55 protein-coding genes, 1 pseudogene and 1 riboswitch (2 of these 57 cut by a window edge) are annotated in these 57,671 nt (G+C 49.2%); of the genes and pseudogenes, 37 read left to right on the top strand and 19 right to left on the bottom strand.

Going from position 1 to position 57,671, the window contains the following annotated elements; all coding sequences use genetic code 11:
* The 20 genes from HP401_RS14670 to HP401_RS14575 all read left to right on the top strand — a co-directional run.
* Nucleotides 1-469 carry the end of an adenylate/guanylate cyclase domain-containing protein gene (locus HP401_RS14670; protein ID WP_173605502.1) on the top strand. The gene continues 2,288 nt to the left of window position 1, outside the view, so only the last 469 of its 2,757 coding nucleotides appear in the window; the start codon falls outside the window, past its left edge; the stop codon is at nt 467-469.
* Nucleotides 470-487: 18 nt separating this feature from the next.
* Entirely contained in the window at nt 488-2,644 is a 2,157-nt protein-coding gene (locus HP401_RS14665; protein WP_173605501.1) for an AAA family ATPase, read from the top strand.
* A 112-nt stretch (nt 2,645-2,756) separates the two neighbouring features.
* Nucleotides 2,757-3,329 carry a Pvc16 family protein gene (locus HP401_RS14660; RefSeq protein WP_173605515.1) on the top strand — a complete coding sequence of 191 codons (573 nt, stop codon included), beginning with the start codon at nt 2,757-2,759 and terminating at the stop codon, nt 3,327-3,329.
* Nucleotides 3,329-4,135: a hypothetical protein gene (locus HP401_RS14655; protein WP_173605500.1), complete on the top strand. Its 807-nt coding sequence runs from the start codon at nt 3,329-3,331 to the stop codon at nt 4,133-4,135. Before HP401_RS14660 ends, HP401_RS14655 begins: the two co-directional genes overlap by 1 nt.
* A 181-nt stretch (nt 4,136-4,316) precedes the next feature.
* On the top strand, nt 4,317-6,074 hold the full coding sequence (locus HP401_RS14650; protein WP_173605499.1) for a phage tail sheath subtilisin-like domain-containing protein: 1,758 nt from the start codon (nt 4,317-4,319) through the stop codon (nt 6,072-6,074).
* Between the two features lie 40 nt (nt 6,075-6,114).
* Nucleotides 6,115-6,546: a phage tail protein gene (locus tag HP401_RS14645; RefSeq protein ID WP_007721341.1), complete on the top strand. Its 432-nt coding sequence runs from the start codon at nt 6,115-6,117 to the stop codon at nt 6,544-6,546.
* 88 nt (nt 6,547-6,634) lie between these two features.
* Entirely contained in the window at nt 6,635-7,012 is a 378-nt protein-coding gene (locus HP401_RS14640) for a hypothetical protein (RefSeq protein WP_007721338.1), read from the top strand.
* Nucleotides 7,009-7,200 (top strand): DUF6760 family protein, encoded by a 192-nt coding sequence (locus tag HP401_RS14635; RefSeq protein ID WP_007721336.1) that lies wholly within the window; start codon nt 7,009-7,011, stop codon nt 7,198-7,200. Before HP401_RS14640 ends, HP401_RS14635 begins: the two co-directional genes overlap by 4 nt.
* A 5-nt stretch (nt 7,201-7,205) precedes the next feature.
* Complete coding sequence (locus tag HP401_RS14630) at nt 7,206-7,670, top strand: phage tail protein (RefSeq protein WP_016742059.1); 465 nt, start codon at nt 7,206-7,208, stop codon at nt 7,668-7,670.
* Between the two features lie 33 nt (nt 7,671-7,703).
* Nucleotides 7,704-11,558 carry a hypothetical protein gene (locus HP401_RS14625; protein ID WP_173605498.1) on the top strand — a complete coding sequence of 1,285 codons (3,855 nt, stop codon included), beginning with the start codon at nt 7,704-7,706 and terminating at the stop codon, nt 11,556-11,558.
* Between the two features lie 57 nt (nt 11,559-11,615).
* The gene (locus HP401_RS14620; RefSeq protein WP_173605497.1) at nt 11,616-12,251 is read left to right on the top strand and encodes a CIS tube protein; all 636 of its coding nucleotides are present in this window, start codon (nt 11,616-11,618) and stop codon (nt 12,249-12,251) included.
* Nucleotides 12,252-12,258: 7 nt separating this feature from the next.
* Nucleotides 12,259-13,374 carry a phage late control D family protein gene (locus HP401_RS14615; protein WP_173605496.1) on the top strand — a complete coding sequence of 372 codons (1,116 nt, stop codon included), beginning with the start codon at nt 12,259-12,261 and terminating at the stop codon, nt 13,372-13,374.
* Entirely contained in the window at nt 13,371-14,096 is a 726-nt protein-coding gene (locus HP401_RS14610) for a phage baseplate assembly protein V (protein ID WP_015892456.1), read from the top strand. The genes HP401_RS14615 and HP401_RS14610 overlap by 4 nt, the downstream gene beginning before the upstream one ends.
* 16 nt (nt 14,097-14,112) lie before the next feature.
* Nucleotides 14,113-14,514 carry a GPW/gp25 family protein gene (locus tag HP401_RS14605; RefSeq protein ID WP_173605495.1) on the top strand — a complete coding sequence of 134 codons (402 nt, stop codon included), beginning with the start codon at nt 14,113-14,115 and terminating at the stop codon, nt 14,512-14,514.
* A gap of 46 nt (nt 14,515-14,560) precedes the next feature.
* On the top strand, nt 14,561-17,635 hold the full coding sequence (locus HP401_RS14600) for a putative baseplate assembly protein (RefSeq protein ID WP_173605494.1): 3,075 nt from the start codon (nt 14,561-14,563) through the stop codon (nt 17,633-17,635).
* 17 nt (nt 17,636-17,652) lie between these two features.
* Nucleotides 17,653-19,896 (top strand): putative baseplate assembly protein, encoded by a 2,244-nt coding sequence (locus HP401_RS14595; RefSeq protein ID WP_173605493.1) that lies wholly within the window; start codon nt 17,653-17,655, stop codon nt 19,894-19,896.
* Nucleotides 19,897-19,929: 33 nt separating this feature from the next.
* Nucleotides 19,930-22,029, top strand: a complete 2,100-nt coding sequence (locus tag HP401_RS14590) for a phage tail protein (protein WP_217366091.1) — start codon at nt 19,930-19,932, stop codon at nt 22,027-22,029.
* A 36-nt stretch (nt 22,030-22,065) separates the two neighbouring features.
* Entirely contained in the window at nt 22,066-23,703 is a 1,638-nt protein-coding gene (locus tag HP401_RS14585; protein ID WP_173605491.1) for a hypothetical protein, read from the top strand.
* A 78-nt stretch (nt 23,704-23,781) separates the two neighbouring features.
* On the top strand, nt 23,782-24,606 hold the full coding sequence (locus tag HP401_RS14580) for an aldo/keto reductase (protein ID WP_173605490.1): 825 nt from the start codon (nt 23,782-23,784) through the stop codon (nt 24,604-24,606).
* 186 nt (nt 24,607-24,792) lie between these two features.
* A complete protein-coding gene (locus HP401_RS14575; RefSeq protein WP_015892448.1) occupies nt 24,793-25,539 on the top strand; it encodes an IclR family transcriptional regulator in 747 nt (248 codons plus the stop codon).
* 77 nt (nt 25,540-25,616) lie between these two features.
* On the opposite strand, the gene HP401_RS14570 is transcribed toward HP401_RS14575, so the two are convergent.
* Nucleotides 25,617-26,906: an MFS transporter gene (locus HP401_RS14570; protein ID WP_173605514.1), complete on the bottom strand. Its 1,290-nt coding sequence runs from the start codon at nt 26,904-26,906 to the stop codon at nt 25,617-25,619.
* 22 nt (nt 26,907-26,928) lie between these two features.
* Nucleotides 26,929-27,345 carry a MarR family winged helix-turn-helix transcriptional regulator gene (locus tag HP401_RS14565; protein ID WP_041749553.1) on the bottom strand — a complete coding sequence of 139 codons (417 nt, stop codon included), beginning with the start codon at nt 27,343-27,345 and terminating at the stop codon, nt 26,929-26,931.
* 413 nt (nt 27,346-27,758) lie between these two features.
* On the opposite strand from HP401_RS14565, the gene HP401_RS14560 reads away from it, so the two are divergent.
* Nucleotides 27,759-28,391, top strand: coding sequence for a TetR/AcrR family transcriptional regulator (locus HP401_RS14560; protein WP_173605489.1), 633 nt, complete (start codon nt 27,759-27,761; stop codon nt 28,389-28,391).
* Nucleotides 28,392-28,400: 9 nt separating this feature from the next.
* Nucleotides 28,401-28,904 carry a DUF4188 domain-containing protein gene (locus HP401_RS14555; protein ID WP_087346465.1) on the top strand — a complete coding sequence of 168 codons (504 nt, stop codon included), beginning with the start codon at nt 28,401-28,403 and terminating at the stop codon, nt 28,902-28,904.
* Nucleotides 28,905-28,988: 84 nt separating this feature from the next.
* On the opposite strand, the gene HP401_RS14550 is transcribed toward HP401_RS14555, so the two are convergent.
* The 3 genes from HP401_RS14550 to acnA all read right to left on the bottom strand — a co-directional run bounded on the left by HP401_RS14550 (nt 28,989) and on the right by acnA (nt 33,463).
* Complete coding sequence (locus HP401_RS14550; RefSeq protein ID WP_016742071.1) at nt 28,989-29,312, bottom strand: DUF3892 domain-containing protein; 324 nt, start codon at nt 29,310-29,312, stop codon at nt 28,989-28,991.
* A 63-nt stretch (nt 29,313-29,375) separates the two neighbouring features.
* Complete coding sequence (gene alr / locus HP401_RS14545) at nt 29,376-30,557, bottom strand: alanine racemase (protein ID WP_173605488.1); 1,182 nt, start codon at nt 30,555-30,557, stop codon at nt 29,376-29,378.
* Nucleotides 30,558-30,733: 176 nt separating this feature from the next.
* Entirely contained in the window at nt 30,734-33,463 is a 2,730-nt protein-coding gene (acnA, locus tag HP401_RS14540) for an aconitate hydratase AcnA (RefSeq protein WP_087346477.1), read from the bottom strand.
* A 287-nt stretch (nt 33,464-33,750) separates the two neighbouring features.
* Here acnA and HP401_RS14535 point away from each other — a divergent pair, with 287 nt between their 5' ends.
* From HP401_RS14535 to HP401_RS14525, 3 genes are read left to right on the top strand one after another with little or no spacing between them, the layout of a single operon-like run.
* The gene (locus HP401_RS14535) at nt 33,751-35,508 is read left to right on the top strand and encodes an ABC transporter ATP-binding protein (protein ID WP_173605487.1); all 1,758 of its coding nucleotides are present in this window, start codon (nt 33,751-33,753) and stop codon (nt 35,506-35,508) included.
* A gap of 15 nt (nt 35,509-35,523) precedes the next feature.
* Complete coding sequence (locus tag HP401_RS14530) at nt 35,524-36,186, top strand: response regulator transcription factor (protein WP_208759454.1); 663 nt, start codon at nt 35,524-35,526, stop codon at nt 36,184-36,186.
* The gene (locus HP401_RS14525) at nt 36,183-37,247 is read left to right on the top strand and encodes a sensor histidine kinase (RefSeq protein WP_173605486.1); all 1,065 of its coding nucleotides are present in this window, start codon (nt 36,183-36,185) and stop codon (nt 37,245-37,247) included. The genes HP401_RS14530 and HP401_RS14525 overlap by 4 nt, the downstream gene beginning before the upstream one ends.
* A 63-nt stretch (nt 37,248-37,310) precedes the next feature.
* Here HP401_RS14525 and HP401_RS14520 read toward each other — a convergent pair whose 3' ends face one another.
* The 5 genes from HP401_RS14520 to HP401_RS14500 form a co-directional block, all read right to left on the bottom strand.
* On the bottom strand, nt 37,311-38,336 hold the full coding sequence (locus HP401_RS14520) for a ThiF family adenylyltransferase (protein ID WP_173605485.1): 1,026 nt from the start codon (nt 38,334-38,336) through the stop codon (nt 37,311-37,313).
* A gap of 4 nt (nt 38,337-38,340) precedes the next feature.
* Nucleotides 38,341-39,048 (bottom strand): molybdenum cofactor biosynthesis protein, encoded by a 708-nt coding sequence (locus HP401_RS14515; protein ID WP_016742078.1) that lies wholly within the window; start codon nt 39,046-39,048, stop codon nt 38,341-38,343.
* A gap of 103 nt (nt 39,049-39,151) precedes the next feature.
* A complete protein-coding gene (locus tag HP401_RS14510) occupies nt 39,152-39,970 on the bottom strand; it encodes an SPL family radical SAM protein (RefSeq protein WP_173605484.1) in 819 nt (272 codons plus the stop codon).
* A gap of 12 nt (nt 39,971-39,982) precedes the next feature.
* The gene (locus HP401_RS14505) at nt 39,983-40,696 is read right to left on the bottom strand and encodes a 2OG-Fe(II) oxygenase (protein WP_173605483.1); all 714 of its coding nucleotides are present in this window, start codon (nt 40,694-40,696) and stop codon (nt 39,983-39,985) included.
* The gene (locus tag HP401_RS14500; RefSeq protein WP_173605482.1) at nt 40,689-41,228 is read right to left on the bottom strand and encodes a methylated-DNA--[protein]-cysteine S-methyltransferase; all 540 of its coding nucleotides are present in this window, start codon (nt 41,226-41,228) and stop codon (nt 40,689-40,691) included. Before HP401_RS14500 ends, HP401_RS14505 begins: the two co-directional genes overlap by 8 nt.
* Before the next feature lie 172 nt (nt 41,229-41,400).
* Here HP401_RS14500 and moaC point away from each other — a divergent pair, with 172 nt between their 5' ends.
* From moaC to HP401_RS14475, 5 genes are all read left to right on the top strand, one after another.
* Nucleotides 41,401-41,883 carry a cyclic pyranopterin monophosphate synthase MoaC gene (moaC, locus tag HP401_RS14495; RefSeq protein WP_173605481.1) on the top strand — a complete coding sequence of 161 codons (483 nt, stop codon included), beginning with the start codon at nt 41,401-41,403 and terminating at the stop codon, nt 41,881-41,883.
* Between the two features lie 3 nt (nt 41,884-41,886).
* Entirely contained in the window at nt 41,887-43,143 is a 1,257-nt protein-coding gene (locus HP401_RS14490) for an MFS transporter (protein ID WP_173605480.1), read from the top strand.
* 60 nt (nt 43,144-43,203) lie between these two features.
* Nucleotides 43,204-43,317, top strand: a riboswitch (SAM riboswitch).
* Between the two features lie 82 nt (nt 43,318-43,399).
* Nucleotides 43,400-44,581, top strand: coding sequence for a pyridoxal phosphate-dependent aminotransferase (locus HP401_RS14485; RefSeq protein WP_173605513.1), 1,182 nt, complete (start codon nt 43,400-43,402; stop codon nt 44,579-44,581).
* A 154-nt stretch (nt 44,582-44,735) separates the two neighbouring features.
* Entirely contained in the window at nt 44,736-45,206 is a 471-nt protein-coding gene (locus tag HP401_RS14480) for a hypothetical protein (protein ID WP_016742085.1), read from the top strand.
* Between the two features lie 195 nt (nt 45,207-45,401).
* A complete protein-coding gene (locus tag HP401_RS14475; RefSeq protein WP_173605479.1) occupies nt 45,402-46,610 on the top strand; it encodes an aminotransferase-like domain-containing protein in 1,209 nt (402 codons plus the stop codon).
* Nucleotides 46,611-46,665: 55 nt separating this feature from the next.
* On the opposite strand, the gene HP401_RS14470 is transcribed toward HP401_RS14475, so the two are convergent.
* The 3 genes from HP401_RS14470 to HP401_RS14460 form a co-directional block, all read right to left on the bottom strand.
* Nucleotides 46,666-47,484, bottom strand: coding sequence for an alpha/beta fold hydrolase (locus HP401_RS14470; protein WP_173605478.1), 819 nt, complete (start codon nt 47,482-47,484; stop codon nt 46,666-46,668).
* Nucleotides 47,485-47,627: 143 nt separating this feature from the next.
* Complete coding sequence (locus tag HP401_RS14465) at nt 47,628-48,476, bottom strand: family 1 encapsulin nanocompartment shell protein (RefSeq protein WP_173605477.1); 849 nt, start codon at nt 48,474-48,476, stop codon at nt 47,628-47,630.
* Nucleotides 48,477-48,513: 37 nt separating this feature from the next.
* Complete coding sequence (locus HP401_RS14460; RefSeq protein ID WP_016742089.1) at nt 48,514-49,113, bottom strand: IMEF encapsulin system ferritin-like cargo protein; 600 nt, start codon at nt 49,111-49,113, stop codon at nt 48,514-48,516.
* A 330-nt stretch (nt 49,114-49,443) separates the two neighbouring features.
* Here HP401_RS14460 and HP401_RS14455 point away from each other — a divergent pair, with 330 nt between their 5' ends.
* Nucleotides 49,444-49,725, top strand: a complete 282-nt coding sequence (locus HP401_RS14455; protein WP_016742090.1) for a DUF2325 domain-containing protein — start codon at nt 49,444-49,446, stop codon at nt 49,723-49,725.
* Nucleotides 49,726-49,788: 63 nt separating this feature from the next.
* A complete protein-coding gene (locus tag HP401_RS14450; RefSeq protein WP_015892424.1) occupies nt 49,789-49,935 on the top strand; it encodes a hypothetical protein in 147 nt (48 codons plus the stop codon).
* A gap of 30 nt (nt 49,936-49,965) precedes the next feature.
* Here the strand turns inward: HP401_RS14450 and HP401_RS14445 are convergent, their stop codons facing one another.
* The 3 genes from HP401_RS14445 to HP401_RS14435 form a co-directional block, all read right to left on the bottom strand.
* Nucleotides 49,966-50,244, bottom strand: coding sequence for a S1C family serine protease (locus HP401_RS14445; RefSeq protein ID WP_015892423.1), 279 nt, complete (start codon nt 50,242-50,244; stop codon nt 49,966-49,968).
* Nucleotides 50,245-50,266: 22 nt separating this feature from the next.
* Nucleotides 50,267-51,715 carry a recombinase family protein gene (locus tag HP401_RS14440; RefSeq protein ID WP_173605476.1) on the bottom strand — a complete coding sequence of 483 codons (1,449 nt, stop codon included), beginning with the start codon at nt 51,713-51,715 and terminating at the stop codon, nt 50,267-50,269.
* A gap of 111 nt (nt 51,716-51,826) precedes the next feature.
* A complete protein-coding gene (locus HP401_RS14435; RefSeq protein WP_016742092.1) occupies nt 51,827-52,147 on the bottom strand; it encodes a winged helix-turn-helix transcriptional regulator in 321 nt (106 codons plus the stop codon).
* A gap of 201 nt (nt 52,148-52,348) precedes the next feature.
* Here HP401_RS14435 and HP401_RS14430 point away from each other — a divergent pair, with 201 nt between their 5' ends.
* Nucleotides 52,349-53,443: a YheC/YheD family endospore coat-associated protein gene (locus HP401_RS14430; RefSeq protein ID WP_173605475.1), complete on the top strand. Its 1,095-nt coding sequence runs from the start codon at nt 52,349-52,351 to the stop codon at nt 53,441-53,443.
* A gap of 64 nt (nt 53,444-53,507) precedes the next feature.
* Here HP401_RS14430 and HP401_RS29900 read toward each other — a convergent pair.
* Nucleotides 53,508-53,711, bottom strand: a pseudogene (locus HP401_RS29900) (trypsin-like peptidase domain-containing protein); the annotation flags it as partial.
* Nucleotides 53,712-54,161: 450 nt separating this feature from the next.
* On the opposite strand from HP401_RS29900, the gene HP401_RS14420 reads away from it, so the two are divergent.
* Nucleotides 54,162-54,695: a PadR family transcriptional regulator gene (locus HP401_RS14420; RefSeq protein WP_047071910.1), complete on the top strand. Its 534-nt coding sequence runs from the start codon at nt 54,162-54,164 to the stop codon at nt 54,693-54,695.
* Nucleotides 54,696-54,749: 54 nt separating this feature from the next.
* Here HP401_RS14420 and HP401_RS14415 read toward each other — a convergent pair whose 3' ends face one another.
* Both HP401_RS14415 and HP401_RS14410 read right to left on the bottom strand, forming a co-directional pair.
* Nucleotides 54,750-55,862 carry an aminopeptidase gene (locus tag HP401_RS14415; RefSeq protein WP_015892417.1) on the bottom strand — a complete coding sequence of 371 codons (1,113 nt, stop codon included), beginning with the start codon at nt 55,860-55,862 and terminating at the stop codon, nt 54,750-54,752.
* 173 nt (nt 55,863-56,035) lie between these two features.
* Nucleotides 56,036-56,128, bottom strand: coding sequence for a YjcZ family sporulation protein (locus HP401_RS14410; protein ID WP_017250455.1), 93 nt, complete (start codon nt 56,126-56,128; stop codon nt 56,036-56,038).
* Nucleotides 56,129-56,355: 227 nt separating this feature from the next.
* On the opposite strand from HP401_RS14410, the gene HP401_RS14405 reads away from it, so the two are divergent.
* From HP401_RS14405 to ytxJ, 3 genes are all read left to right on the top strand, one after another.
* Nucleotides 56,356-56,589 (top strand): hypothetical protein, encoded by a 234-nt coding sequence (locus HP401_RS14405; protein WP_015892416.1) that lies wholly within the window; start codon nt 56,356-56,358, stop codon nt 56,587-56,589.
* Nucleotides 56,590-57,033: 444 nt separating this feature from the next.
* On the top strand, nt 57,034-57,432 hold the full coding sequence (locus tag HP401_RS14400; RefSeq protein ID WP_016742097.1) for a hypothetical protein: 399 nt from the start codon (nt 57,034-57,036) through the stop codon (nt 57,430-57,432).
* A gap of 122 nt (nt 57,433-57,554) precedes the next feature.
* Nucleotides 57,555-57,671, top strand: the 5' portion of a protein-coding gene (gene ytxJ, locus HP401_RS14395) for a bacillithiol system redox-active protein YtxJ (RefSeq protein ID WP_173605474.1). The gene runs 210 nt beyond the window's last position; only the first 117 of its 327 coding nucleotides appear in the window; the start codon lies at nt 57,555-57,557; the stop codon falls past the right edge of the window.

The raw sequence follows: 57,671 nt of genomic DNA, 5'->3' as shown, positions 1-57,671 counted from the left end.
TGGTCCGCTAATGTTGGGGATTATTGGCGAGGCGACGCGTCTGGAGGCTGCGATTATATCGGATCATGTCCGCGTGGTGGAGAAAATGGAAAAGATGGCGGAAACACTCGGGGCCTGCATCCTGATGTCCGATTCGCTATTTGCCGAGATGGGAGAGAGTACGTCGTATCGATATCGTGATTTAGGCTGGGTGCATATCGAGGGAGAGGCTCAGCCGATGCATTTGTACGACGTATACGAGGGGGACGCTGACCAGATTCGTGCGCACAAGGATGAGACGAAAGAATTGTTTGAGCAAGCGATTGTGATGTATCAGAATGGGAGATTTCACGATGCACGATCCGCTTTTCTGTCCGTCATCAAGCAAAACCGCTGGGATCATGCGGCGCGACAGTATTTCTACTTATGTGACGAATACGCGCAAAAAGGGGCCGAACAAGATTGGTCTGGCGAGTTGAAAATATCGTAGGAGCGGTGAAAAAGCAAAATGACGAATCTCGAACCGAATCACAGCCAGTGGAACTATTACGAAGAGATGCTTCGATGGCTGGATATTCATCTGATGCGCTTGCTGGCCGTGCGAGCACAGCAGGGGGAAGATTATCCGCTGGATCAAATGAGGGGGGTGATTGTCACAGAGGAGGAAGTCGTGCAATTGCTCGAGGCAGCTCCGCCAGCAACGCATCTATGGGACGCCTTCGCAGAGCGGTTGGCAGCATGCGAGGAACGACTTCATGCCCTGCACATGCAAGAAGCGGGTAGCATACCGATTTTGGTAGTGGCAGATGCTTTTTCACTCAACCGCTTCGAGCTGGGGTGTTTATTTCTTTGTCTGTCAGTCGAGCTGGATCGGAAGTACGAAAAGCTGTTTGGCTACCTCCTCGATGATATTACGTGCAAGTCACCTACTCCCGAATTGGCAATGCAGCTATTTTGCCAGACAGCGACCGAGAGAATGGAAGTCTGGACAGCGTTTGCGCAAAAAAGCAAGCTGGGACGACTACTGCTTTTTACCGAGGGGGATATGGGTGGCAGTGGCTCTTGGCTCTCTCGACCATTAAAGCTGGATGAACGACTGCTGCACTTCTTGACGACAAGGAATGGAGGTGATGCCAGTCTGCCGCCTTGGCTATCCTGGAGCTTGCCAGATCAAGAGTTAGAACCGTTGGTAGGAGAGAGCGCGATGCATTTGCAGGAGCGCTTTGACACATTGTGGGAAGCGGCAGGAGCAGATTCGGAGCGGCTTCTCCTGCATTTGCATGGTCCGACTGGCGTTGGAAAAAGGCATCGGGTGAAGCATCTGTTTCACCGCGTCAGGCGACCGGTGCTGTTCGTCGATGCAGAGCGCTTGATCCGGGAGGAAGCTTTTTCACGCAGATTACAGCAGGTATTGCGGGAGGTGCAGCTGCTTCGGGGTGTGCTGTGCTTGCATCAGTTCGAGGTTTTTCTGACAGAAGAAGTCCAAATAGTTGGGCGCAAGCAGCTGATGATGGATGAACTCGAAAGCTTTTCTGGTCCCATTGCCATTGTGGCGAAAAGTCAATGGAAGCCGGAAAACGCTCTGGGGAAGCGGATTTGGCTGGAAATGGAGGTGCTAAGTCCAGATGAAACGGAAAGGAGGCGATTATGGGAGACAGGCCGTGCAGGCATGAGCTTTTCTCAAGAGATTGACGTAGGCGTTTTAGCAGGGAAATTCAAGCTGAATGCCGGGCAAATCAATCAGGCGCTTCACAGAGCAAACGAGATGGCGATGCAGACGAAAGACGGGATCATTACGAAAACACATCTCCACGAAGCTTGCTTTCTGCAAATGAGACATGCGCTAGAAAAGCAAGCCACACGCTTGAGACCTAAATACAGCTGGGAAGATCTGATTTTGCCTGAGGAGCAACTGACTTTGTTGCGGAACGCCTGCAATCAGGTGACCTATCGAAATGTTGTTTTGGGAGAGTGGGGTTTTGGGAGAAAGCTCTCTTATGGTACGGGCGTCAGCATGTTGTTTGCAGGTCCTCCGGGTACGGGCAAGACGATGTCGGCGGAAGTTGTAGCAAAGGAACTGGGTCTGGAGCTTTTTAAAATTGACTTGTCGCAGGTGATCAGCAAGTACATTGGGGAGACGGAAAAAAACCTCCACCAGATCTTCTCGGAAGCGAGAATCGGTAATGCCATCCTCTTCTTTGACGAAGCCGATGCCCTTTTTGGCAAGCGCTCAGAAGTGAAAGATTCGCACGACAAATACGCAAATGTGGAAACAGCCTACTTGCTGCAAAAGATGGAGGAGTACGAGGGAGTCTCCATTTTGGCGACGAATCTCCTGCAAAATTTTGATGAGGCCTTCATGCGCAGAATCAACTACGTGGTGAAGTTCCCTTTTCCTGAACCGTCCTATCGCGAAGAAATATGGCGCAGCATGTTCCCGGCAGATACACCACGAGCTGGTGACATCGATTTTGAGTTTCTCGCTTCCAAGTTGCATATTGCGGGAGGCGGGATCAAAAATGTGGTGCTCGCTGCCTCTTTCTTGGCTGCATCGGAAGGCACGCCCGTTTCCATGCGTCATTTGATTGAGGCTGCGAAGCAGGAGTTAAAAAAGACGGGTAAGCTGCTGTTGAAAGAGGATTTGGGGGAGTATGCCAACAGGTAGCTTGTCGAAGAAAGTGTGTAATTTTACAAAATTAGATAAAAATGCATGTAAAACCATTAATTTGAATGTTATGATAAGTGTATTCTGTCAAATAATGTCGAGGTGAACGGGTATTAGCCAGTACACCGCCATTGCTGAAGTAGGAGAGACACTGCTCGCTCTTTTTCGAAAAGAGATGACGCCGGAGCCGATTAGCCAACCGGAGTTGATTGGTCTAAGCTCGCCTGCTCAGCCAGGAGATTTGGCGTTAGCCTTGTTTTTATACGAAATCCGGGAAAGTCAGGAGAGGCAGCACATGATGATCAGTGAAGGTACTGATCAGTTGCGATATCCCCCAATGACGGTCAATCTCTCCTACATATTGACCGCCCATTCCCCAGCAGAACAGCATACCCGCATGCTGGACGAGCACCGCATCTTCGGGCGTGCCATGCAGGTTCTCTACGACAACGCCATTTTGCGTGGCGATCAGCTTCAAGGCTCCCTTGCAAACATGGATACAGAGCTTCGCGTCGTCGTGGAGCAGCCTCCCGTTGATAAACTCATCCAACTCTTTCCACATGTTCCGTACAAGCTATCCATCGGCTACTCGGTAGGGCCGGTTCATATCGATTCCACCCGAGTTCGTTCAACGAAGCGCGTACTGGAACGGGATATTCGCATACGAGGGGAAGGTCAACGTTAATGGATCAGCATTTCCAGGTGCGCATTCGTTCCGTTTTCTCGTATGCCGTCCGTCTGGTGGATATGTATACAAGGGGAGCCCCTTTTCGCTCGAGCTTGTCTGTTCGCTTGGCGAATCATCCACAAGTGCCTGTATGCAAAGGAGACGGATGGTATATCTTTTCAGACTTGCCTGATGGGATATACACGCTCAATATAAGCAGCCGGGAGTATATGGATCGCTCCGTGACTTTCCCTGTGACGACCGGGAGCACAACTTACTCCGAACGAATCATTTACTTGCATCCGAGTCCAGCCTATCCATTTCGGGCAGGAGACTCCCTTGTTCGAGGGAGAGCTTGCGTGGAGGATGGTTCTCCAGCTGGTGGTGCCTATGTGCAGGCTGTCATCTCATATGAGCGAGATGCCCCGGTGAAATTGGCCGAGGACGCTGCCAAAGAGACCACGGAGCTAATCGTAGCCAGTAAAAAGGGTCAAGTTGATTTGGCTGACGCTTTTCTTCTCGAAACACCCACATGCAAAGGGACGATCATTCGTTTTGCAAGTCCCCCAAAAGGTCGGGTTTATCCCTTGACCGAACCTCTTTCTCTTGCCTACCCAAGAGGCACTGTCTTACTCCCACTGCTCGAAACGAACTGCGACGACAGAGGAGAATTCGTAGTTGCCCTTCCGTTGTTTCTGGAAAAAACTCATGCGCGTATGAAAATTGAAGTGTGGCGGGAAGAAGCCGCTGGTTTTGCCGAGCTTTCCATTCAAGCCAGTACGACCCAATCCATAGGTATCATCCAAATGAACAGACCCAAATAGGGTGATCCGGCAGTTGTTTGGCGTCGGTCCATGACACCCTGCTGCCTGATTATAGAGCAAGACTCACGTATCAAAACGGCTTTTTTGTAAGTGGTAAAGCAAGTGATGAAATTAATCGGAGGGAGGGACTGATTGCAGGTTTCTGCTGCTGATACACGCGGAACTCTCCAATCAGGTTACGATGCCAGAGTACTTATCACCAGGGGTGTATGTCGAAGAATTTGATAGTGGCCCCGTTCCCATGGAGGGAGCGAGTACAAGCACGGCCGGCTTTATCGGGCTTGCCCAAAAAGGACCCGTTGCTGGATTGCCTGAGCTGATTACAGGTGTCAATGATTTTCGCAAATTGTTCGGTTCCTATTTGTCTGAAAATGCGTTTGGCGAATACCGCTATCTCGCTTATGCGGTGGATCACTTCTTTCTAAATGGAGGCTCCCGTTGTTATGTGATGCGGGTAGCGCCAGCAGATGCGAAGCCGGCTTCCAATGAGGGCAACAGCGAAGGGACTGTCCTTCGGATTACGGCCAAAAACCCGGGTGCATGGGGAAATCAGATCCGCATAAATTTGATTCCGTCGAGCAAGGCAAAAACGCAGATTTACGAGCAGCTAGGCGAAACTCCTAAATACCGTGTGAAAAACAGTGCAGGCTTTCAACCGGGTGATGTTGTTTCTTTCTACGACGGTGAAACCAAGCAGTACAGCGAAGTGGTTTCTTCCCAGGACAATGTGATCGAGTTATCTACCGTGCTAACAGGAGACGTCATCGATAACAATCTGCTGCCGGTCAAAATTTTGTCCACATGCGAATTCACGGTGCAAGTCTTCTACAACGATGAGGCCGAAGAGTTCGACAAATGCTCGCTCAATGTCTCTGCTGCCAATCATGTCAGCAAGCTGCTGTCCAAAAGCAATATCGTAGAGGTCGAAGCGGGTGCTGCCCCAGCGAGCTCAGAGGTCATTCCACCTTTTACCGTCATTTCAGGGATCGCGGAAGAAACTCAATCTGAGGGTGGAAAGACGGAATTCGGTCTGTATCAAATTTCATTGGCAGGGGGCAGCGACGGTTCTGTCGCCAATCTGTCGGCAGGGGAATACATGGGGGAGGACCATGGACCGGGAAAACGTACTGGAATCCAAGCCTTCATCGATAATGACGAAGTGAGCATTATGGCTATTCCTGGCGTAACAGACCCGAATGTGCAGCTCGCGCTTGTGGCTCATTGTGAAAACCTGAAAAGCCGCTTTGCCATCCTCGATATCCCACGCGACAAGAAAAAAGTGAGCGATGTGTTGACCCATCGCAATATTTTCGATACGCAATACGCTGCCATCTACAATCCTTGGCTGCAAGTGTTCGATCCGCTGGACAAGCGCAACATCTACATTCCGCCATCTGGCTCCATGGCAGGCATTTACGCGCGCTCGGACAACACCCGCGGCGTCCACAAAGCCCCGGCAAACGAGGTCGTACGTGGCTGCACAGGACTGGATTGCCAGTACAATACGGGCGAGCAGGATATTTTGAATCCGAAGGGAGTCAACCTGATTCGCGCGTTTACAGGTCAAGGAATTCGCGTCTGGGGTGCGCGGACAATGTCATCCAACGGGCTATGGAAGTACATAAACGTGCGCCGTCTGTTCATTTTCCTCGAAGAATCGATTAAAAACGGGACAAACTGGGTGGTATTTGAGCCAAATGACGAGCGGCTGTGGGCCCGCGTCCAACGCACGATTGATTCTTTCCTGACGCGTGTCTGGCGAGATGGCGCGTTGATGGGCTCAAGCCCGCAGGAAGCCTTTTACATCCAAATCGGAAGAAGCACGATGACGCAGGATGATATCGACAATGGCAGATTGATCTGCGTGATTGGTGTAGCTCCTGTCAAACCAGCAGAGTTCGTCATCTTCCGTATTACGCAAAAAACATCTGATCAGTAATAATTCACGGGGAAAAACGATGTGAAGAAAGGGGTACAGTATGGCAGATCGCAAGGATCCATACCGCAAGTTTCGGTATCGGGTAGAGATGGACGGCATTCAGCAGGCAGGCTTCAGTGAGGTGTCGGGCTTTGACGCGTCTGTGGACGTAGTCGAGTATCGTGAAGGCAATGAGGTGATTACACCCCGCAAGCTCCCGGGCTTGGCGAAGTACGGGAACATCACGCTGAAATGGGGCGTGACAGATTCGATGGATTTGTACAACTGGATGCAGGACACCATCCAGGGCAAGGTCGCACGCAAAACGGTAACGATCATTGCCATTAACGAAGCCGGAGATGATGTCGCTACATGGAAGGTCATCGAAGCATGGCCGACCAAATACACGGCGCCTGATTTTAACGGTACGTCCTCAGAGGTAGCAATTGAGCAGTTGGAAATTGCTCATGAAGGAATGACACGCACGAAATAAGAGAAGATCCGAACGCCTAAGAGTGGCAAGGAAAAGAGGTTTTTCTTTGTCACTCTTGCTGGCCTAGGGTGATGAGGAGGATGACACCATGGCATTTAAAACGGAATACGAATTTGAGCTCCCGCGCGGCTATGTGGATGAAGAAGGAAACCTGCACAAGCGGGGCGTCATGCGCTTGGCGACGGCTGCCGATGAGATTTTGCCGATGCGTGATCCACGTGTTCAGCAAAATCCCGGCTACTTGACGATTATTTTGCTGACGAGAGTGATTACCAAGCTGGGAGATGTACGGGGAATTGACACCAGAGTGGTGGAGCGGCTGTTTACGGCGGATCTCGCGTACCTGCAAAACCTGTACAGACAGATTAATGAATTGGACAGCTCGATGTTCAAGACATCTTGTCCGAAATGCGAGCATGAATTTCAGGTAGACATGGCTTTTTCAGGGGCGCTGGAGGGAGTATGAGTGGGTATCCCGTCGACAAGATCTATGAAGAAGCCGCCTTCATCGCCTACTATTTTCACTGGCCTCACGACGAGATCATGTCGATGGAACACAAGGAACGGCGGCGCTGGTGTGAAGAGATATCCGCGATCAATCGCAAGCAAAATGACGAACCCGAAAATGTTTTTGATGTGTTCAAGCGGAGGTGATTCTGGTGTTCGCCAATGAAAATCCATATTACACCAACCTCCGATTTCGTGTGGACTTTCTTCCGTTTGGATTGGAGATGGATGGTATCTGGGTCGCTGGTTTTAGTGAAGTGTCCGGATTGGCCGTCGAAACAGAGCTGGAGGAGTATCAAGAGGGCGGCGTGAACCATTTCGTCCACAAGCTGCCGAAACGCAGCAAGTTTCCCAATCTCGTCTTCAAACGAGGGTTCGTGAGATCAAACGAGCTGTGGCGATGGTATGAGGACTTCCACTTTGGCCCGCCAGAAAAGCGCAAGCGCAAGCAAGGGGCAATCATTCTTATGGACGCAAACGGAAATGACGTGGGGGCTTGGGCGTTTGAAGGGGCTTATCCGGTCAAGTGGGTTGGACCGGAGTTTCGGGCCACGCATGGAGAAGTAGCCGTTGAGACATTGGAAATCGTGCACCACGGCTTAAAATCGTATTTTTAAGCCTTATCCCGTCTGCAAGGAGCAAAAGAAACGATGATAACGATCAAGGCGCTCCCACTTTCGCGTCGTCCATCACTGCAGCCAAGGGCGTCCAGTCAAGGCTTTGCACAGAGCATCATGCAGAAGTATCGGCACGCGGAAGGTCGCGATCCCGGCTACCTCGCTTTGATCCATCGTGATTTTTCGCCGAGTATCGGAGGGCAGGAAAACCACTTTCATCAGACCTTCATTCATGTGCGCATGCAAGTACAAGTGGACTCCTACCTCGGATTGAATCGAGAAATGTTGCCGAACGGACAGGCTGGCTTACCAGGATCAAAAGAGCGCGTAGTCATGACGCAAGCATTGGGATCAGGACGAAAAGTACGACCAGCTGCTTTTATACATGAGCTTTTTCAGAAGTGGGCGTCATCCAAAATAATCGAGAAGGTTTACCTGCCGCAGATCACGGTTGTCTCAAAGGGAAGAGATCGATATCACTGGTCCAGCAATGTTCAATCTTCGGTTCAGCGAGGAAGCCCACTTGAGAAATGGCTGCCGCTTGGGCGGTCCAAAGTGCAGATACACCCGGCCGATTTTGCCTTGCCTCTTTTGAAAGCAATGGTTTCAGACAGCAAGGAAACCGTACGTGGAAGCTTTTTTAAGCCTGAGACCTCCTATATTTCGCCGGAATTATGGGTACACACGGCACGAATAGATGATCCTGGTGAACTCCGGAGCTTGCAATATGAACGTGAACGGTTACGGCTTGAATCAGTAACAGGAGTAGATGCGATTTCGATTCCACGTCTCAGAGCGACGCGTTTTGATGAAGTCCGATTCGAACAATCTGGAGTTCGCTACTTTTTGCAGCTGATCCGCAAAGGAATGGAACCAGAGATGGGGACGCGGTTTTTTCCTGATTTGCTAAAAAGAGCAGAAGGACGGGCTACAAGTTCTTTCTTGGATCGCTCGGTGTGGACAGTGCAAGCCGGAATAGACGGTAGAGACATCACGAGACGAATCGTTCATGAAAGTGAAAATATTCATTGGTCTGTAGCTTCTCAGCAGACTGAACTTTGGGGTCGCTGGTGGAAAAACCTGAGTCTGCGCTGGCAACAAAGTCGAGAAACACGGCTGCCAATGACGATGATCGCGCATCCACGTCTACATGTTTTACAGCCGATTGTTTTCCTGAGAAGCCGTCAGCATCCGCAAGCAAAAAGCGAGTGGATGCTAGAACAGAGGATACTTCAGAGCCATGAGTTTTCGAGCATGTTCTCGTTTTTATTGCCTCGTATGCTTCATCGAGGGGATGCTGGTGGGTTTAAGCAGCTGTTCCATTTGGTTCAACGGTTTGCAAAGGCAGAAAGCGAACGTGGGCTAGCTGTGCTCGGTTCTCGACAGAGGTTGAAGCAGATACAGAGCGGGCGGGAAGAACAGTCGAGCACTTTGTTGCATGGGTTGCGCCAGCTTGTCCTAAGCCAAGAGCAACTAGCAACCATGTTGGTGTCTCGGGGTGAGCAGAAACCGCCTAGAATTACATTACACACGGTGCAACAGCTTCCTTTCGAAACGATGGCAACAAGGAAGCGAAGGAATCAGCGGACATACGAGTTACTTCAACAGCTGATATCACAGGAAGCCAGGTTGAACGAGATTGCTAGGGAGCAGTCCATTCGTTTGGAATCAAGCCATGAGCAAACTCATTTTGGCAAAACGAGCGTCATCTCTGCCATGTTCCCTACTTCGTATCAGCAGCCAGACATGCTACAGCAAGAGTGGCGAACGGGTTTGTCCTTACACCTTTTACACTCCATGCAGGGGCTACCGTTCCCATTGCAATCAGCCCGTATCACAGATAGCTCCCGAACAGTTCCGCTTCTCTCGCAGTCAGTTGTCAAAAAGTCGATCACTGCTTATTGGATTGAGAGCTTCCAGTCCGGTATTGATCCCGTTTTCTTTGAAAAACGAGGATGGTTGAACCAGCCGTGGATGAAGGAACATCTTGCAACTCATAACGAAATCGAGCGTGAGCCAGCTGGTATAGCAAGTACCGCACGGTTTGCATGGGAGCGCTTCGTGCCTGTCTTCCATACAAATCGCCAACGCTGGCAAACGTTACAGAATCGTATCTTCAGTACTACCCACGACAAGACGAACGGGAAGTCTGTGATGGAGTGGGTGCATCTTCAACAGATGGCGGCAAAACAGCTCAGAACAAGGGAGCTCCATACTACTAGATTTCATGCGTCAAGGAACCTTCTATATGAGCCGGGGAAGCAATCTCTGTATCCTGTTGCAAGTACACCTGAAGGCATCTCCCAACCATTTTTTCAGCCAGTTATTCATTTTCTGCAAAATAAGCACCTTTTTCAGATGTCATATGGAATGGTACGTCAGCTACTATCGTTTCAGGGTGGGAAGGACAATCAGTCAGATGTCGCCTTCTCTTTCGCCAAGAATCAAGAAAAGTTTAGTCTACCGGGACGAAAAGCGACGATCTCAATGGTACACGAGCATGAGCATCGTCCAATACGGCACGCCGTCTTCTTGAATAATGAGCGAAGCACAAGTCGATCACTCGTGCTTACTCGTCGTCATGATCAGGAGGCACTTTTCTTCAGGTTGAACCGCTTTGGTTCTGCAATGCTTCGTACTACAGAGTGGATTGGACCCGGTGGAGAAGATCATCAGCGATTGTACAACACGTCTGCGAAGCCGCTTTCTATGAGAGCGGACGTCTTTGACAGAAACTCATTGCGACGGATAGCTGCTGGATGGAGTGCGGAACTAGGACTTACGATCCTCTTGCAAAAAAGCGCGAAGCTAGTGGCATTACGCGAGTTTGCAAAGCTCGCATCAACAAGTGGGTTTGCAAAGCTAGGCACCTCAAGCACAAGTAGGAAAGCTCCGCCAAGCAATGAAAAGCAATCGAATGATCAGTCAAGGTCTCGCATGGGCGAAAGCAATCCATTACGAGAAAGCCGTCAATCTCGTGAAATCAGTCACTCTCGCTTCTTTCAGCAAACAGCCAGCTTGTGGACAAGCTTCCTTGCCCTACGTGTCCGTCCCTATCTTCAAGTAATGGAGCAAATCAGAGAAGCAATCCAGACTGATTTCCGAACGAAAGCATATGTACAGAACCATCATTCATTCTCGACTGTTTTGAATCGTCACGATGCACAAATGGTTGTTCAGAAACAATGGGGACTACCCCATAGCCTTGTGCATGGTCAAAGCATGTTGGCGCCCGACAGCTTCATACATGAGAGTGGAAGCAGTCGTGCAATAGAACTACAACAACGAAAAGATCGATTCAGCAGCTTGGAGCCATTATCTCACCACCATCCAATCAGCTCGGCTCCATTCTCGAGAGAAACATCTATTGTTCAGACTCTGACGGTCAACCTGAAGACGCAAGCGATCAATCGGTTAACGAGTGATAAGACACAGACAATCGAGGTTCGAGACGCTAGGCTCATGTCGCTGCAAAGACCAGGGCTATTCAATCTGAAGCCAACAGCAATGACGACGCAACTTCAGCTCCTGCAACGAATGCAACAAGCTCAAAGAAGACCCGGAGAATCCGAGCAGCGTTCCCTGTCCGAAAACGCAACCCATATTCATCGCCGAGCGTTACGCACAGCAGACAGCCACGTAAGCCCTACGGCTACCGTTCAGTCGCCACCGTCGATGGAGTACCTGCGAAAAAGCATCCCTCCTCAAGAAACCGCAGTGCCGCAGGCGACAACACTTCCACCCCAGCGACAAGTCGATCTACACGTGCAAGAGAGGACTGGCAATCAGACGTCGCTGTCCCCGCAAGAGGTGGATCGATTGATGGATAAAATGATGAAGGAGCTGGACAAGCGCCTCACGCAAGAGCGGCAGCGACGAGGTTTATAGCCAAAAATTTCCGTACTCACAGACGACTATTTCTTCGATAAAGAGAGGCAAAAGCCAATGATGGGTCAGGAGAAAAAGGCCAAAATTTTAGTGGATCGCAACGGGCAAGGTGATTTCAAGGAGAGCATTTCCGTTCTCTTTAACCCTTCGGAATACAAGGTCGATGCTTCCAATAACTACTCGTGGCAAAAGATATTGGGGCAATCGGTACCAGTCGGGATGTTCACGAGCGGTGATATCGAGACATTATCGGTCGACTTGTTTTTTGATACATACGAGGCTGGAGTGGACGTGCGTGCATTCACCAATCAAGTGCTGGGACTGATGGCCGTAGAAAAGAAAATCAGTACGCCGCCCCTATGCAAATTCGTTTGGGACAGCTTTCAATTCACCGGTGTTGTTGAAAAGGTTTCGCAGCGGTTTACAATGTTTCTCGATCAAGGGACACCGGTACGAGCTACGTTAGGCGTCACCTTTAAAGGCACGAGCGTGAAAAAGTCCGCGGACGATATCGGGACTGCAAGAGAAAAGGTCGCACAACAAATGGTCAACCAAGGAGACCAGCTGCACTTGATGGCGTATCGCTCGTACAATGATGCGTCGAAATGGCGTAACATTGCGAACGCCAATCAGATCGACAATCCCAGACTGCTAAAACCGGCTACTACCCTACAAGTGCCACTAGTGAGGTGACGAAGGCATGAGCGAATTGAAATTGACGACAGACCGCCATTCCTTCGATGACCTGCGCCAAACATACAACAACTTTCATTCCCCAGCCTTGGAAATACTCGTTGGAGGGAAGAAGCTCATCAGCCAGGTAGGTGTCGCCATTACGAAAGCAACGATCAACTCTAGCCTGGAAGGTAAAGCAGATACGTTCTCGTTTTCGGTAACCAATGCTTTTGATACGGCAGCGTGGGAGTTCCGCTGGGTAGATGACTTTTTGGTTCCTGGCAATGAAATTGAAATTCAGTTTGGCTATGGAACCGAGCTATCCAGCCTCTTTTACGGACATATTACAGCCGTTTCGTTTTCATGCGAGGAGACGCCTACCATAACGGTAAAAGGGATGGACAAATCGTTCCTGCTTATGGTCGATAACAAGTCTACCGCCTGGAATAAAAAGAAATACAGCGATGTCGTGAAAGAGCTGGGACAGAAATACGGATTGTCGACGCATGTGGATGATACGGTTCAGACAATCGAGACCATTACCAAGACGGTGTCCGAGACTGACTTTCAGTTTATCAATCGTCTTGCGAAAATTTGTAACTACGACTTTTTTATCGTCGGGAAGAACTTGTATTTCCGTAAGCCACTGAGCAACATGACGCCGGTCCTTACCTTGATTTGGGGAGTTTCGTTGCGCAGCTTTTCCGTCGATGTCAACATTGCTTCTCAAGCCTCCTCCTATACGGTGCGATGGGTAGACAAGGACAAAACAACGGTGCTTCAGGAAGCGAAAGCAACGAGCGCAGATATCGGGAAGCTCGGGACGAATTCGAAGACAAGCGCTGATCTGCTGCGAGCAATCGGTGATTATTTTGATAAATACGAGTCTACGAAAAAGCTGGACTCACCTGAGGAGATAAAAGCAGTCGCCAAGGCACGCCTGAATCAACTCGCCATGAACCTTCTTGACGGCAACTGTGAGGCCATTGGTCTGCCAGAAATCCGTGCTGGCCGTTATATCACACTAGAGGGCATGGGGAAAAAGCTGAGTCAACCTTATTACATCACATCTGTCACACACACCATCGATGTGGCATCTGGCTATGTCACAACGTTTCAAGTGAAGGGAAATACGATATGAGCTTTGATCATTGGTTCTACCAGGATGAAATCACAGAAGAAGAACGGGCAAGGATCCACGGTGTCATTGTCGGCATTGTGACGAACAACGAAGACCCGGAAAAGCTCTCGCGTGTAAAGCTGAAGCTGCCACTGGTGGATAACGAGCGGGAGACAGATTGGGTGCGAATTGCCACGCTTTTTGCAGGAAAAGATCGCGGCAGCCTGTTTATTCCGGAGGTAGGCGACGAGGTGCTGGTCGCTTTTCATTGGGGAGATGTACGCGAGCCATTTGTGATCGGGATGTTATGGAATAAGGAAAACAAAGGCCCGGAAATGGCAGAGAAAAACAACATCCGAAAAATCACGACCCGAGCAGGCCATGAAGTGATTTTTGGCGATGATCCGAATGACGGGAAGATCACGATTGCCACGAAAAAAGGACAACAGGTGGAGCTGTCGGACAAGGATGAGAGTATTGTGCTGACGGAGAGCAGCGGAAACAACCAAATCTCCATCAAAGGCGGCAGCGCCAATGAAGTTACGGTGAAGAGCGGCTCAAGTACGATTACGTTGAATGCAAAAGGGCAAGTGACCATTCAGTCAGACACATCACTGACAATCAAGTCCACCCAGCTAAATCTGGAGGCGCAGGGAGCCATGTCGATTAAAGCAGGGGCGTCCCTGAACATCAAATCTGACGGTATTGTTGCCATCAACGGTTCGGTGATCAAATTGAATTAATTCATGGGGGGATTCCATGCAGCAGCCATTCGGTGAAAAAGGATGGAAGTTCCCTATTCAGGTGGATCAGGCTACAGGCCGTATTCGTTTGTCCAACTATGAGGATGACATCGCAGAAGCCATTCGCATCATTCTTTCCACAGCAAAGGGTGAGCGTGTGATGCGACCGAAATTCGGGAGCGGATTGCAAGGCTTCATGTTTGATGGCACGGACGGAACGAGCCTGGCTTTGCTCCAGTCGGACATCGCAGAAGCGATCATGATCTGGGAACCACGTGTGCGGGATGTGCAGGTGGAGGCGAAGGTCAACAAGACTCATTCCGAAACGGTGAACGTTACGATCAGTTATACCGTACGTGCGACAAACAAAGGGTATCAGCTGTTGTATCCAGTCCACCGTCTCGGTCCACATGGATAGCGCAAGAATCACAGTCGCGTGAAAAAAAGGAAGGGAGGTGGGTAATGTGAAGCCACCTTTGGTCGATCCGCGGGATTTGCAGGCAGTCATCCGAAAAATGCGCGAAATGGTGCCCTTCTACACACCGGAGTGGCGCTTCACGCCAGAAGATCCTGATCCAGGTACGGCTTTATTTCTCCTTTTCGCAGACATGCTGATGAATAATCGTGAGCGTTTGAATCAAGTTCCGGAGCGGAATTTTATCGCTTTTCTCAATATGCTTGGTGTCGGGATGGCTCAGGCAAGACCAGCAGAAACCTTTTTGGCATTTGAATTGAGTACGGGCGTGCAAAAGCCAGTGTGGATTCCGGCGGGCACAAAAGTTTCGGGGAAGTCTGCCCTTGGCGATGAAGTGGTTTTTGAAACCGATCAGCCTATGCTAGCTACCCCCTCTCTCCCAACAGACCTGTTGTTTTCCAATGGCAGTCGAGACTTTTTAACAGATGCAACGAGTTGGCTTGGAACAAATGCACCGCTCCCCCTCTTTGACTGCAAGGCTTTGCCTAACCAGCAGGAGCATTGCTGGTATTTGGGGCATGAGGACTTGTTTTGTTTAGGAGATCGTGCTTCGATCCAGCTTACGATGGTTTCTAATCAGGAACGCTACCTGGAATCCTTGCTGACAGAGAAGCTAGCGAATCCCGAACTGGTCGAGTGGACGTATCTGTCAGAGGGCGAATGGGTTTTGTTCGACAAGATCGAGGCTGATCAAAATCGACTGCGCTTGGAAAAAACGCAGCGGAAAAAATGGGAGTCTAGTCAAGTGCAAGGAATCGAAAACCGTTGGCTCCGCTGTAGAGTGAAGCTAGGCATGATTCATGAGTGGATGAAAAATGGCGGGAGCACCTCTCTGACCCAAATCCAGATGAAGACGGATTATTTGCCGACAGATGATCCGGAGGGCCTTGCACCCGACATGCTTTTCTCCAATGATGTGCAGGTTTCTGGGAGTGGTTGCCTTGCGTTTGGCGAGCAGCTCGCACCGTATGGCATGTTTTTTTTGTCCTGTGAAGAGGCGTTGACGAAGCCGGGAAGTACGGTTGCCCTGCGTTTTCAGATGAAGACAGTGCCTTATCCTGCAACGCATTTATCACAGCCGGAACCGAAATGGAAATGGATCATGAAGGAATCTTCCTTTGCCCCTCCTGCGACAACACCCGTCACGGTCAGCAAGGTGGTATGGGAATACTGGAATGGTAGCGGATGGATGGTGCTTCTGTCAGGAGACGACCGTGAGAAGCTGTTTGCTGGCACTGATTCGGATGAGGAGATTGTGGTTGCCTTTACGTGTCCAGATGATTTGCAGCCGACAACCGTGCAATCCCAGTATGGTTATTGGATTCGTGTAAGAATTCTTCAAGTGGAAGGCTTATATGGCCCGAATCCTGTATACATGGCCCCGTGGCTGGAAGATATGCGCCTGACCTACTCGTACAGCGAGTCGATGCATGAGCCCGAAGCCATTCTCACACAGAACGACTTGGATTGGCAGCAACCTGTCGGTACAAGCAATCATCAGGCTAGTTTCCAGCCGTTTTTACCGTCCGAATGCTTGCATCCCGCCGTCTACTTTGGATTTGAGCAGCCGCCATTACAAGGACCGCTCTCTTTCTACTTTACTTTTCTACCAATGGAAGAATCCCCAGGGGCTACTCCGATTGTGCAATGGGAATACAAGCGAGGAGATAGAGGTGCGACGACTTGGGCCAAGCTGCAAACGATTGATCAGACCGCTGGTTTTACGGAAAGTGGTACCGTACGTTTCGCTGGTCCTTTTGATATGGAAAAAAGCAAAATGTTTGAACGGGAGCGTTATTGGATTCGCGCCGTCAACGTAGACAATCGTCTGGGAGGAGTCGCTTCGGATGCACGACACCCCGTGCTAAGTGGCTTTTATCCGAATACGATACGAGCCATTCAACAGGAGACGATTCGCAATGAAATGGCAGAGCGGATAGCAGAGGGGCCACAAGCCGAGTACAGACTGATTCGACATCCCGTCATGGACGAAGAGGTATGGGTAGATGAAACAGGCTTCTTTTTGCCGAGTGAACGAAAGAGCTGGCTGGAGCATCCAGAAAATCGGGTGGACATTCTCTACGATTCTGAAGGGAACGAGCAAAAATGCTGGGTTCTGTGGCAGCGAGTTGAGCATCTGCACGATTCAGGCCCGGATGATCGCCATTACTGTTTGGAGAGTGCTAGCGGAAAAATTTTGTTTGGCGATGGCCGACACGGTAGGGAGCTTCCTCAAACCGGACTCGGTTCCGTGAGGGTGACGTATAAGGTCGGAGGGGGAACAGCAGGAAATCTTCCAGCCGGGCAGTTGAATCAACTGGAACAATCGATTCCGTTTGTCCAAGCTGTCAGCAATCCGGTGCCCGCGAGTGGAGGAAGTAATCGGGAATTGCTGACGGAAGCTTTGCAGCGCGGTCCACAGACAATCAAGCATCGCTATCGAGCGGTGACGGCAGAAGATTTCGAATGGCTCGTCCGTGAAGCGCATCCGGGGATCGTCAAGGTGAAGTGTTTGCCGAATCGGAACAGCCGCCTGCAAAAAGAAGCGGGGCATGTCACTGTGATCGTATTGCCCGCAGCGGGATGCTTCGGCACACCATTTTTGGAGCTTCGGCGTTCTGTCACGAACTATTTGCTTACACATGCGGCAGCGACGATAGCCTCTCCCGAACGGATTCATGTCAGGGAGCCTGTCTACTTGGAAATTGCGGTGACAGTAGAGCTGGCAGTGGGGTCTTTGGAGGAAATCGTGGAGGTGGAGCTGGAGACACTCGGCAAGCTCGCGCGATTCCTTGACCCGATATCGGGAAATCTGCACGGTGGGGGCTGGGAAATAGGCCAGCGTGTGCACTCTTCGCTCTTATTTGCCTTGTTGAAATCCGTAAAGGGCGTCCGCTTTGTGGATCATCTGACCTTGACTGTATTTCGAACGGAAAATGGGCAACGAAAGGAAATGCTCGCTTCTGAATACGAAACGATCGTACATGGGATTGTCACAGAGGGTGCGCATCGAATCAGCGTCCGCGTTCAAGAAGGGCAGGCTGCCTACCCACCCAAACATTGAAAAAGGAAGTGTGCGCTATGCTTCCATCCAAGAATCTGGATGATCGCTACTTTGAGGAGATCGTCGAACAAGCAAAAAACGCGATCCCCAAGCTGCAGCCAGAGTGGGGTGATCACCGTCATCACGATCCTGGCATTACGCTTTTGGAGATGTTCGCGTGGTTGATGGAAATGCAGCAATACTATCTCAACCGGATCACGGAAAAGAATGAACGCAAATTTTTGCAGCTCATGGGTGTACACCCAAAGAACCAGTCATGTGCGACGACGGATGTAACGTTTTTCGACGTGTCAGAAGAAGCGATCCTTCCGGAGAAGACGAGATTGTTCGCGGGGAATCTTCCTTTCGAGACGGAACATTCGCTTGTTCTGGTACCAGCCAACCTGGAGCGTGTTCTGGTTCATACAGAAAGCGGGACGGCGGATGTGAGTTCATCCAATGCGCATACTGGTGTTTCCTACTACGCATTCGGCCAGGAACCAAAGATAGGGAACAAGATTTACTTAGGCTTTGATCGGCCACTGCCAGTAGGGAAGGCAGTCTCGATTGGATTGCGCCTGTTTGAGGACTATCCTGTCCCAATCGCCCCGCTTACGCCCACAGCGCTTTTCGTTCCATCGGCTAGTCTCGAGTGGGAGTACTATGGACAGGACGAACGAACGCAAGAAACGGGATGGAGTCCGTTACCACTAGTCTCGGATGAAACGATGAATCTATCCTTTTCGGGACGTGTCCTGATCGAGCTGGAAGGGACAATGAAGCCGCTCATACTTTACCCCGCCAATGATCGCCCTCGATTCTGGCTCTGTGCGACATTGCGTGCAGGTCGATTCGAATTGGCTCCTCGCATGGAAAAAATCGAGTTGAACACCGTGAGTGTGATCCAAGGCGAAACCTTTAGTCAAGTGTGGGAGTTCGATGGAACGGGGCAAGCAGATCAGACGATCGTCCTTTCCAGTTCGTTATCGTATGAAGGCACTGTGGAGGTTCAATGCAAAAAGGGACAACAATGGCAAAGTGGATGGGATCAAGATGAACCAGACCAAGCCGATACAGGCGTATTTTCGTTTCGCGTTTCGCGTGACCCAGTACTGGGCACCACGATGATTGGATTTGGAGGTGCACTGCCTGAAGGTCGCAGAAATATTCGAGTCATCGCCTATCGGATTGACTTTGCAGGGCAACGGTCCATCGGAGAAAGCAGTGGATTGCCACATCAAGTGTTTCGGTTGAACGTCCAATCGATCTTGCCAGAAACGTTTGTTATTCAGGTGGCGCGCCAGGTCGAAGGCAGTCCGTTTCCCGTCTGGGAAGACTGGTCGCTGGTCACTGATTTTGACCGATCAGGCCCACAGGATCGCCATTTTATGCTGACTGATGCGGACGGGGCAGAAATTGCGTTTGGCAACAATGAGCACGGAGCCATACCCGAGAAACTGGAAGGCATGGCGGGTATTCGGATCCTATCCTGTCAGACAAGCCAAGGTGCGAAGGGGAATGTGCAAGGAGGCCAAATTACCCGATTCCTGCCACTCGCCCGGCAGCAAACCACCGCGCAGGTGACGAATCCACGTCCAGCCAGTGGGGGAAGCGAGCGCGAAACGATTGATCAAGCCAAGCGCAGAATGAGAATGGAAGGGAAAAAACCGCAGCGGGCCGTTACAGCAGAAGACTATGAGGCCCTCGCTCTCTCGACACCCGGATTGCGAGTAGCCCGCGCGAAGGCGATCCCCCTGTACAAAGTAGGGGAAATGGGAGCTTCCGAGCAAAACGCAGCCGCTCAAACGACTGTCGTCATCGTCCCATTTAGCGATCAGCCGACACCACTGCCAAGTGAAGGCTTCCTGCGGACTGTTCGCCACCAATTGGAACAACGAAGGCTGCTGACGACAGAGGTCCATGTGGTTGCTCCAGCTTATATCAAGGTGACCGTTTTTGCGACAATCGTGGTGGAGTCTGCGTTTGTAGACAAAAAGCAGATGGTGCTACAGGCATTGCAGCGATATTTGACACCTTTGGATATACACAATCCTTCGACTCACCAAGGAAAAGGCTGGGAATTTGGTCGGTCTGTTTATAAAAGCGATCTCTACGAGGTATTAAACCAGATCGACGGTGTGCTGTACGTGACGGATTTGTGGGTTTCCGCAGAGGGCACAGGCATCGTCAGGGATGAAGGGGGCGATATACAGATTCCGCGCCATGGGCTGGTGTACTCAGGAGAGCATGTTTTGGAGCTCGTTTTGGATAGAGAAAGATAGAAGGGGACAAACGGAGGAGTGGGCGTGGATACAATGAATCGTTTCTTTTCCCTGAACAATCCGTCCGATTGGCAGCGGGGGATCTGGTATAACCTTCACGTCTCCAACGAGGGGATTGTGCTGAACAAATCGCCCGAATATGTGATCGATCATGTGCATCAGGCTGGGACGACACATCACTCTCGACTCTTGGATTTTGCCATGGCACGCGTTGGCTCATTGCTTTGGCTGGATGAAAGCGGACATATCACGCATTATGATGACGGCAACAACTTCAAGGAGACTGTGTTTCGGGCTGGACGGGGGTTGTTCTCCAAAGACTCGTTTCTCGTCGCTGACGATGAATACGTGTATATCCTCGACCCCGAAGCAAGGCGAAAAGTCGGTGCGTATTCCATAGCCAACGGCCAGTGCGTTTGGAGCTGGGAGGAGGGAGAGGAACAGCGGCTTTTTCCTTTGGATGTAGGGCTGGATGAAGAAGGACGTCTTTACATCACGACACCTGTGCTCGTAGATCAAGATAACGAACGGAAGGAAATCGCGGCGGGAACACAAGTCGTCGTCCTTCGGCTGAATCGGGCAGGAAAAGTGGACGCTACATACGCGCATGAGGAATTGAGAGTAAAAGAGACAGCTACACTCCGTGAGATCAGGCGAAGAAGGTTGTTTCGCCTGTCCGTTGCCGAAGCGGGCAAGGCCTATCTCTTTTGGGCACAGACGAATCAAGTGTTTCGGTTCTCTTCGGAAGGCGCCGATGTGTGCACCCTGGCGATCCCGTCAGGCACCAAGCCCGCGGGATTTGCAGTGGGTCCAGGTCCCATTCTCTATGTGGGTGATCGGCGTTCCATCGATTCGGCTCATGATCATACCCGATTCATTTTGCGTTTTCAACCCACGGGGGAAGCACTTGCGCCGTTGACCAACTACCACGGCCGAGCAGACAAGCTCGTTTTTGATAACCAGCAACGGCTGTATGTTTGGGACGCGCAGAAAAATGTTCTGACGATGATGAGACTCGTCTCCCGAACGTCCAATCTGGATGCGACGGGAATACCGATGGGCATCTATTTCTCTCGTGCATTGGATAGCACGGAATATGAAACAGTGTGGCATAAATTCACGCTGGAAGCAGACATACCGGAAGAAACACAGTTACTCATCTCGACGTTTTCTTCTGATCGAAAAGAGCATGTGATTGATGGAGCCGTCCGCAATCTGGATGACGTTTTGCTGGCACCCGACATGGACTGGAGAACCAAGCTGCAAAGGACCGCCAATCTATGGTCAGAGCCGGTAATCAACGCTTCGGATGCGCTGTTTCATTCCGCAAAAGGCCGCTATCTATGGCTCAAAATCGAATGGCTCGGAACGGACCGCCACTCCCCATTACTCAGGCAAATGAGGATATATTCGCCGCGCGACACATTTTTGCGTTATTTACCAGCGACTTACCAAAGTGAACCTGTCAGTGCTGATTTTTTGGAGCGCTTCCTCTCCCTTTTCGGGACGTTTTACTTGGAGCTGGAGGAACAGATTGATACCATCTCGCGGTTGTTCGATCCTGATACGACACCCGGAGAGTTCGTCCCTTGGCTCGCTTCCTGGTTAGGAATGGGCAGGGATGAGCATTGGACAGAGGCACAGCGCCGAGAGCTGATTCGTCGCGCACCGGAGCTGTACGCTGAGCGGGGCACTCGTACGGGATTGGAAAAGATGGTTCAGCTGTATACCGGGGAGCGCCCGATGATCGTGGAGTATTTCCAAATCAGGGACATGAAGGCGATCCCGGAGCTACACGAGCTGATCTCTTCCTTGTACATGGATCATCCATATCAATTTTGCCTGATCGTTTCGCAGGAATGTGCGAAAACAGAGAGGGAGCAGTCGGTTTTGCAAAAGATTTTGGAAGATCAAAAGCCTGCTTTTACAGAGGCGAAGCTCATCGTTCTGCGCCCGGGCATCTACGCCGACCTCCATAGCTACGTGGGGATTAATTCTTATTTGACAGAGCCATCGTTCCTTACGCTTGATCAAAATTTGTCCATACCATACAACACGGTGCTAAGTGGGAAGGACCGCAGCAGACAAATCGATTATGACACGAGGATTGGTCTGGATGCAGAGCTGGAGTAAGAAGGTGAGATTTATACGCAAAGTGAGGTGTTCGAGATGAAGAATCTGCGTTATTTTCCACATGAACGAAATGTGTATTTCAAAGGGAAGCTGTTGACCGTCCGAGATTTCGAATCAGAACAACGCTATTTCAATGACAAGCGTCGACTCACCAATCGGCTGCTTCACGGGGGTGGAGTGGTATGCGGTTTGCAGGTGATCGCTGTGGACGAAAAGCAGATTTCGGTCGAGGCTGGAGTCGCTCTCGATTATCTCGGGAGGGAAATCGTGCTTCCTGAACCGGTGAAGCTGAAGCTGTCCATGATGGAAGGCTTTAGCAACAACGATTACGCGAAAAATGTGTACGTCTGCTTGGCCTATGATGAAAAAGGGAAAGAACAGGTCTTCTCCGTCTCCGAAACCGTCGAGCAGGAAATGGCTGAATACAACCGGGTGGCAGAAGGATATCGGCTTTTTATCAAAGAAGAGGCACCACATCCTGCATCCATCGAAGGGGTACAACTGGTAGAGCAAAGAGTGCTGCTCTATGCAGATCCACAGGTGCGCATTTGGCAGGCGACTCCGCGATACGTCAATCCGGGTGAAGTATTTTCCTTGCAGTTGCACATTGAGAAGACGGTACAAACGTCACGCGTGCAATTCGAATACAAGCTGGATGCACCAGGGCTAACGGTCTTGGAAAGTAGTGACGGTAGCGTATCCTTCTTAGAGCCTGTTGACGGGAAAGAGACCGATTATGTCGTCTCCATTCCGCTCAAGGCTGGCTGGGATCGCGGTACGGTAGAGCTGGCGGTGCTGGGTGGCAAGGCAGAGGTTCGACTCGGCGATCGCTTGGTGCATACCGATCTCGTTTCTGTAGGGAAAATCGAAATCACGTCAGACGATCTGGTAGAGCGGCTCGTATCCGATTACTACAATCGCAAGCTGGATCATGTGACACAAGCGAACGAACAGCCTTTTTTATATTTGGCAAAAGTATGCTTGCTGCAAATGAATGCGACCTATGTGATTGAGAAGGTTGTTCCTGTTCCGTTTGGGGAGTACGTGTATACGCCAGCACTTTTGCAAAAGCTTGCGTTGCGTGGACAGAAGGGAAGGCCAGTCGAGCAAGGCTCCCATGCGGATTCCTTTCGGGTGACCACGCGAGTGAAAGAAATCGCGGCAACTGACAAGCCGCAGTTCGATGTGAGCTACGATAATCTGGCGTCTGTCTACCAGTTTGAGCTGGGTCTGCCCCGACCAGGTAAGGCAAATGAACAAGTAGCAACGGGCGTGGTAGAAATACCAATTGATCCTTACTCCTCCAACTGGCCGTTTGGAGTCAAGATCGGCAATCGTTATTTTTCTGAGGAGCTCAAACATTCTCTCGGAAAAGGGAATGTGTATGTCAGTGCAGGAATCGAGGATTTTCATGCAGATGTGATCGATGAGTTGCTTTCCCAGCATGAGCAAGTAATGTACGGGCATGCCAGTGTTTTTGATGATTCGGAGTATGCGACAGATGCAGCGCATTTTGCCGTAGGGGTCATCGTTTATCCGCAGAAAGGAACGTTTCGGATTGGCGTACAGGTGAAGGGATCTGTACAGACAGATCGGGCGAGGATCAGGTGGTGGGCGATCAAACCGATGGCAGAGGGGACAGAAGATATAGTGATACAAGATTCGGAAGAGTAGCAAGGTTTGCTTCATTTTGTATTTATGTTACACTTTCTTAATGTAAGTACATATCAGCGATAGACGGGAGGAGATCCAATGGCAACACATATCACAGATCATTCCGTTTTGAACAACGGGGTGAAGATGCCCTGGCTGGGTCTGGGTGTCTGGAAGGCAAAAGACGGAAACGAAACATTGGCCGTCCGATCCGCGATTGAGGCGGGTTATCGCAGTATAGACACGGCAGCCATCTACGGCAACGAAGCCGGCGTAGGCGAAGGAATTCGACAAGCCGGGATTGATCGCGATCAATTGTTCATCACGACCAAGGTGTGGAATGCGGATCAAGGCTACGAGTCAACGCTGAAAGCTTTTGATGAAAGTATGAAAAAGTTGGGTACCGATACGCTGGATTTGTACCTGATTCACTGGCCCGTAAAAGGCAAGTATGTCGATACTTGGAGAGCCTTGGAAAAGCTATACCACGATGGATATGTACGTGCGATTGGCGTCAGTAATTTTCATAGCCACCACCTCGAGGATTTGCGCCAACATAGCGAGATTATTCCAGTTGTCAACCAAGTCGAGTATCATCCCTTGCTTACCCAAAAAGAGTTGCATGCGTATTGCAAAGAGCATCACATTCAACTAGAAGCATGGAGCCCGTTGATGCAAGGCAATCTCGATCATCCTCTCTTGGTAGAATTGGGACAAAAATACGGCAAGTCTCCTGCGCAAATTGTGCTTCGCTGGGATTTGGAAAACCAAGTGGTGACCATTCCGAAGTCGATCACACCAGAGCGGATTCGGCAGAACGCAGAAGTTTTTGATTTCACCCTCAGCACAGAGGATGTAGAAAAAATCACTGCCCTAAATGACAACAAGCGTTTTGGGCCAGACCCCGATCATTTTGATTTTTAAAGGGAAAAAATAACATAAAAAAGGGAAGCCGTAGCAGGTCGGCTGCCCTTTTTTTATTCCATTCTGTAAGCTGACAATCGGATTCGCTCTTTACTATGCTTTATTTTTTCGTATACTGAAAAGTAGCATATTCGTTTCATCAGATGAAACGATCGGAACATAGTAGGAAGCGGGTGTCAAACACTTATGGAAGAAGAACAAAAAGCAAACGTTCGAGCAGTCGATCGGGCTTTGGATATCCTGCTCTGTTTTACAGACGCGACGGATCTGGGCCTGAGTGAGATAGCGAGTCGACTCTCCTTGCATAAAAGTACCGTGCACCGTTTGCTGGCAACGCTGGAGAACAAAGGGTTTCTGATACGAGATGTCCAGACGGAGAAGTATCGACTTGGGTTTCGAGTTTGGGAGTTATCCGCCAATTTGTCGCAAAACGATGATCCAGCGACATTGCTGCTGCCGGAGATGGAGCGATTGCGGGATTTGGTGGAGGAAACGATCAGTCTGTATGTGCGGGATGGAAACGAGCGGATACGCGTACAGGCAGTCCAAAGCAAGCAGCCGATTCGCAGGGTGGCCCCAATTGGAGCGCGTATGCCACTCGCGGTGGGAGCATCGAGCAAGGTACTCGTTGCTTACGCAGAACCTTTCATTTTGCAGGAAGTCATCAGCGATCCGAATTGGCCTGACTTTGTGAACAAGGAGTCTTTCATTGAGCAATTGGATCAAATCAGGAAGCAAGGCTTCGCGACTAGCGTGGAGGAACGGGAGCTGGGGACAGCAGCCGTAGCCGTCCCGATATTCAACCGCAACGGACAATTGGTAGCGTCTATTGCAGCGTCGGGTCCTTCCAACCGCCTGACTCCTGAAAAAATGAGCCAATATGCGCCTTACATCATGGAAGCAGCCTACCGAATGGGAAAAATGATGAAATAACGAAGAAGCCAGTTGACACGAAAATAAGGTGTCAGACTGGCTTTGTTTTTTGAGGATCGAACTCCGTTATCTGATTCTTATTCTGTGCATGCCTTCTCATGACTTGTAGCCTTAACTGATTCAGGCAGTAAGAGATTCAAAACAGCAGCTCCCACCAGTAAAAAGACTGAGACATAAAAGGCCAGCGTATAATGACCCGTCTGCTCAAAAATCATTCCAGGCAAGTATGCCCCCAACGCTGACCCAGCCTGATGACTCAGAAAAAGCCAACCCATGACAAGTCCCATGGAGTAATTTTTGAAATGCTGCGTTGCTAGCAGTTGGGTAGGAGCTACCGTTGCAAAATCGACAAGCCCAAAAGAGATGGAAAACAGAATCAACAAAGATGGATGTGCGACAAAAAACAGGAGAAGTTCGGGATCACTCACAAATACAATCAAGAAACCGATTGAAACGGCTCGCAATAGGTATAGGGTCGCCAAAAATTTTCTACTGCTCCAGCGATCCGCAATAAAACCGGACAATAAAGTCCCCAGTGTGTTGAAAGCAGCCAACAGGCTTATGGCCGAACCGGTTACGGTTGTTGAAAAACCGCAAAGCTGGGTAAATGGGATCAAATGAGTATCCATCAAGCCGGTGGTGGTAAATCCGCAGATAAAAAAGGGCAATAGCAGGAACCAGAAATTCCTGGATCGAAAAATACCCCTGACTGGTAGCTTGCTGGCAGAGGCTATTTGGCTGCTTGCGTTCTCTTCTTCCCGTGAGCCCCCGATAGGATGCAGGCCTTTTTCCGCTGGATGATTCCGCAAAAGGAGAACCAAAACGGGAAAAATAATAATCAGCAGAAAGAGAGCAAAAACGGCGACGGCCATTTTCCAATCGAACCACTGTATGAAGAAAAGAGATACAGGAACCATCACCATTTGCCCAACACTGAAGCCTGCCTCCAAAAATCCGAATGCGACGCCTCGTTTTTCGTTAAACCAATTTGTGATGATGACACTTGCCGCTACATTGGAGGCTCCACCCACGCCAATGGACGCAATTACGCCATAAAGGAGGAACAATTGCCAGGGGGATGTTACCCATTGTGTGAACATCATGCTAAGGCCTACCAAGAGCGTACTGTATAGCAGGATGGTGCGGGCTCCAAAGCGATCGATCAGCCTGCCGGCAATTGGTTGGGAAATCCCATAAACGACAAAGCTTAACGCCGAGATGAGTGAAATGGTCCCGCGATCAAGAGAAAATTGGTTCTCCCAGGGTTCAATAAAGGCGCCAAAAGAAAGTCTTATTCCCTGTACTGCTGATAAAGCGGCAAATGTGACGAATAAAATAATCCAAGCATAATGTAGTTTCCACTTCAGCATCGTTGAAAATAGCACCTTTCTAGCTTAATCCTAATTTGGTCAACATGTTTTTAAGCAGTTTCGCTTCCTCCTCGCTAAAAAGGGAGATCACCGCGTTATTTACTTCCTCGGTTAGCTGATTCAATGGTTTCTCCAGCTCTTTGCCTTTCGGAGTTAGAAAAATGAGGTTTGTTCGGCGGTCATTGGGATCAGAACGTCTCTCAATGAGCTCTAATTTTTCTAATCGATCCAGCACGCCTGTGATCGTTGCTCCATCCAACCGAAGTCGCGCTCCCAACTCAACTCCCTTTTGCCCATCCTTTTCCCAAAGGGCATGCAACAGAATAAACTGCACAGGAGTTACTCCGTAGGTGGATAGTGCGGCCTTTTCCATTTGCCACACTTTTTGATATGCCTTTCCCAGTAGAAACCCATAGCAATCTTCAATCCGATCCATATGTACCTCCTTATTTGCCAACTTGTAGAGTCATCATAGGAACATGATAACACGCACACATATAGTTTGTACACAAATTATATGTGCATAAATTACACGTGGCCGATTTCCACTTCGGTTCATCTGCTTATGCGGGTTCGCACGTATCTGGCGATAAAAGAAGAAGAGCCTACGGACTCGCTGCAGGCGCGGCTGTATTGTTTTTGGGTTCCGGCGTGTTATTGGTCGTGGCTCTATGCAGCATATTTGGCGTAAGAGATCGTTCTTCGTAACATTTATGACTGACTTTCCCAACACTACTGCCGTATCGTCAGCACAAGAAGACGAGTTTTTTACTAAAATAAAAAACTTTACTTAAGTTAATTTATATACTAAGATAAATGAAAATGGAAATATGGAAAAAGGAGTCCAAGATGGCAGAAGCATTAACCCTACGTGAGAAAAAGAAAGCCAAAACCAAATTCGCCCTTCTGGACGCTGCCTTGGAGCTAATAGGCGACGGGAGCTTCCGAAATGTACTGGTGGATGACATTTGCGAACGAGCAGAGGTGTCGAAGGTCACATTCTTTAAATTTTTCCCGCAAAAGGAAGAGCTCTTGGTTTATTACATGAGCATTTGGCAAGCAGAGTGTTTCATTGAGCTGCAGAGTACTGGCAAGAGAGGCTGGGAAGCGGTGCGGCATATTTTTGCCAAGGTTACGAGCGATGGTGTGAAGCAGCCGGGGATCATGCTTAGCCTTATCAGCTTTTTAGCCGAGCAAAAAATGCACCCGAGTGTCCCGCTTCTATCTGATGCCGAATTGCATTTGCGCTTCCCCGCACATGAGGAGAGAGAAGCCATTAGAGCTACTGATCTGCATCAGCTTTTCCAAAAGTGCGTGCAAGAAGCAGCCGAGGATGGTCAGCTGGCCCTTCACCTATCGGAGGAGGAAGCCGTTATTTTGCTATTCTCGATGTTTTACGGAGCCTATCTAACTGCGCATTTGTTTCATGTGTCTGATTATATGGCGTGTTACGAACTGCATCTCAAATCATTGATAAGGTAGGGGAGTCGGATGGCAAAAGTAGTTCCGGGGCGTTTTACAGCACAAATGGAAGGATCTTTCGTCGTATTTATCATCGGGATGCGTATCAATCGTATGCTTGCGGTTCATAAGTGGATGCCAGTAGCCAATGCGATGGGAGGCATGATGCGGGAGTTGTATCAGCACCCGGAGCTAGGACTATTGGGGCACACTTCGCATTTTAATCTGCGTGAAATCACCCTAATCCAGTATTGGCGATCCTATGAGCATCTGGAAAATTACGCGAGAAAAAACCACAATCATTTGAGCGCGTGGAGGAAGTTCAATCAAGCGGTAGGAACGGATGGAACGGTTGGGATTTTTCACGAGACGTACTTGGTCGATGCAGGAAAATACGAATGCCTATACGGAAATATGCCTGTCTGGGGATTGGCCAAGGCGGGTGAGCATCTACCGGCTGTGGGAAAAAGGGAGACGGCACGCCGCCGTTTGGGCGGTGAGAACGAGCCAGCGCTTCCTACTCCTACTCAATAAGAGAAGATACCTCGGAAGCAATTACATTCTGTCGCAAACAAGCACAAGGTCGCCCCGCTTCTGCTGTGGGCGACCCTTTTGCCTTTAAAAGTCAGGCAGGCGATCCAAATTGTTTTCCTTGATGCCGTCTGGCTCACTCCGCAGAATGTCTCTCCCATACTTGTGAAACACGTCTACATGAGCCAGCTTGCCAGCCTTTGCATCGTTGAGTGCGGTGATATAGTCGAGCTCTCGGCCAGTGTCCGTTTTAAAGGCGATCAAGTCTCCATCTTCGTTTTTCCTGACGGCGACGATTTGCTCTTTTCCGGTATTCGTCAGCGGACTGTTATCTTCATTTTCCTGGATCGCCTGTTGTTCTCCGGCATTTTTGTACGATTCATAAATTTGTTCAAAGTTTCGTTGATCCATGTATCATCCCTCCTCATCAGTAGGGTGCCTAAAATGGGGGAGAACATGTATTCGTTTTGGCATTTACCCTTCCGGCAACAGATGAGAGATTTCTACAACCACCCCTTTTTCCAAAAAGAGGCGCGGGATGCGATTACTGAGGGTGGCAACGACTTCATAATTGATCGTTCCGAGCATTTCGGCAATCTCATCGACAGGAATCTCGCGGTTTCCTTGCTTGCCGTAAATCACGACTTCATCGCCTTGCTTTCCACTGCCATCTCCCAAGCTGACCATCATCTGATCCATCGTCACTCGCCCTGCGATCGGCAACCGTCTGCCTCGATACAGAACAAATCCCCGGTTAGAGAGCGCGCGCGAATACCCGTCGGCATAACCGATTGGAACCGTCCCGATGACCTCTCCGCGTTTTGCTATGTAGGTAGCGCCATAACTGATGGTAAACGGCGGCGTCAGCATTGTCTTCACATAGGAAAAGCGCGATTTCAAGCTGAGAGCCGGAACGAGCTTGACGCGATTGAGTTGGCGAATATAAGCGGATGGGTACAGCCCATACATGCCGATTCCGAGGCGGATCATATCGGCGCTGTATTCGGGAAAAGCAATGGTAGCGGCGGTGTTGCACATGTGGACGGTTGGAAGCTCGAAGCCTCGTTCCTTCAGATAACGAAGATACTGAACAAACAACTCGTGCTGCGCTTTGGTCAATGTGTGATCCGGTTCATCCGCAGTGGAAAAATGGGTGAAGATTCCGGTCCATGCAAGTGAAGAGCTTGACGTTAAGGCCGTCACGACTGAAAGCAACGCAGATTTTGTCCGTACGCCCAAACGTCCCATACCTGTATCGATGTTGATATGGATGTTTAGACGATTAGTGAAAGCTGTTGATTTGATTATTTTATCGGCTTTTTTGATCCAATCGGTCTGGAAGGCAGACAGTTCAATATTCCAGGCGATCGCCTCCTTGACACGTGAAAGGGGTGTGAATCCCAGCACGAGTATAGGGGCTACAATTCCCGCCTTTCGCAAGACGATGCCTTCTTCCAGAATGGCGACAGCGAGGGAAGTAGCCCCGTACTCAAGGGCATGGCGTGCTACTCCGACAGAACCATGGCCATAGGCATTTGCTTTTACAACCGCCATGATTTTCGTCTGTTTAGGAATATGCCGGCGTATCGCCTGAATGTTTTTCTTGATGGCATCGAGATTTACCTCAATCCAGGTTTCGCGAAACAACTGATTCATCACGAATCCCTCCCTTTTTCTAGGAAACAATCCCTCTTTCATGCGTATTCATCGCATCTTCCACTTAAGCGTGGCCTATCAGGAAGGAAACGTAAAAAGAGCAGACTGCCGAATACTCGGAGTCTGCCCTTTTTGTTGGGTGGGTGCTGATACGAACTTATTTGTTATTCGTTTGCTTACGCGTTTACTGGTTTGCCTTCATCCAGCAATTGACGCAGAACCGTTTGCAGGATACCACCATTGCGGTAGTAGTCTACGTCTACCATGGAATCGAGGCGCACGATTACTTCGAATTCGAAAGTGCTTCCGTCTTTCTTCGTTGCTTCCACTTTTACGCGTTGACCAGGTTGAACATCATCGGAGAGACCTACAATGTTGAAGGACTCAGTACCGTCGATGCCGAGGGACTTCCAGCTTTGGTCACCAGCAAATTGCAGAGGCAGAACGCCCATACCAACCAGGTTAGCACGGTGGATACGCTCGAAGCTCTCAGCGATAACTGCTTTGATACCCAAGAGGAATGTACCTTTTGCTGCCCAGTCACGGGAAGAACCAGTACCGTACTCTTTACCAGCCAGTACAACGAGTGGAGTACCGTCTGCTTGATACTTCATGGAAGCATCATAGATGGACATTACTTCGTCAGTTGGCAAGTATTTGGTTACGCCGCCCTCAGTTCCAGGAGCTACTTGGTTGCGGATACGGATGTTTGCAAATGTACCGCGCATCATTACATCGTGGCTACCACGACGAGCACCGTAGGAGTTGAAGTCTTTGCGCTCTACGCCGTTTGCTTGCAGATACAGACCTGCTGGGCTAGTTGGCGAGATGTTACCCGCTGGGGAGATATGGTCAGTTGTCACAGAATCACCGAAGAGTGCGATGGTGTTCGCTGCTTTGATGTCTGCGATCTTAGCGATTTCTCCAGCCAGGTTTTGGAAGAATGGCGGTTCTTGGATGTACGTGGATTTTTCATCCCACTCGTACAGGTCGCCAGTTGGAACGTCGATTTTGTTCCAAGCTTCGTTTTGCGTGAACACTTGGCCGTACTCAGCGCGGAACAGAGCAGGATTCATCGCTTTGTCCATTGCAGCTGCGATCTCTTGTGGAGATGGCCAGATGTCTTTCAAGAATACAGGTTGACCGTCTTTGCCAGTGCCGATTGGCTCTGTAGTCAGGTCGATATCTACAGTACCTGCCAGTGCATAGGCGATAACCAATGGAGGGGAAGCGAGGTAGTTCGCTTTAACCTGTGCATGGATACGGCCTTCGAAGTTACGGTTACCGGAGAGTACCGCTGCAACTGTCAGATCTTCGTCTGCGATAGCTTTGCTGGTTTCCTCTGGCAATGGACCGGAGTTACCAATGCAAGTGGTGCAACCATAACCTACTACGTTGAATCCGATAGCATCCAAGGAGTCGATCAGACCAGCGTCAGTCAGGTATTGTGTAACTACGCGGGAACCTGGAGCCAGGGAGCTTTTTACGAAAGCAGGCTTTTTCAGGCCTTTTTCCACAGCTTTTTTCGCCAGGATACCAGCACCCAGCATTACGCTAGGATTTGATGTATTGGTACAGGAAGTGATCGCTGCGATTACAACCGCACCCGTTTTCAGCGTAGCTTTTTCACCGTTTGGATAAGCAACTGGTGCGCTAGCTGCGATTTTCTCTTCAGAGAGACCAAATCCGCCTTTGTCGATCGGCGTACGGAGGCTGTTATTGAAGGATTCCTTCATAGCAGTCAGTTCTACGCGGTCTTGAGGACGTTTTGGACCAGCCAAGCTAGGTACAACTGTGGACAGATCCAGTTCCAATGTCTCGGAGAACACTGGGTCAACAGTCTCGTCAGTACGGAAGAGGCCTTGTGCTTTGGTGTAAGTTTCAACCAAGGAGATGAGGTCTTCTTCACGACCGGTTTGACGCATGTAGTTGAGTGTTTCAGCATCTACTGGGAAGAAGCCCATTGTAGCGCCGTACTCAGGTGCCATGTTTGCTACGGTAGCGCGGTCAGCCAGCGAGATGTTGGACAGGCCTGGTCCGTAGAACTCCACGAATTTACCTACAACGCCTTTTTTACGCAGCATTTGCGTAACAGTCAGAGCGAGGTCAGTTGCAGTTGCACCAGCATTCAGTGTGCCAGTCAGTTTGAAACCAACTACTTCTGGCGTTACGAAATACAGAGGTTGGCCGAGCATTCCTGCTTCTGCCTCGATACCACCAACACCCCATCCAAGAACACCAAGACCGTTGATCATAGTGGTGTGGGAGTCAGTACCTACGAGAGAGTCAGGGAAAGCAACCAATTCGCCATCTACTTCACGAGTAGCGATTACAGTTGCGAGGTACTCCAAGTTTACTTGGTGAACGATACCAGTAGCTGGAGGAACCGCACGGAAGTTGTCAAACGCAGTTTGTGCCCAACGCAGGAAGCGGTAGCGCTCTTGGTTGCGTTCGAATTCCAATTTCATGTTGTTGTCCAGAGCGGACGCGTTACCGAAATCGTCAACCATGACGGAGTGGTCGATAACGAGGTCAACTGGAACCAATGGGTTGATTCGTTTTGGATCTCCACCAGCGCGCTTCATCGCGATGCGCATCGCTGCCAAGTCAACTACAGCCGGTACACCGGTGAAGTCTTGCAGAACGATACGAGCTGGCATGAGAGGAACTTCTTGGTTTTCGTCGCGGCCTTTTGTCCAGGTCGCCAATTGTTGTACGTGTTCTTTGGTGATCGCACGGCCGTCGAACTGACGTACAGCAGCCTCGAGCAGAACTTTAATGGAGAACGGCAGTTTGGAAACATCGCCCAATCCTTGTTCTTCCAACCCTTGCAGGCGATAGTAAGCAAAAGACTTGTCGCCTACTTGCAGGGATGACTTTACTTTGTAAGCATCTTTGTTAGCCAATGTATACAACCTCCCTATAATATCTTGGAGTTTCATCTGGTGAAACGTTGTTTCGTTTCTTCATTACGAACCTATTATATACGATTTGTTTCCCGGCTTCTACCCCAAATTCATCATTTATATACAAAAATCACAGGTAAAGAAAATTGGATCAGAAACGTCTTCTTATTAGAAAGAAGATAATTGCACGCACTACAATATTATCCCGTTTATATTTCGTTTACATTCATGCAGTATCTTATCACTTGTAAGTGAAAATGAGGAGGAAAAAGGGGAGAAATGAACGAATGGAACAAACCAATAGCGTAGCGAAATGGGGAAACTGGCGGCCTTTTTTTCGATTAATAAGGGGAACAAAGCCATCCAAGCTAAAAATCGGTGTCGCATTGTTCATGAGCATCGCCACCACACTGGTGAGCTTAGTGATTCCACTGTTTACGAAGGATTTGGTGGACGGTTTTTCCCTGTCTACGATCACCACACCACAAATCATTCTATTGATCGTTGCCTTTGTCGCACAAGCCATTGCAGGCGGGTTATCCATCTACTTATTAAATCATGTCGGCGAGAGTGTGGTGGCCTCACTCCGTGAACGACTATGGAAAAAATTGCTCGTCCTGCCGATCTCTTATTATGATAACAACCGGACAGGTGATACGATCAGTCGAATGACCAACGATACCGGCGTTGTGAAAAGCCTGATTACGGAGCACCTCTCCAGCTTTTTTACAGGATTGATCACGATTGTTGGTTCTGTGGTGACCTTGCTCTACCTCGATTGGCAAATGACGTTAACCATGCTCATTGCTGTACCGCTGTGCATCGGGATTCTCATGCCGCTTGGCAGTCAGATGTACAAAATTTCGAAAGGTCTGCAAAATGAGACTGCCAGCTTTACAACTATTATGAATCAAGTGCTCCAAGAGATGCGGCTCGTCAAATCATCGAATGCCGAAACCCACGAACTGGGAATGGGAACAAAGGCAATCGGAAATTTGTTCCGATTTGGATTAAGAGAAGGAAAAGTCCAAGCCGTCATTGGACCGCTAATGTCCTTTATCCTGATGGTGCTGCTCGTAGTTGTGATCGGCTATGGTGGCATGCGCGTGTCCATGGGAGCATTGACAGCTGGTGAACTGGTTGCGTTTATTTTGTATCTGGTGCAAATTGTCATCCCACTGGGGCAATTCACACAGTTTTTCACCTCGTTACAAAAAGCCATGGGGGCAACCGAAAGAATCATTGCGACTCTCGACGCCGAAGAAGAAGATCTTTTGACAGGACGGACGCTTGAAAACGCGGGACTGCCCATCCATTTGAGCCATGTGAGCTTCGCCTATGAGAACGGGGAAAAGATTCTCGATGATGTCAGCTTTACGATTGGGGCCGGAAAAGTAAATGCGATTGTCGGACCGAGCGGCAGCGGCAAGACGACGTTGTTTTCCTTGGTTGAAAGGTATTACCAGCCAATCAGTGGAGAAATCAGGCTGGGCAATGATCCCGTCACGGATTTTTCCTTGAAGTCTTGGAGAAGTCAAATCGGCTACGTGTCCCAGGAAAGTCCATTGATCGCCGGAACCATCCGAGAAAATATTTGCTACGGGATTTCACGGACGATTAGTGACGAGGAGCTGAAGGAAGCGGCAAAGATGGCCTATGCGGATCAATTTATTGAGGAATTGCCGAATGGCTATGAGACAGAAGTAGGGGAGCGAGGCATGAAGCTATCGGGTGGACAGCGCCAACGAATCGGCATTGCCCGTGCACTGCTTCGCGACCCGCAAATCTTGATGCTGGATGAAGCTACCTCTAGTTTGGACAGCAATTCCGAGATGATCGTCCAGAAGGCATTGCAAAATTTGATGAAGGGACGTACCACTTTAGTGATTGCCCATCGCTTGTCGACTGTGGTGGAAGCAGATCAAATCATTTTTTTGGAAAAGGGAAAAATCACAGGTATGGGTACACATGAAGAGCTTTATCAAACCCATGAGATGTACCGGGAATTGGCTAGTCAGCAATTGCTCGTAAAAGAGAGGGTGTAGAATGTGACCACGATTATGGTAGTCGACGACGATCCGCATATTCGCGAGCTCGTCAGCGTCTTCTTGCGCAATGAAGGCTTTACGATAGTGGAAGCCGTTGACGGACAGGAGGCACTGGACAAACTGGAGTCGGTTGCCGCCCAACTGGTGATTCTTGACATCATGATGCCGAACATGGACGGCTGGGAGCTGTGCCGAAAGCTTCGCGAGCATTATGATTTTCCCTTGCTGATGCTGACTGCGAAGGGAGAGACCTCGCAAAAAATCAAAGGCTTTGAGCTAGGGACAGACGATTATTTGGTGAAGCCGTTTGATCCGCAGGAGCTGGTCGTCCGGGTAAAAGCGCTGCTCAAGCGCTACCGGATTGCCGCTTCGCATCAGGTTCAAGCAGGAAATCTCCTACTTGATCGCAAAACATTTGCAGTCGCCAGTGGGACGAAAACATGGACGATTCCACTAAAGGAGTTCGAGCTGTTGTTCAAACTGGCCAGCTATCCCGGGCAGACTATTTCCCGCGAGCAGCTGATCGAACAAATATGGGGCTATGATTTTGAAGGAAATGAGAGGACGGTAGACGTGCATATCAACCGATTGCGGGAGCGTTTTCCGGAAGCGATGTACGGCTTTTTGATCCGGACGGTCCGGGGACTTGGTTATCGTTTGGAGATTGTTGTATGAAAAAGAGGCGACAAGACGAACATTCCTATATTTTGCTGAAAAAAATCGTAGGAGTTGTGGGCATATGTGCTGTTTTTGCCTTGTGCGGGCTAGGTGCATACGGGATTACCACTCTCTTTTATAGCTATATGGGCTATCATCCCAATGATCTTGTAAAAGTGTTGATCCATTCCGTTTTGAACTGCCTATTGTTTATTGGGGTTGGGATAATTATTTCTTTCTTCACCATGTCAAGGCATCGAGGCAGGTTTCAACCATTGATTGATGCGCTCAGACGAATTGCCATGGGGGATTTTCGAGTCAATCTCGACATCAAGCTGGCGCATGAATGGGGGGAGCTGGTGGACGGCATTAATCATGTGGCGGAACAATTAAATGAAATGGAGAAGCTGCGGCAGGAGTTCATCTCTAATGTTTCCCACGAAATTCAATCACCGTTGACGTCCATTAGCGGGTTTGCTCGCGCCCTGCATAATGAAAGACTTCGCCCAGAAGAGCGCATTCGTTACCTGGAGATTATCGAGTCGGAAAGCAAGCGGCTGTCCAAAATCAGCGACAACCTGCTTAAGCTCACTGCGCTAGAGGGCATCCAGCATGATTTGGAGCGGAAGCGGTATCGGTTGGACACGCAATTACGCGCACTCATCCTCGCCAGCGAGCCGCAATGGATGGCGAAAGCGATTGAAATGGACATAGACCTGGAAAAAGTCGAAATCGTCGCCGACGAGGATATGCTGAGTCAAGTCTGGACCAACTTACTTGGCAACAGCATCAAATTCACGGAGGCAGGCGGGAAAATCAGCGTAAAGCTGGAGACGGTAAACGGTGAAGTGCTCGTGAAAATAACCGACTCGGGAATGGGGATATCCAAGGAAAATCAGGAGCGCATTTTCGAAAGATTTTTCAAGGCGGACTTATCGCGAAACAGAGCCAATTCGGGCAGCGGCCTGGGGCTGGCGATCGTGAAAAAAATAATCGATTTGCACCAAGCTACGATTGTCGTTGAGAGTGAAGAAGGGAAAGGTACCACGTTTACGATTACATTTGTTCAAACGGGATAAAAAAGCTGCCCCTTCGTCCGAGTGACGGTCTGGGACAGCTTATTTTTATTACAGGTAGACCAGTTACGCGCCGATATACTTGGCATGAAGCGAACGTGCCAGGCTGACGTCATCTGTGCCTTGCACGAGGACGCGACCATCCGGGAAAATAACGAGCGTGTACGTATCAACACGGAAACGCAGCAAAAACTTGTTCTGCTCGACTTGTCCTAAAGGGGAAAGTCTAGCTGCCAATGCATGCAGATCAAGTGTCATTGCAGCGGCGGGTGAGATTTGTACGGTGTCTCGACCGCAAAGCGAAACGGCTTGTCCATCTTGGGTATCCGGCTGCAAAAACGAAAATTGCTTCTGCCCACATGTCGGACAGTCGTCTCGGCGGGCATTGACCACCTTGATTTGCTGATGGCGGTTATGCCAAATCTCAAAGTGCTCCAAATTCGGATTGAGCTCATCGATTGCGCCTACTAACAGCTTGAATGCTTCCGTTGCCTGATAGGAGGCGACGATGTGAATGATCGGTCCGATGACGCCAGCCGTGTCACAGGTAGGCATCTCACCCGGGTTTGGCGCTTCAGGGAAAAGACAGCGCAAGCAAGGTGTGATTCCCGGACGAATCGCGGTAAAGGTTCCAGTCGCACTCACAGCGCCACCGTACACCCACGGAATACTATGTTTAACGCAAACATCGTTCACGAGGTATCTCACCTGAAAATTATCTGTCGCATCTAAAACGAGATCGACATCTGCCAGCAATTCCTCCGCATTGTAAGCGGTGAGGTCTGCGACGATCGGTTCGATGGTAACGGCTGAGTTGATCTTCGTCAGCTTGGCGTGAGCGGCGATTGCCTTTGGCAAATGCTCGGCTGCATCGGATTCATCGTAGAGCATTTGACGCTGTAGGTTGCTCGGCTCGACGAAGTCGCGGTCAATGATGCGGACAAAACCTACTCCAGCCCGAACCATATGATTGGAGAGAACCGTTCCGAGCGCTCCCATGCCGACAATGGCTACACGGCTTTGACCGAGTTTTTCTTGTCCACTGCGCCCGATCGGATGAAACAATATTTGACGGGAATAGCGAGTATCCAAGGCGTTACTCCACCTTTCCTTCTGGCATCGCAAGCGGATTCCACGGTCCTTGTTGATGTCCCTTCCACTCGCTTCCATCTTCCCACATTTCTTTTTTCCAAATGGGAACGATCTGCTTGAGTCGTTCGATGGCATAACGGCCTGCTTCAAACGATTCATTGCGATGCGCTGTTGCAACGGCACAAACAACTGCAATCTCTTCCACAGTCAAATGACCGATACGATGGTGCATCGCGACTTGTGCTCCCGGCCAGCGTTCCTCGATCTCTGCTGCGACCTGCTTCATTTTTTCAACCGCCATAGGCGCATATGCTTCATAGGACAAATACACGGTGCGCTGACCATGGGTGAATTCCCGAACAGTTCCGACAAAAGTAAGGATCGCACCCGCGTGCGGGTTGCTCACCAGACGAACGAGCTTGTCCGCAGAAATAGGCTCCTCGGTAATGGCAAAGCGCGGGTCTTCTTCTCCGCCGCTTACTGGAGGTAAGAGGGCAATCTCGTCGTCGGCTGAAATGACCTGATTTTTCGCTGCATATTCATGGTTGATGGAGACAAAGCAACTGCCCAAAAGCGCAGAGAGCGCAGGATATTCTTTTTCCACTGCTTGCAGAAGATCGCTAACGGTAGCACCTTCAGATAAGGTCAACTGTACTTCCCGGGCATTCGCACGTTCGGCGAGTCCGGCAAATAACAAGATCGTAATGGTCAAGACAATTCCTCATTTCCCTGGATGATACTACTCTCTAGGCTAGACGATATCATAAACCGATCAAAGTTGCCAATGAATGGGGTGTTACAATCAAGGGTTGATGCTAAGGGGCGAAGCCTTCCTGACTCAAATAAATCTGATCTGGGGGAAAAACACGCAATAGCCGATCATAGACGATCCGATAGGCGGAAGGATCGTACCATTGGTCCAGTCCAAGCTGTTCATAGAGAGCGGGAATGCCGTTTCTTTTCGTGCGTTTACCGCCGCTGCCATCTCCCATATAAAAATCGTCGACACAGACACGGGTGACCAGGGGACGCAAAATCTCCGGGAATGACTCACTGCTCGGTAAAACAGGGGCAATCGTTGCTTGTGTAGGGATGCCTGCTCCCGCCAAACGTTGGAGTGTTTTGAGTCGCGCTTGAATAGGGGGAGCTTGTGGGCTAAAGTGCCTGCGAATCTCCTCCAAATCGGTCTCGATGGTCATGCTGACGCGGACGCGTTCACCCAGCAGGAGCAACAAATCGGCATCCCGCCAAACCAAGGGACTTCTCGTCTGCACCAGCAAAAAATCAGGTGGATTCTCTACCATGACTTCGAGTAAAGACCTCGTTACCTTTTCCGTTTGTTCGATGGGCTGGTATGGGTCTGTACTCGAAGACATGAAGATGGTCACCTTTCCTTTTTTCTTAGCCCGCAAAAGCTCCTTGCGCAATAAATCGGCAGCTTGCTGTTTGATATCTACCCATGTGCCCCATTGCTCGTTGCGAAACAAAGAGACAGGCATTTGCCGAACATAGCAATAGGAGCAGGCGAAAGAACAGCCTGTATACGGATTGAGCGAATGGGTGTAATCCACAAGAAATCCGCTTCCTTTATTAAGGAGGGTTTTCGGCACTTTATAGGAAAGGATGCTTTTCATATGGGGCGTTCCTCACTTTGCATCATGAAAAATAATTCCGAGGCTGTAGCGCTTTCCTGAGGTAATCGTGCTGACACCGTGGCGCAGCGTATTTTTATAGTAGCCTCGCGTACCCTGCACAGGACGGTAGGATGTCGGGAAAATCAGACCAGCGCCTTGGTCCAAGGTTATTACATGTCCCCGGCTCTGCGCGCGCGGCCGTTGCTCCATCAGTAGAAATTCTCCGCCCCTGTAGTCCTTCTCCTTCTGATTCAAGGCAAAAACCACTTGAAACGGGAAGAACACCTCGCCGTACATATCCTGATGCAAGCAATTATAGCCATCTGTCTCGTATTTCAAAATTAATGGAGTAGAGCGCAGCTGACCCTGATCGTGACAGTGGGCCAAAAATTCAGGGAGGGTAGCAGGATAAATAGCTTCGCGACCAAGCAGTTCCAGCCACCGATTTGCAGTCTGCGCAAGCATCGGATAAAAGCCTTCGCGAAGCTCCTGCAAAAGCGGGGGAAGGGGAGCCTGATAATAGCGATACTCGCCTTCACCGAAACGGTACCGCGCCATCTGGATCGTATTGCGAAAAAGCTCATCCTGTCCGTACATAGCGATTAATTCTTCGCACGCATCCGCGCTTATTAAAGAAGGAAAAGCAGCATACCCTTGTTCATCTAGCTCCTGTTGCATGGATTGCCAGTCAAGTGCAGCAATCCTCTCTGTCACTGATTTAGCCATGCTTCACACCCCGATTTGCCTTTTTCTCCAGATCGAGCAGAGTTGTCTTCATGGGCAGTCCTCCGCGATAGCCAGTCAGTGAACCATTTTTACCGACGACACGGTGGCAGGGGACTGTAATGAGAACCGGATTGGCACCGATTGCGGCACCGACGGCACGAACAGCAGCGGGCTTTTCAATGATGTTTGCAATGTCGGTGTACGATGCCGTTTGACCGTATGGGATTTGGCGCAGTGCCTCCCAGACAGCAAGCTGAAAAGGCGTTCCAGACAGGTCGCAATCCATGGAAAAATGCTCGCGCGTCCCCTGCAAATACTCCATTAGTTCTGTTGCAAAAGGCTTTAGCCACGGATCGTCTTGCACCAGTGCACTGTGTGGGCGATGCTTTTCAACCCACACTTTCAATTCAGCAAAAGGCTGGTTGACTGAGCCGACATAACAAAGCCCGGAAGCCGTTGCAGCCAAATAAATGCTCCAATCCCCATGTCTTAGTATTGACCAGCGTACCGTCTGATCCTTCTTCGTTTCCATTTCCATACGCCTCCTTTGAGCTGTGTACGCACAGTATACCTCCAGCATCTGTTCTTCGTACGTTTTTAGGAGTGGATGAGCAAGATAACGAAACTACGCCATCTACATTCCCATTGCTTTTATCCAGCGGCGGGAGTAAGGTAGGAGAAGATAGAGGAGGAACGATACTCGTATGACTGATCAATTAACACATTTTAACGAACAAAATCGAGCGCGGATGGTAGACGTGTCTGAGAAGGACGTCACAAAACGGGTGGCTGTAGCCGAGAGCCAAGTCAGCATGAAACCCGAAACCCTCGCCCGAATCCGCGAAGGTCGAATCGAAAAGGGCGATGTACTCGCCGTAGCGCAGGTAGCAGGTGTCATGGCTGCCAAAAAAACGTGGGAAATCATCCCGATGTGTCATCCGCTGCCATTGACTGGCATCGACATACAGTTTGCTTTTGTAGACGAAACGACGCTTGCGATTACAGGAACCGTGAAGACGACAGGGAAAACAGGCGTCGAGATGGAGGCTTTGACCGCTGTAAGCGTAGCGGCTTTGACGGTGTATGACATGTGCAAAGCCATGGATAAAGAAATGATTATCGGTCCGACCAGTCTGCAATCCAAAACAGGCGGAAAAAGCGGCGATTTCCATCGGGGAGAGAAGTAAGCCATGAGGCAAAAGTGGGAATCTTATCCGAGCAGCATTCGTTTATTGGCGATTGCTGCCGTCATTTTTTCTACCGGAATGGCATGTATTTGGCCGCTGGTCACGATTTATATTCATAACCATCTCGGAAAGCCGCTGACTGTAGCCGGCTTCTTGTTGCTTTTAAATCAAGGCGCATTCTTGATCGGGAGTATTGTCGGCGGGATGCTGTTTGACCGCTGGGGCAAAATGCGCACCATCATTGTCGGTTCCATCGGCGTTATCCTAATTTCGCTCGGTTTAGGTGCTACGCAGGATTTTACGATTTATGTTGTGTTGCTTCTCTTGAATGGACTGTTTTATGGATTACTTTCTCCTGTGATGAATGCATTGGCCGTCGTTTTGTGGCCGGACGGAGGACGTAAAGGAATCAATCTGATTTATGTCACTCTCAATGTGGGGGTAGCTGCCGGTTCTGCGTTGGGTGGCTTCTTGGCCAGTGTGTCATTTGCCTGGACGTTTTTCGGCAATGCCATCTCACAAGTGATCGTCCTCGCTATGTTCCTACTCATTTTGCCGCGCCAGTTAAAAATGGTGGAACAACAACGCCAAAACTCGACGACTGGACAAAGCATGCCTGAGCAAGCAACTGATGATGTGCTGCGACAATCACAGCAAGAGCCAAAGGTGGTATGGGGAGCCTTGCTGCTATTATGCGGGGGGCTATTAATTAGCTGGATTGTGTATGTACAATGGACAACGGTGCTGTCAACCTATATGCAATCCTTGGGCATTTCCCTCCGTCAATACAGTCTGTTGTGGACGCTGAACGGCGGCTTGATCCTGTTTGGTCAGCCATTGATTGCCTGGGTCATTCGACGCTTTGCCCGAACGCTAAAAGCCCAAATGCTCTTGGGCGCCTATATTTTTGCCTTGTCGATGCTGATTTTGTCGCAATCAACGGCTTATGCAGGCTTTGTGGCGGGGATGTTCATCATGACGCTGGGCGAAATGCTCGTGTGGCCAGCGGTGCCAGCAGTTGCTGCACAGTTTACGCCAGAGGGACGAGAAGGCTTCATTCAAGGGCTGATTGCGGGGACTGGATCAGCTGGGCGGATGCTTGGACCACTGCTCGGCGCATTCATCTTCCAATCGATTCACGCGCAGGGACTATTGTTCGTGATGGCAGGCTTGTGTCTGTTGTCTGTTGCATTCTTCGCCTTCCACACCTCTTTTCATAAAAGAAGGCATCACGTGCCGGTACAGAATCAAGCATCTTGACACGATTTGCGTGCTCAAGTAGTATGATATAGACGAAAAAACAGTATATTCCGTGTGTTTGACTTATTCAGAGAGGTGGAGGGACTGGCCCTATGAAGCCCGGCAGCGGATCTGTTCCATGTATGGACAGATGCTGTGCCAATTCCAGCAGGATTTTTTCCTGACAGATAAGGACGTGACCAAGCTGATCTCCCCCTTTTTCTGTATGGAAAAAGGGGGTTTTACTGTATTGGCCCAAGAAAGGAATGGAAGAAAGATGCGCATTCAACCCGCCGATATGATTGATCGACTCCCTACCCAGTTTTTTGCGACCCTGGTGGCAAAAGTAAACAAGGTCATTGCGCAAGGCCATGACGTCATTAACCTGGGGCAGGGCAATCCCGATTTGCCGACACCGCCGCATATTATTGAAGAATTACAGGCGCAAGCGGCACAACCACTCCATCACAAATATCCGCCTTTTCAGGGACGCATGGAACTGAAGCAGGCAGTAGCTCATTGGTATAAGCAAGAATTTGATGTGGACCTCGATCCGGAGGAAGAAGTAGCGATTTTGTTTGGCAGTAAAACCGGACTCGTAGAGATTTGCCAAGTACTCATGAATGCAGGCGATGTTGCACTGGTTCCAGACCCAGGCTATCCGGATTATTGGTCGGGGGTTGCTGTTGTCAACGGACGGATGGTCATGATGCCGTTGAAGGCGGAAAATGACTTCTTGCCAGACTACAGCCAGCTGTCCCAGGCTGATTTGGATCGAGCCAAACTGATGTTTCTCAACTATCCGAACAATCCGACAGCAGTCAACGCACCACTTGAGTTCTATGAGGAAACCATTCGTTTTGCCCGAAAACATGAAATCGTCGTCTGCCACGACTTCGCCTACGGGGCGATCAGCTATGACGGGAAAAAGCCGGTCAGCTTCATGCAGGTTCCAGGTGCAAAAGAAGTGGGTGTAGAATTTTATACCTTGTCCAAAACGTACAACATGGCAGGCTGGCGAGTAGGTGCCATGGTAGGTAATCGCGAGCTGGTTCGTCTGATTAACCTCATTCAGGACCATTACTTCGTCAGTCTGTTCGGTGCAGTACAGATGGCGGCAGCCAAAGCGATGACGGATTCGCAACAGTGCGTCCGCGATCTCGTCACTGTCTACGAAAGCCGCCGCAATGCCTTGTACTCCAATCTGCATCGGATTGGCTGGCAGGCTCCGCCATCTCAAGGTTCGTTTTTTGCTTGGCTTCCTGTTCCAAACGGCTTCACATCTGTGGAGTTCTCTGACCTACTTTTGGAAAAAGCGCATGTCGTCGTAGCGCCAGGAAATGGCTTTGGCCCGACAGGTGAGGGTTATGTGAGAGCAGCTTTGTTATCCAATGAAGAGCGTCTCGCGGAAGCGGTTCAGCGGATTGAGCGGTTAGGGTTATTTACAAAAACAAAATAAACGCGAGGCAAATTGGCCACACTACCGTATAGATGGAGTGTGGCTTTTTTCTTCTAGAATAAAAATCATTCTCATTATTGACAGATAATGATTTTCATTATACGATGTCATTGTTGTTAATGATAATTAGTCTCAGCGAGAGCGGGAGGGTACCATGCGCTATCAGATTAACGGTTACACGGATATGTATACGGTGATCGCCAACGAGCGAAAAATCGGCGGAGCCATTGAAGCAGGCCAGATTCGCTTGCGGACGGGAGAAGTTTACGCCAATGCTGTTCTCACTCGTTTGGAAATGTCAGGTGCGCATTTTTGCTCGATCGGATTTGTTACGGAAGAAGGCAAAAGGCTGATTGTCCATGTGAATGATATCAGCATGATCGCTGATGCTCGTCACGTCAACGTATGTGAGCTGACGAACGAATGCATGAGAGTAGAGAAGTCAGCAGAGAGACTGAAGCGATTGAAGCGACTCTGTGAGCTGAATGAAGGCAGCTGTACGCCGACCTTCCAGGAAGAGGCACTGCTGTTGGCAAGCGATATCGGTATGGAAGAAGCGTCCAATCATGTCGACCTCTCTTTCCTTCCCCAAACAGAGAAACCACGTGTGTTCCGTATTGCTTAGGAAAATATAGCCCATACATATGGACCCCTTTTCGTTTCATACGAAGAGGGGTTTTTTGCATGCAGTGCGTGAAGACTAATGGTTGAACAACCGCTCGACATAGTCAAAACCTATCTGCTCATAGCTAGCAAAGATTGGACTTACGCTGTTGACAGTGATAAAACAAGGATAAGCAAAATCAAGGGGGAACGGAACATGGAGTACTCATTTTCAAAATCTGTCGAAGCACTATCCTCCTCGGCTGTCCGGGAAATCTTGAAGCTGACCCAAGGCAATCAAGTGCTCTCGCTCGCAGGTGGACTGCCAGCAGAGGATTCTTTTCCAATCGCAGAGATGCGCGAAGCGTTTAACCGCGCATTTGAAAAAGGCGCAAAAGCTCTTCAGTACGGATTGACCGATGGATACCTGCCGCTTCGAGAGTGGATTGCATCCCGCATGAAGCAAAAGCATATGAACGTCGGTGCAGATAATATGATCATCACTACGGGCTCTCAGCAAGCAGTTGACTTGTTGTGCCGTGTATATTTAGAAGAAGGCGATGTCGTTCTCGTCGAAAACCCTACTTATTTGGCAGCAGTTCAATTGTTCCAATTCCGGGGAATCAAAGCGATTCCGGTAGACGGTGATGCCAATGGGATGGATTTGGACGATCTGGCGAAAAAAATTGCCCAGTATCGCCCGAAAATGGTATACGTCATTCCTACCTTTGCCAATCCGACAGGAAAGGTATGGAGCCTTGAGCGCCGTCTCGGCTTGCTTCGTCAATGCAAGGCGCAAAACATTCTCATCCTGGAAGACGATCCATATGGAGAGATCCAATTCGATGGGGAAGCTCCGTACCGTTCCATTTTCTCACTGGATGAGCACCCGACCGATTGCTGTGTCGTGTACACCAGTACCTTTTCCAAAATTGTCGCACCAGGCTTGCGTACCGGATGGGCCATCGGAGATACACGCGTGATTCAAATGATGGTGAAGGCGAAGCAAGCAGTTGATTTGCAGTCGAGCACAATCGACCAGTACGCTCTGTATGAACTGTTGTCCCGTTTTGATCTGGAGCGTCACATTGAGAAAATCCGCGAGTCCTACAAGGCGCGCATGGAATGGATGCATGAGCTCTTGGTTGCGCAAAACTGGGAGGGTGTACAGTGGGAAAAACCAAGAGGCGGGATGTTCCTCTGGGTGAATCTGCCTGAGCACTTCGATGCAGAGAAGCTGCTGGCCCAATCGGTAAAGGAAGGCGTGGCATTCGTGCCAGGGAAGCCGTTTTATGCAGCCGAGCCGCATCTCAATACGATGCGCTTGAACTATACGCTCTTGAACCGGGAAGACACGGAGCTTGCGATTTCACGACTGGGCAAGGCATTCCACGCCTACAGCGAATCATTGGTGACAAATGTGTAATGGAATGCAAAAAGACAACCATTCTCAAGGAGCTGGTTGTCTTTTTTATGCATGTTTACTGGGATAGCTCTCTTTGTGCCCGATCCAGCCATTCATTTACAAGCTCTGTAAACAGAAGCGGCTGCTCGATCTGCAAATTGTGACCGGCACAATCGAGAGCGGCAAAAGAAGAGCGGGGATAGGCTTCGATGATATCCCAAATATCGCGATAACCGACAGACTGATCTTGTTTCCCCACAACAAATAGACTCGGATGGGGGAAGGGGGCCGTATCTAATGGGAAGGAGACGCCATACGCTTGTCTAATTTTCATGAGAAAAGCAGGGTCAGAAAGCATGTAGCCGTCGATAATCTCTTTTTTATAGCGATTCCACGTATAATCGGTAGCGACTACCGCCATCGACTCAAACTCCGCACGTTCCGTCTCACTCAACTGCTCCCATAGGGAAGGCTCCTCTACTAGGACGGGTTTATCCGGCAGTGTGCGTTTTTCTTTGTCAGGAATGACATTTGGGCAGATGAAAAGGGCACCCTTTACTTGGTCCCGGCGCTTCTCGATAACTGCTCGTGTAAGATATCCGCCGTATGATTCACCTGCAATGAAAAAGGGTTCACCTGGAATGAGTTGATCGATGAACGCGAGTACAACCTCCAAAATATCGTCCGTGGTGTGGATATGTTCGTAGTTTTCTGTTTGTCCCATTCCTGGCAGGTCTATGTAAAGTCGTCGGTACCCCGGACGTTTCTCAAAAATCGGTTCCAGACAACCAGTCATGCAGCGGTGATCAAGTGAAAAGCCGTGAATCATCACGACAGGAAAACCGCTTCCGATCTCTTCATAATAAAGGTTGACGCCATTGACCTCGCATCTCATAAAAAGCCCCCCAACGACATTTATGTCAGACTGTTTGGAAAGTTTGGAACGTACGTTCTTATTATAAGTGATCTGTTACATATTTCAAGGATGAAAAAACACACCCACAACGAGAAACGTCAATGGGTGTGTCAAAGGGCTTCCTATTCTTCTGTTTCTTCCAAGGTGCAAATGGCGCTTGGACGCTTGATACGCAATACAACGCACTCATAGACACGGAACAGACTGTTCATTTGTTCGTCTCCAAGGAATGCGGAGTCGAAGTCTTCCGCAATCGCCAGATCGAGATTGTGGCGACCAGTTGCTACCAATACGCCGGAACGGCCTTTAATGGTAGGGGATTGGAAGACACCATCTGTAACGAGATTGCGAACGTGCTCGATCTCAAGCACGTTGGTGCCCTTGTGCACGCGATGCAAGAGAGAGTAGAGCTCAGGAGAAACAACCAGTGCATACGGACCGCTATGGCCCATTTTCAGCAGCTTGTTGCGTGCTTCCACGATGTCGGCAAACGCATTGCCAGATTCCATCCAATCGCTCTTTAGATGAGTGAGGCGTCCTTTTACGTTCATCAGACCATGAAGGTCGAATTCCGCAGCACCGTTGAAGATCAAATCGTCTTCCATCAGTGCACCACCAGCAGCTGCGTTGGCAGCCGCGCTCATGTCCAAAGGCATGCCCAGTGTGCGTGCTTGGGCAACGTCGCGCCAGTAGAGCATGAAATCCTTGTACAGGATCGGAATCGTCATGCTGACACGGCGGCTAGGCTGTGTCATTTCCAGTGATTCTCCGCGCAGGGAGAGACCACCAAAACGGGATTCCTCATATACATCGTTGGTAATGGTTTGGATACCTTCACCCAATGGTCCATAAATATCGATAAAACGACGTCCCACTAGCTGACGGCGAGCCATGTCAACGACAGTTGCGTCCAGTTGATTCCATTCTTCCGTCGTCAAGGGAGAGTCTGGGTATTTACGAAGCTTGTCCATAGTGTAACCTCCATGTCATTTCAGGATTTCCGATTCTTTACATTCCTTTCAAGCTGCCAACTGTCAGTCCTTTTTTACCGGAAACGGCAGGGGCGGAATGCTTGATCACGGAAGCAACACCGTGAGGAGCGGAAGCAGAGGCTTTCAAATGATCTACTTGGTGAATGTCGTGCCCCTCATCGTGATCAGTGAGATCAGGATGAGCCGCATCAGAGAATCGTTGGCTCATGTTCGCCATGATCTCTTTGACTGTCAAATAGTCTGTATGCGTCTTTTCACGCATGCCATCTAGGAGCTGACGTGTTTCGTCATCCTTGAATTCGTACAAAGAGAGCTCCAGATGCTCGCGGAAATTGTGCAGTCCAAAACGTTCCAGATTCACATCGGACAGCATTTGCGAGAGGTCCCGATCACTGAGCTGATCCAGGCTTTTTCCTGCTGACAGCTTCTCCAGGTAGGGAACCAATTCCTGCAAGCGACCCATGCGCTGTTCTTCTTCTTCCAAAATGTGATGGTAATAAAGACGAGTGTGCTCGTCCGTTGCCGCATCGATAATCGGCTGGATAACGCCCATGAAGCTGTTGATGTAACCTCTGGTGCGATCAAAAATGGCGTGCAGCTGTGTAATTTCTTGCACCCTACGCCACCTCCTCATTCACAATCTATTTTTTCATTATACCGTTGGAAAAAACACCCGGGCAACACCTATGTACATTTTCTTATGACTGCGAAGGATTTGATGCGGTGTAATTTGGAAAAGAGAGCGGGAACGCTAGAGCGCCGTGGCTTTGCCTTTAGGCTTAGTCTCTAGTTTTGTTTTTTGACAAAAAAGTTATCATGGAGAGTATTGTCAAAGACAAATGGGAATGATAATATTTATCAATAAGAGTGATATTCATTATCAATTAGTATTCAGAGAAGAAAACATAAATCTTACATTCACCTAAATTTAAGGAGGTAACAAATTATGTCATCGATTTTAGTAATAGGCGGAGATCGCCTGGGCAATATTATCGAATTACTGCAAGGGCAAGGCTTCAAGGATATTCATCACGTAACTGGACGGAAAAGCTCGCAAACCGGGGTGAAAATTCCAGCTGGTATCCACATGATTTTGGTGTTGACTGATTTCGTCAATCACAACTTGGCCAAAACAGTGAAAAACCAAGCCAAAGATCGCGAGCTGCCCATCGTTTTCTGCAAGCGTTCGTGTTCTGCGATTGCCAAAGCTTTTGATCTCACTGCGTAAATACATACTCTCCAGATCGGGCAGACTACGATCGTGAGTCTGACACCAACGGAGGAATGTCGCATGGAACAGAATCGTTTGGGTGAACTGCCTATCGCACAGCTTACGGCCGCTCAGCTGCAACAATTAAAACAGGCAGAAGAACAAATCAACACAGAAGGTCCAAATGTATATCTTATTGCATTAGAGAAGCATTCCCCGTCCTCCTAGACGGGGTTTTTTTGTTGAAGCGTGTGCTTCTCACTTGAATACGTACTGCTCCAGTTGCATTTTGAGAGCGTCAATCCCGATAGCGAAGCCTAAGCATTGGCTGGATTGAATGATGAATGCATTGAGACCAACGACTTCCCCATTCAAATTAATGAGTGGACCTCCGCTATTTCCTGGGTTAATCGCAGCATCCGTCTGAAAAATTTCTTCGTACATTCGCTTCGCAACCTGCAATCGGCGGTTTTTAGCACTAATAATACCCGCTGTCACAGAATTTTCCAAACCAAGTGGGGAACCACCTGTAAGCATACAAACAAAATCAAGAGAAGTTTTAGTGGAAAGACAACAGACGCAGGTACACCTCTCGATTTTTTTGACCAGAGGCAGCGTCTGTTGCTTCCACTTCAACACGTTGGATGAGCATGCACACGAGTAAGCGCCGTTCTTTTTCATTTGCATACGACCAAATAAGGTTCCAATTGGAAAGAGCATCTGGATCAAACTGGTCTACACTTGAAAAAACAGAGTAAGTGCGTTCTCGTTCTTTAGCAGCCCGCTCCAATGTATTGATTTTCTCTCGTAGGTCTGCCAACGAAAGGAATCCCTCTTCATAAGCTTGTTCCCAGCGCTGCTTCCGAAATTGCAGCTCTTGCCTGGTTTCTTTCGCGGAGCAGGAATTCGACTGAAACAAAGTTTGAACCACTTCCTGCAACGCAGCAATTGACTCTGTTGAATGCTGCATCAGCTCTTGCACAATGGCTTTTTCCAAGCGATCTTCACGTATGGCTGGAGCATCACACGTACCAGCCAGCTTGTTTTTACATAAGTAGTAGCGGTGCGTGTAGCGTTTTTCCCCTTTTCCTGTAATCGTGGTTGTTTTCCCGCGCATCGAGGACCCGCAACGCGAGCAGTATAGCAATCCGGAAAAGAGGTAGCGGGAGCTGAGAACGCGGGGGTGGCTTGTTCCGCGAGCACTCATCCGCTCCTGCACCCGGGAGAAACAGGATTGATCGATGATGGCCGGGTGAGTTGCCTCTTCGATTATCCATTCCTCGGGGGCATTGCGTTGTTGATCGGCGTCTGTGTAATTCCAACGCAACGCGCCGTGATAGACCGGATTTTTTAACAGACGAAGCACGGCACTTGCACTCCAGGAAGCGCCATTTTTCCCGCGCAATCCGGAATGATTTGCCCATTCGGCGATTTGGCGCGGAGATTCGCCTCGATCATAGCGCTCGAACATGCTGCGTACGCCAGCTGCTTCCCTTTGATTCACGACCAGCGTTCCTTGCACCAGATTGTATCCAAATGGTGCAGGCCCTCCTGGTCGTTTTCGTTCTCTTGCCATTTGGCTCATCCCCAGCTTGACCCGTTCCGCCAAGTTTTCCCTTTCCCATTGGGCGAGAGCAGCCACTAAGGTTATAAACAGTCGCCCGATTGCCGTAGTCGTATCGTAAACCTCTGTGCAGCTTTTAAAATGTACCGCATGTCGATCGAACTCCTGGAGGAGCTGATACAGATCAAGGACAGAGCGAGTAAGCCGATCGAGTCGATAGACGAGGACGACATCGATTTCACCCGTTCGGATATCCTGCAGGAGCTGACTGAGTGCGGGGCGCTTCGTATCTTTGGCACTGACGCCTTCATCTGCGTAGACTGCTTGGACTTCCCAGCCTTGGGAGTGAACATACGAGAGCAGCTTTTCCCTTTGAGCGGGGATCGAAAATCCTTCACGTGCCTGATCCTCTGTACTGACACGTATGTAGACGGCCGTTCGCATTCCCCGTCCTCCCTTCACCTTGGGTTGCTAGAGTGTACAGCAAAAGGGAGGAGCTTATGCCTGACCACAATAAAAAACCCCGCTCATCCGTCTTGGACAAGTGGGGTTATGCTACATCCATTTTTGGCCCCATTCGTGAATGGAATCAATGACAGGACGCAGATCTTTTCCTTTATCGGTCAATTCGTATTCAATGCGAACTGGGATCTCTGGGTACACTTTGCGCTCCAAAATCTCGAGCTCTTCCAGCTCCTTCAGTCTTTCCGAGAGCATTTTATCGCTCATATGAGGAACCATTTCCCGGATATCTTTGAATCGTACAGTCCCGCGTAGCAACACATGAATAATCAGGCCAGTCCAGCGTTTTCCAAGGACGTTCATTGCGCATTCATATTTTGGACACATGTGTTCGCCAGAAAAATCTTGACTCATATCGGCGTCACCTCTATCTAGAAGCATTATTGTTGCCCTTTATTCTAACAGATTAGCTTGAAAAAAGTAAGTAACGAAAAACTGGAATGACACTTTATCAATGCCTGAGAGGCCAAGCCCGTTTTCATGGACAAATGTTTCCCTATTAGGAGTCCACACATACACTAATCGCGAAAGAAAAGAAGCGAAGAGGGTGTTGCGATGCTTCCAAAACGGGTAATCGGTATTTTAACCTGGCGGGAGGGGTTACGCTTTGAGGAACCAGCCTATTTGCGAAAGCTGGTTCAAACAGGGCAAAAGCTGGGCGCAGAAATCTACCTGTTTTCGCATCAGGACGTCAATGTATCCGCCAGAAAGATCAAAGGCTTCATCCCCAAACCGAACGGGGGCTGGATGAGTAAATCGTTCCCTTGGCCAGAAGTTGTCATCGATCGGTACCGACGCAGGGTAAAGGAGTATATCCGGCTGCGAAATAGTGATCTGTTTTTCTTTGCAAACAGTCCGTTCAGTAAAAAATGGAGAGTGACGAATCTGCTCGCTTCTGATGACCGCGTAAAACGCTGGATTCCGGAGACGCATGTTTACGAAAAAGGCAAGGTCCGAAACATGCTCGCACGCCATGGGCTCGTCTATGTCAAGCCAGGCAATGGCACAGGGGGAAGAAGCATCCTCAGAGTGAAGAGCAGCGGCAAGGATTATAGCCTCTCTGGACGTGACAAAAAGCATAAGCATCATGTAGCTCGAATTGATACGGTGGAAGGCGTGGAAAAATGGGTCAAAACGTGGGTAGAGAAGCAGCGCATTCGCGATGGCAATTTCCTGGTGCAGCAAGGCTTGGACCTGGGACTGCTACGCAAGCATGTCGTCGATGTACGGTTATTGATCCAAAAGGACGAGCGTGGGGAGTGGACGGTGACAGGGTGCGCAATACGCATGGGGGAGAAGGGCAGTGCTACTTCCAATTTGCATGGAGGAGGCAAAGCGATTCCCTTTGAATGGTTAATGTCCAGGCGATTTGGCGAGGAGCGTGGAGAGCTGATCAAACAGGAATGTTACCGACTTGCTTTTGAGGTAGCAAACACGCTCGAGGACTATTTCGGCCGCATGATGGAATTCGGGCTGGACATTGGGGTAGATGTGGACGGACGTGCTTGGTTAATCGAAGTGAACCCCAAGCCGGGGAGAGAGGTTTTTCGCCAGATGGGTGACATGGCTCTATACAAAAAGGCGATAGCCCGTCCTGTTCAATTTGCGCTGTATTTGGCCCGGAACAAGGCTCGTTTTTTGTCTCTTTGAATACAGATGGAGAACCGACGCTAATGACCCATTCTCCTACTTTTGTATGAGAGGAGTTGCCTAGTGGCAGCGGGTATAGCTTGCAGTCTGCATCAATTTTGATGACGGCGTAATCCCGGACTCGATCAGCTATAATGCGTTTGGCTTCAAACACTCTACCGTTATATAGCTTCACGAAAATGTTTTTGGATTTGCCGATGACATGCTCGCTCGTCAAGATATACCCTTTCGGATGAAAAAGAAATCCGGAGCCAAAGCTTCGTTCCATGGGTGGAGAATTATCTTCATGATCAATGAGGCTGCGAATTAACGAATCCACGTCTTTGGAATGGGGAGCATCCTCGGTTACGATGGAGACTACTCCCTCTTGAACTCGCTCGACAATGGGAACGAAGAAATTGAATGGGTGCAGACTGCTGCTGCTCACAGGGTACTTTACCCGCGTATATTGGGACCATTTTTTACTTTTCACCGATCTCTCCCCCTACAGCAGATAGGTATGTATCATCTTATGGGGAGGGGAGAGGGAAGGGACGCCCAATTTCTAGTCGAATGTATGGTTATATCATTAATTTTGATTGATATGATAAAGAAATAGCATTGGTATAATTATTTAAATGCATTTATAATAACATGTAGTTAAAGAATATTTCGAACATAAAGGCTAAGTCCTAGCCGCTAGAGAGAGAAAAAGAACGGTAACGGAGGATGCGAAGAGATGGATGTTAAAACGATCATACTGGGTTTCTTGAGCTATGGGGAAATGAGTGGCTACGATATTAAGCAAGCGTTTACAAACAGTATTGGGTTCTTTTATGACGCTAGCTTTGGTGCTATTTATCCAGCATTGCGCAAACTGGAGGAAGAAGGCTTCGTGACGAAGCAAGAAATCATTCAGTCTGGCAAGCCGAACAAGATCTTGTACCGAATTACAGAAGCCGGAAAACAATCGTTCCGTCAAGAAATCCAGACGCCTATCTTGCCGCCAGTCTTGCGTTCAGACATGCTGGTTAAGATTTTCTTCGGCAAGAGCCGCACGATCGACGAACAAAAGGATTTGCTAGAGGGCTGCTTAGATACGCAACGTCAATTGCTCCAACAAAGTAAGGCCTCTTATAAAAAGCTGGAAGTAAATTTTGACGAATATCAACGCTTTTGCTGGGAGTATACCATTCATCATCTGGAGTCAACGATTTCCTTTATGGAACAAAAAATGACTTCTTTGTTGAAACAACCAGCTTATTCCGTTTAGCAATAAAGCGAAGGGCTCATGTCTTGTGAACAATGAGCCCTTCGCTTCTTTTATTTATTTCAGGTTTTCTGGATTGAGACATTCGAGCTCTGGTACAACAAAACGTCCGTCTTTGCGGATCAGGCGATCGTCAAACCAAATTTCTCCACCGCCCCACTCAGGACGTTGAATCATAACCAAGTCCCAGTGAATGGAGGATTTATTTCCGTTAAACGCTTCATCATAGGCTTGTCCTGGCGTGAAGTGGAAGCTTCCGTCGATTTTTTCGTCGAAGAGGATGTCTTTCATCGGGTTTTGGATGTACGGATTCACACCAATCGCAAACTCCCCTACAAATCTAGCACCTTCATCCGTATCAAAGATTTCATTGATCTTCTCTGTATCGTTTGCAGTTGCTTCGACGATTTTGCCATCCTTGAAGGTCAGCTTGATATTGTCGTATGTAAAGCCTTGGTAAGGAGATGGCGTGTTGTACGCGATCGTACCGTTGACGGAATCACGGACAGGGGCAGTGAATACTTCTCCGTCAGGGATGTTGGCTTCACCAGCACATTTGATTGCCGGAATATCTTTGATGGAGAAGGTCAGATCAGTGCCTGGCCCTACGATACGTACCTTGTCGGTTTTCTCCATCAGCTCGACCAAGCTGTCCATAGCTTTATCCATTTTGCCGTAATCAAGCGTGCACACTTTGAAATAGAAATCTTCGAAAGCAGCGGTGCTCATATTAGCCAACTGAGCCATGGATGCATTTGGATAGCGAAGCACGACCCATTTGGTATGCGGTACGCGAATGTCCAGTACAGGACGCGCTAGCAGCTTGGAATGCAGCTGCATTTTGTCTCCAGGCACATCAGAGAGCTCACTAATGTTGTCGCCGCCGCGGATGCCAATGTAGCAATCCATTTGTTTCATGAAAGCCACATCTGCTTCACGCATGATACCCAATTGTGTTTCGTTGGCACCCATCAAGAGCTCACGCTGAACGGATTGGTCGATCAATTGGACAAACGGATTTCCTCCAGCTTCGTATACCTTGGCAATAACGGCTTTCGTCAGATCGGTAACGTTGCCAATAGAGTAAATTAAAACGTTTTCACCAGGCTTGACAGTCACTGAATAATTGACGAGGACGTCAGCTAGTTTTTCAATTCGTGGATCTTTCATAGGAAGGGGATCCCTCGCTTTCCATATCATTCTTGTCCATTGTACACAACTCAAACAGAAAAAAGCTACCCACTGTCGAGGGTAGCTTGCGGAGGAAACGCACTTGAAGGATTCGGTACTTCATGTATATGCAACGGCCTGCTGAATATGGCTATATCTTCGGGGAAGAAAGATTAGTCGCAGCTGCACCCGATAATAACCAGCAGGATGAAAAGAATCAAAACCAGAGTGAAGCCGTCGAATTCTCCATTAAAGATGCCGCTCATCGAATAAACATCCTCCTCATATGTGTGTTAAGCCTCTTGTGCTTACATCTACAACATATGGGTGATCGCATAGGACCGAACCGGGCATCCGCCCATTTTTGAGAAAATTTGTTTGGGTAATCTCTCGTTTTTCATACTCTTGTCGTTCTCGATGTTTATTATTCTGAAAAGCAGGAAAAGCTAGAGGATACCAAAAGACTTTGCAAGTATGAAAGGATGTTTATGTGATGCAAAGATCATTATCGAGCCTACAGCATGATCTGGTCCAAATTACGATTAATGTTGGAGAAGACTTTAAATCCATTGTGTGGAAAGCGCAGTACGATATGGACTTCAATACAGAATGTCTCTTCTGTTTCTCCGAGCAAATTACTGGCTACCGTGTAGAAGACGAAGACGGAAAAGCGGGGAAAGTCGCTGTTTGTCCGCATTGTGAAAAAGTAAACGCGATCTATGCGTGAGATTGAAGTTTAATGTTTAAAAGAAAGACGATGCTGATTGTTGGCACCGTCTTTTTTCTTTCAAGTTTTAGTAAGGTACCGATGTGCTAATAAAGCTGGTGAGAAGAAAAAGCACAGGGCTCGTAGACCTTGACAACGCCTACCCAGTCGGAACTTCAAAAAGGGGACCCGGTTGTCGAACACTTCTTCCCTGAGAAACATCCGCCCGTAGGGTGGCTTTGGATCGACGGTCCCCTTTTTGAAGTGGAGACGGACAGTCAATCCCCCTTGTGGGCGTGTCAGAGTCGAAGAGAACTGTGCTTTTTCTTCTTCTCCACTATGTTGACTCTAGTTTATATCTGGCTCTATATCCACCAAGTACCACCTGCTCTCTAGCAGGATTGAAAGGAGGACCCTCGAATAGTATGAGAGACATACATAAGTAGATAGGTAGGGGTGAACACCGTGCAAAAGAGATGCACCCGCTGTGGGAACGAAATGGAGATCGAGCTGCGCAACGTCGTGTACCGGAAACGAGTTAAAATCATGAATGTACCTGTACAAGTCTGCGTGGACGAAGACTGTGACCATTCCCAAGTGGTAGATGTGATTAAGGATGATTTGAAGTCACTCATGGAGGAACTGGGCCAACATCCGCAGCGTCAGGCAATCGAATTCGAAGAAGTGTCAGAGTTATCCAACTTATTGGTATTGATTGCTAATGAGAAGGTGAATTCGACCGTAAGAGAACTACTTGGTGAAAAAGTCAACGAGCTATTGGATCTGTTTTTGTTGGCGCAGTCCCTTGGCGATGAAAAATGGATGCTGGAGCTACGCGAACGTCTAACGAAAATCATGGTGTAAGGATTAAGAGATGCCTAGAAGATAGGTATCTCTTTTTTCATTTCTCCACGGCACCGCAAATGTAGACTTTGCTGCTTGGACTTATGTATACTGGTAGGCACATGAGATAAGGAGAGATGAACATGTCACAGAAACAGCTTCACTCCATAGAAGAACTGGATGAGTTCGTAGCGAAAAATGGGAAAAAGCTTTTGTTTAAGCATAGCACGATCTGCCCGATCAGTACGTCTGCCTATGAA

Source organism: Brevibacillus sp. HB2.2, assembly GCF_013284275.1.
GTDB classification, from domain to species: Bacteria; Bacillota; Bacilli; order Brevibacillales; family Brevibacillaceae; genus Brevibacillus; species Brevibacillus brevis_D.
This window is presented reverse-complemented; position numbering and strand designations above follow the sequence as displayed.

Bases quoted from the DNA above. Each gene is read 5' to 3' on its own strand.
- HP401_RS14590 (WP_217366091.1), top strand. From the start codon at position 19,930: ATGAATCGTTTCTTTTCCCTGAACAATCCGTCCGATTGGCAGCGGGGG.
- HP401_RS14445 (WP_015892423.1), bottom strand. From the start codon at position 50,244: ATGCTTACAGGTGGTTCCCCACTTGGTTTGGAAAATTCTGTGACAGCG.
- HP401_RS14650 (WP_173605499.1), top strand. From the start codon at position 4,317: ATGCCAGAGTACTTATCACCAGGGGTGTATGTCGAAGAATTTGATAGT.
- HP401_RS14535 (WP_173605487.1), top strand. From the start codon at position 33,751: ATGGAACAAACCAATAGCGTAGCGAAATGGGGAAACTGGCGGCCTTTT.
- HP401_RS14510 (WP_173605484.1), bottom strand. From the start codon at position 39,970: ATGAAAAGCATCCTTTCCTATAAAGTGCCGAAAACCCTCCTTAATAAA.
- HP401_RS14635 (WP_007721336.1), top strand. From the start codon at position 7,009: ATGAGTGGGTATCCCGTCGACAAGATCTATGAAGAAGCCGCCTTCATC.
- HP401_RS14470 (WP_173605478.1), bottom strand. From the start codon at position 47,484: ATGAGATGCGAGGTCAATGGCGTCAACCTTTATTATGAAGAGATCGGA.
- HP401_RS14480 (WP_016742085.1), top strand. From the start codon at position 44,736: ATGCGCTATCAGATTAACGGTTACACGGATATGTATACGGTGATCGCC.
- HP401_RS14565 (WP_041749553.1), bottom strand. From the start codon at position 27,345: ATGGATCGGATTGAAGATTGCTATGGGTTTCTACTGGGAAAGGCATAT.
- HP401_RS14620 (WP_173605497.1), top strand. From the start codon at position 11,616: ATGATGGGTCAGGAGAAAAAGGCCAAAATTTTAGTGGATCGCAACGGG.
- HP401_RS14465 (WP_173605477.1), bottom strand. From the start codon at position 48,476: ATGGACAAGCTTCGTAAATACCCAGACTCTCCCTTGACGACGGAAGAA.
- HP401_RS14500 (WP_173605482.1), bottom strand. From the start codon at position 41,228: ATGGAAACGAAGAAGGATCAGACGGTACGCTGGTCAATACTAAGACAT.
- HP401_RS14605 (WP_173605495.1), top strand. From the start codon at position 14,113: ATGCAGCAGCCATTCGGTGAAAAAGGATGGAAGTTCCCTATTCAGGTG.
- HP401_RS14505 (WP_173605483.1), bottom strand. From the start codon at position 40,696: ATGGCTAAATCAGTGACAGAGAGGATTGCTGCACTTGACTGGCAATCC.
- HP401_RS14420 (WP_047071910.1), top strand. From the start codon at position 54,162: ATGGATGTTAAAACGATCATACTGGGTTTCTTGAGCTATGGGGAAATG.
- HP401_RS14450 (WP_015892424.1), top strand. From the start codon at position 49,789: ATGGAACAGAATCGTTTGGGTGAACTGCCTATCGCACAGCTTACGGCC.
- HP401_RS14410 (WP_017250455.1), bottom strand. From the start codon at position 56,128: ATGAGCGGCATCTTTAATGGAGAATTCGACGGCTTCACTCTGGTTTTG.
- HP401_RS14435 (WP_016742092.1), bottom strand. From the start codon at position 52,147: ATGAGTCAAGATTTTTCTGGCGAACACATGTGTCCAAAATATGAATGC.
- HP401_RS14645 (WP_007721341.1), top strand. From the start codon at position 6,115: ATGGCAGATCGCAAGGATCCATACCGCAAGTTTCGGTATCGGGTAGAG.
- HP401_RS14530 (WP_208759454.1), top strand. From the start codon at position 35,524: ATGGTAGTCGACGACGATCCGCATATTCGCGAGCTCGTCAGCGTCTTC.
- HP401_RS14440 (WP_173605476.1), bottom strand. From the start codon at position 51,715: ATGCGAACGGCCGTCTACATACGTGTCAGTACAGAGGATCAGGCACGT.
- HP401_RS14485 (WP_173605513.1), top strand. From the start codon at position 43,400: ATGCGCATTCAACCCGCCGATATGATTGATCGACTCCCTACCCAGTTT.
- HP401_RS14640 (WP_007721338.1), top strand. From the start codon at position 6,635: ATGGCATTTAAAACGGAATACGAATTTGAGCTCCCGCGCGGCTATGTG.
- alr (WP_173605488.1), bottom strand. From the start codon at position 30,557: ATGAATCAGTTGTTTCGCGAAACCTGGATTGAGGTAAATCTCGATGCC.
- HP401_RS14665 (WP_173605501.1), top strand. From the start codon at position 488: ATGACGAATCTCGAACCGAATCACAGCCAGTGGAACTATTACGAAGAG.
- HP401_RS14625 (WP_173605498.1), top strand. From the start codon at position 7,704: ATGATAACGATCAAGGCGCTCCCACTTTCGCGTCGTCCATCACTGCAG.
- HP401_RS14475 (WP_173605479.1), top strand. From the start codon at position 45,402: ATGGAGTACTCATTTTCAAAATCTGTCGAAGCACTATCCTCCTCGGCT.
- moaC (WP_173605481.1), top strand. From the start codon at position 41,401: ATGACTGATCAATTAACACATTTTAACGAACAAAATCGAGCGCGGATG.
- HP401_RS14430 (WP_173605475.1), top strand. From the start codon at position 52,349: ATGCTTCCAAAACGGGTAATCGGTATTTTAACCTGGCGGGAGGGGTTA.
- HP401_RS14615 (WP_173605496.1), top strand. From the start codon at position 12,259: ATGAGCGAATTGAAATTGACGACAGACCGCCATTCCTTCGATGACCTG.
- HP401_RS14550 (WP_016742071.1), bottom strand. From the start codon at position 29,312: ATGGATCAACGAAACTTTGAACAAATTTATGAATCGTACAAAAATGCC.
- HP401_RS14405 (WP_015892416.1), top strand. From the start codon at position 56,356: ATGCAAAGATCATTATCGAGCCTACAGCATGATCTGGTCCAAATTACG.
- HP401_RS14560 (WP_173605489.1), top strand. From the start codon at position 27,759: ATGGCAGAAGCATTAACCCTACGTGAGAAAAAGAAAGCCAAAACCAAA.
- HP401_RS14595 (WP_173605493.1), top strand. From the start codon at position 17,653: ATGCTTCCATCCAAGAATCTGGATGATCGCTACTTTGAGGAGATCGTC.
- HP401_RS14490 (WP_173605480.1), top strand. From the start codon at position 41,887: ATGAGGCAAAAGTGGGAATCTTATCCGAGCAGCATTCGTTTATTGGCG.
- HP401_RS14575 (WP_015892448.1), top strand. From the start codon at position 24,793: ATGGAAGAAGAACAAAAAGCAAACGTTCGAGCAGTCGATCGGGCTTTG.
- HP401_RS14610 (WP_015892456.1), top strand. From the start codon at position 13,371: ATGAGCTTTGATCATTGGTTCTACCAGGATGAAATCACAGAAGAAGAA.
- HP401_RS14555 (WP_087346465.1), top strand. From the start codon at position 28,401: ATGGCAAAAGTAGTTCCGGGGCGTTTTACAGCACAAATGGAAGGATCT.
- HP401_RS14525 (WP_173605486.1), top strand. From the start codon at position 36,183: ATGAAAAAGAGGCGACAAGACGAACATTCCTATATTTTGCTGAAAAAA.
- HP401_RS14455 (WP_016742090.1), top strand. From the start codon at position 49,444: ATGTCATCGATTTTAGTAATAGGCGGAGATCGCCTGGGCAATATTATC.
- HP401_RS14655 (WP_173605500.1), top strand. From the start codon at position 3,329: ATGGATCAGCATTTCCAGGTGCGCATTCGTTCCGTTTTCTCGTATGCC.
- HP401_RS14580 (WP_173605490.1), top strand. From the start codon at position 23,782: ATGGCAACACATATCACAGATCATTCCGTTTTGAACAACGGGGTGAAG.
- HP401_RS14585 (WP_173605491.1), top strand. From the start codon at position 22,066: ATGAAGAATCTGCGTTATTTTCCACATGAACGAAATGTGTATTTCAAA.
- HP401_RS14415 (WP_015892417.1), bottom strand. From the start codon at position 55,862: ATGAAAGATCCACGAATTGAAAAACTAGCTGACGTCCTCGTCAATTAT.